The 57,671-nt window shown below is 72.2% G+C and carries 40 protein-coding genes, 1 pseudogene and 1 riboswitch (2 of these 42 running past the window's edge); of the genes and pseudogenes, 17 read left to right on the forward strand and 24 right to left on the reverse strand.

The genetic code is table 11. From position 1 onward, the window contains the following. On the reverse strand, positions 1 to 221 hold the 5' portion of the coding sequence (locus tag GJV82_RS03510; protein WP_318657235.1) for a ChaB family protein. 205 nt of this gene lie to the left of the window's left edge; the window shows 221 of its 426 coding nt (coding positions 1-221); its start codon is at positions 219 to 221; its stop codon lies off the left edge, out of view. Positions 222 to 415: 194 nt separating this feature from the next. On the opposite strand from GJV82_RS03510, the gene GJV82_RS03515 reads away from it, so the two are divergent. Then, positions 416 to 1,117 (forward strand): hypothetical protein, encoded by a 702-nt coding sequence (locus tag GJV82_RS03515; protein WP_155098261.1) that lies wholly within the window; start codon positions 416 to 418, stop codon positions 1,115 to 1,117. A gap of 96 nt (positions 1,118 to 1,213) precedes the next feature. Here GJV82_RS03515 and GJV82_RS03520 read toward each other — a convergent pair whose 3' ends face one another. The 6 genes from GJV82_RS03520 to GJV82_RS03545 all read right to left on the reverse strand — a co-directional run bounded on the left by GJV82_RS03520 (position 1,214) and on the right by GJV82_RS03545 (position 9,239). Then, on the reverse strand, positions 1,214 to 2,062 hold the full coding sequence (locus GJV82_RS03520; protein WP_318657236.1) for a glycerophosphodiester phosphodiesterase: 849 nt from the start codon (positions 2,060 to 2,062) through the stop codon (positions 1,214 to 1,216). After that, positions 2,059 to 3,447, reverse strand: coding sequence for an ABC transporter substrate-binding protein (locus GJV82_RS03525; protein WP_318657237.1), 1,389 nt, complete (start codon positions 3,445 to 3,447; stop codon positions 2,059 to 2,061). The genes GJV82_RS03520 and GJV82_RS03525 overlap by 4 nt, the downstream gene beginning before the upstream one ends. Positions 3,448 to 3,601: 154 nt before the next feature. Next, entirely contained in the window at positions 3,602 to 4,519 is a 918-nt protein-coding gene (locus tag GJV82_RS03530; RefSeq protein ID WP_155098262.1) for a carbohydrate ABC transporter permease, read from the reverse strand. Further along, positions 4,516 to 5,415 carry a carbohydrate ABC transporter permease gene (locus GJV82_RS03535; RefSeq protein WP_155098323.1) on the reverse strand — a complete coding sequence of 300 codons (900 nt, stop codon included), beginning with the start codon at positions 5,413 to 5,415 and terminating at the stop codon, positions 4,516 to 4,518. The genes GJV82_RS03530 and GJV82_RS03535 overlap by 4 nt, the downstream gene beginning before the upstream one ends. Before the next feature lie 506 nt (positions 5,416 to 5,921). Beyond that, on the reverse strand, positions 5,922 to 8,099 hold the full coding sequence (locus GJV82_RS03540; RefSeq protein WP_155098263.1) for a family 43 glycosylhydrolase: 2,178 nt from the start codon (positions 8,097 to 8,099) through the stop codon (positions 5,922 to 5,924). A 309-nt stretch (positions 8,100 to 8,408) separates the two neighbouring features. Further along, a complete protein-coding gene (locus GJV82_RS03545) occupies positions 8,409 to 9,239 on the reverse strand; it encodes a DUF4352 domain-containing protein (RefSeq protein WP_263971380.1) in 831 nt (276 codons plus the stop codon). A 198-nt stretch (positions 9,240 to 9,437) separates the two neighbouring features. On the opposite strand from GJV82_RS03545, the gene GJV82_RS03550 reads away from it, so the two are divergent. The 3 genes from GJV82_RS03550 to GJV82_RS03560 all read left to right on the forward strand — a co-directional run bounded on the left by GJV82_RS03550 (position 9,438) and on the right by GJV82_RS03560 (position 13,154). Next, positions 9,438 to 10,997, forward strand: a complete 1,560-nt coding sequence (locus tag GJV82_RS03550) for a sensor histidine kinase (protein ID WP_155098264.1) — start codon at positions 9,438 to 9,440, stop codon at positions 10,995 to 10,997. A gap of 41 nt (positions 10,998 to 11,038) precedes the next feature. Beyond that, a complete protein-coding gene (locus GJV82_RS03555) occupies positions 11,039 to 11,683 on the forward strand; it encodes a response regulator transcription factor (protein ID WP_318657238.1) in 645 nt (214 codons plus the stop codon). Positions 11,684 to 11,843: 160 nt separating this feature from the next. Continuing rightward, positions 11,844 to 13,154, forward strand: a complete 1,311-nt coding sequence (locus GJV82_RS03560; protein ID WP_155098265.1) for an FAD-dependent monooxygenase — start codon at positions 11,844 to 11,846, stop codon at positions 13,152 to 13,154. Positions 13,155 to 13,193: 39 nt separating this feature from the next. Here the strand turns inward: GJV82_RS03560 and GJV82_RS03565 are convergent, their stop codons facing one another. Continuing rightward, positions 13,194 to 13,499 (reverse strand): hypothetical protein, encoded by a 306-nt coding sequence (locus tag GJV82_RS03565; protein WP_155098266.1) that lies wholly within the window; start codon positions 13,497 to 13,499, stop codon positions 13,194 to 13,196. A 301-nt stretch (positions 13,500 to 13,800) separates the two neighbouring features. Here GJV82_RS03565 and GJV82_RS03570 point away from each other — a divergent pair, with 301 nt between their 5' ends. Further along, entirely contained in the window at positions 13,801 to 15,504 is a 1,704-nt protein-coding gene (locus GJV82_RS03570) for a DUF726 domain-containing protein (RefSeq protein WP_155098267.1), read from the forward strand. Positions 15,505 to 15,892: 388 nt separating this feature from the next. Further along, positions 15,893 to 16,786, forward strand: a complete 894-nt coding sequence (locus tag GJV82_RS03575; protein WP_155098268.1) for an HNH endonuclease — start codon at positions 15,893 to 15,895, stop codon at positions 16,784 to 16,786. Between the two features lie 191 nt (positions 16,787 to 16,977). Here GJV82_RS03575 and GJV82_RS03580 read toward each other — a convergent pair whose 3' ends face one another. From GJV82_RS03580 to GJV82_RS03595, 4 genes are read right to left on the reverse strand one after another with little or no spacing between them, the layout of a single operon-like run. Continuing rightward, positions 16,978 to 20,106 (reverse strand): restriction endonuclease, encoded by a 3,129-nt coding sequence (locus tag GJV82_RS03580; RefSeq protein WP_318657239.1) that lies wholly within the window; start codon positions 20,104 to 20,106, stop codon positions 16,978 to 16,980. After that, on the reverse strand, positions 20,107 to 22,113 hold the full coding sequence (locus GJV82_RS03585) for a site-specific DNA-methyltransferase (protein ID WP_196217176.1): 2,007 nt from the start codon (positions 22,111 to 22,113) through the stop codon (positions 20,107 to 20,109). It abuts the gene before it with no gap. Between the two features lie 19 nt (positions 22,114 to 22,132). Beyond that, complete coding sequence (locus GJV82_RS03590) at positions 22,133 to 22,873, reverse strand: DUF4391 domain-containing protein (protein ID WP_155098270.1); 741 nt, start codon at positions 22,871 to 22,873, stop codon at positions 22,133 to 22,135. Then, positions 22,870 to 26,058 (reverse strand): helicase-related protein, encoded by a 3,189-nt coding sequence (locus tag GJV82_RS03595; protein ID WP_318657240.1) that lies wholly within the window; start codon positions 26,056 to 26,058, stop codon positions 22,870 to 22,872. The genes GJV82_RS03590 and GJV82_RS03595 overlap by 4 nt, the downstream gene beginning before the upstream one ends. 295 nt (positions 26,059 to 26,353) lie before the next feature. Between GJV82_RS03595 and GJV82_RS03600 the strand changes: the two genes are divergently transcribed. The 4 genes from GJV82_RS03600 to GJV82_RS03615 all read left to right on the forward strand — a co-directional run bounded on the left by GJV82_RS03600 (position 26,354) and on the right by GJV82_RS03615 (position 33,560). Beyond that, positions 26,354 to 27,631 carry a DUF6361 family protein gene (locus GJV82_RS03600; RefSeq protein WP_155098271.1) on the forward strand — a complete coding sequence of 426 codons (1,278 nt, stop codon included), beginning with the start codon at positions 26,354 to 26,356 and terminating at the stop codon, positions 27,629 to 27,631. Continuing rightward, positions 27,631 to 29,514: a phospholipase D family protein gene (locus GJV82_RS03605; protein WP_155098272.1), complete on the forward strand. Its 1,884-nt coding sequence runs from the start codon at positions 27,631 to 27,633 to the stop codon at positions 29,512 to 29,514. Before GJV82_RS03600 ends, GJV82_RS03605 begins: the two co-directional genes overlap by 1 nt. Continuing rightward, positions 29,504 to 32,755 (forward strand): helicase-related protein, encoded by a 3,252-nt coding sequence (locus GJV82_RS20630; protein WP_155098273.1) that lies wholly within the window; start codon positions 29,504 to 29,506, stop codon positions 32,753 to 32,755. Before GJV82_RS03605 ends, GJV82_RS20630 begins: the two co-directional genes overlap by 11 nt. Before the next feature lie 70 nt (positions 32,756 to 32,825). Next, entirely contained in the window at positions 32,826 to 33,560 is a 735-nt protein-coding gene (locus GJV82_RS03615) for an 8-oxoguanine DNA glycosylase OGG fold protein (RefSeq protein WP_155098274.1), read from the forward strand. A 9-nt stretch (positions 33,561 to 33,569) separates the two neighbouring features. On the opposite strand, the gene GJV82_RS03620 is transcribed toward GJV82_RS03615, so the two are convergent. From GJV82_RS03620 to GJV82_RS03635, 4 genes are all read right to left on the reverse strand, one after another. Beyond that, positions 33,570 to 34,799, reverse strand: a complete 1,230-nt coding sequence (locus GJV82_RS03620; protein ID WP_115943397.1) for a type II toxin-antitoxin system HipA family toxin — start codon at positions 34,797 to 34,799, stop codon at positions 33,570 to 33,572. Then, positions 34,792 to 35,076, reverse strand: a complete 285-nt coding sequence (locus tag GJV82_RS03625) for a helix-turn-helix domain-containing protein (protein WP_187308711.1) — start codon at positions 35,074 to 35,076, stop codon at positions 34,792 to 34,794. Before GJV82_RS03625 ends, GJV82_RS03620 begins: the two co-directional genes overlap by 8 nt. A gap of 102 nt (positions 35,077 to 35,178) precedes the next feature. After that, entirely contained in the window at positions 35,179 to 36,252 is a 1,074-nt protein-coding gene (locus tag GJV82_RS19355) for a VWA domain-containing protein (protein ID WP_196217177.1), read from the reverse strand. 46 nt (positions 36,253 to 36,298) lie between these two features. Next, positions 36,299 to 36,685, reverse strand: a complete 387-nt coding sequence (locus GJV82_RS03635) for a hypothetical protein (protein WP_024841435.1) — start codon at positions 36,683 to 36,685, stop codon at positions 36,299 to 36,301. Positions 36,686 to 36,799: 114 nt separating this feature from the next. On the opposite strand from GJV82_RS03635, the gene GJV82_RS03640 reads away from it, so the two are divergent. Together GJV82_RS03640 and GJV82_RS03645 are read left to right on the forward strand one after the other, a co-directional pair. Next, entirely contained in the window at positions 36,800 to 37,468 is a 669-nt protein-coding gene (locus tag GJV82_RS03640; protein WP_318657241.1) for a DUF6308 family protein, read from the forward strand. Continuing rightward, positions 37,465 to 39,147 carry an SIR2 family protein gene (locus GJV82_RS03645; protein ID WP_155098275.1) on the forward strand — a complete coding sequence of 561 codons (1,683 nt, stop codon included), beginning with the start codon at positions 37,465 to 37,467 and terminating at the stop codon, positions 39,145 to 39,147. The genes GJV82_RS03640 and GJV82_RS03645 overlap by 4 nt, the downstream gene beginning before the upstream one ends. A gap of 62 nt (positions 39,148 to 39,209) precedes the next feature. On the opposite strand, the gene GJV82_RS03650 is transcribed toward GJV82_RS03645, so the two are convergent. Beyond that, positions 39,210 to 40,877, reverse strand: a complete 1,668-nt coding sequence (locus GJV82_RS03650; protein WP_155098276.1) for a nuclease-related domain-containing DEAD/DEAH box helicase — start codon at positions 40,875 to 40,877, stop codon at positions 39,210 to 39,212. A gap of 62 nt (positions 40,878 to 40,939) precedes the next feature. Beyond that, positions 40,940 to 41,542 (reverse strand): hypothetical protein, encoded by a 603-nt coding sequence (locus tag GJV82_RS03655; protein WP_155098277.1) that lies wholly within the window; start codon positions 41,540 to 41,542, stop codon positions 40,940 to 40,942. Between the two features lie 73 nt (positions 41,543 to 41,615). Continuing rightward, a riboswitch (SAM riboswitch) is annotated at positions 41,616 to 41,733 on the reverse strand. A gap of 57 nt (positions 41,734 to 41,790) precedes the next feature. Between GJV82_RS03655 and GJV82_RS03660 the strand changes: the two genes are divergently transcribed. Then, positions 41,791 to 42,426: a hypothetical protein gene (locus GJV82_RS03660; protein WP_155098278.1), complete on the forward strand. Its 636-nt coding sequence runs from the start codon at positions 41,791 to 41,793 to the stop codon at positions 42,424 to 42,426. 163 nt (positions 42,427 to 42,589) lie between these two features. On the opposite strand, the gene GJV82_RS03665 is transcribed toward GJV82_RS03660, so the two are convergent. From GJV82_RS03665 to GJV82_RS03675, 3 genes are all read right to left on the reverse strand, one after another. Further along, positions 42,590 to 45,058, reverse strand: coding sequence for an OmpL47-type beta-barrel domain-containing protein (locus GJV82_RS03665; RefSeq protein WP_155098279.1), 2,469 nt, complete (start codon positions 45,056 to 45,058; stop codon positions 42,590 to 42,592). A gap of 146 nt (positions 45,059 to 45,204) precedes the next feature. Then, positions 45,205 to 49,212, reverse strand: coding sequence for a ThuA domain-containing protein (locus tag GJV82_RS03670; RefSeq protein ID WP_318657242.1), 4,008 nt, complete (start codon positions 49,210 to 49,212; stop codon positions 45,205 to 45,207). A gap of 99 nt (positions 49,213 to 49,311) precedes the next feature. After that, positions 49,312 to 50,469 carry a multicopper oxidase domain-containing protein gene (locus GJV82_RS03675; RefSeq protein ID WP_115943402.1) on the reverse strand — a complete coding sequence of 386 codons (1,158 nt, stop codon included), beginning with the start codon at positions 50,467 to 50,469 and terminating at the stop codon, positions 49,312 to 49,314. Between the two features lie 404 nt (positions 50,470 to 50,873). On the opposite strand from GJV82_RS03675, the pseudogene GJV82_RS20855 reads away from it, so the two are divergent. Continuing rightward, positions 50,874 to 51,515, forward strand: a pseudogene (locus GJV82_RS20855) (hypothetical protein); the annotation flags it as partial. Between the two features lie 151 nt (positions 51,516 to 51,666). Then, positions 51,667 to 53,394 (forward strand): glycosyl hydrolase family 65 protein, encoded by a 1,728-nt coding sequence (locus GJV82_RS03685; protein ID WP_155098280.1) that lies wholly within the window; start codon positions 51,667 to 51,669, stop codon positions 53,392 to 53,394. An 11-nt stretch (positions 53,395 to 53,405) separates the two neighbouring features. On the opposite strand, the gene GJV82_RS03690 is transcribed toward GJV82_RS03685, so the two are convergent. From GJV82_RS03690 to GJV82_RS03700, 3 genes are all read right to left on the reverse strand, one after another. Next, positions 53,406 to 54,272, reverse strand: a complete 867-nt coding sequence (locus tag GJV82_RS03690) for an alpha/beta fold hydrolase (RefSeq protein WP_155098281.1) — start codon at positions 54,270 to 54,272, stop codon at positions 53,406 to 53,408. 145 nt (positions 54,273 to 54,417) lie between these two features. Further along, complete coding sequence (locus GJV82_RS03695; protein WP_155098282.1) at positions 54,418 to 55,530, reverse strand: hypothetical protein; 1,113 nt, start codon at positions 55,528 to 55,530, stop codon at positions 54,418 to 54,420. Beyond that, positions 55,527 to 56,123 (reverse strand): RNA polymerase sigma factor, encoded by a 597-nt coding sequence (locus GJV82_RS03700; protein ID WP_155098283.1) that lies wholly within the window; start codon positions 56,121 to 56,123, stop codon positions 55,527 to 55,529. The genes GJV82_RS03695 and GJV82_RS03700 overlap by 4 nt, the downstream gene beginning before the upstream one ends. Before the next feature lie 134 nt (positions 56,124 to 56,257). On the opposite strand from GJV82_RS03700, the gene GJV82_RS03705 reads away from it, so the two are divergent. Then, on the forward strand, positions 56,258 to 57,469 hold the full coding sequence (locus GJV82_RS03705) for a hypothetical protein (protein ID WP_155098284.1): 1,212 nt from the start codon (positions 56,258 to 56,260) through the stop codon (positions 57,467 to 57,469). A gap of 126 nt (positions 57,470 to 57,595) precedes the next feature. Continuing rightward, on the forward strand, positions 57,596 to 57,671 hold the 5' end (the start) of the coding sequence (locus tag GJV82_RS03710; RefSeq protein ID WP_155098285.1) for a histidine phosphatase family protein. 599 nt of this gene lie beyond the right edge of the window; 76 of the gene's 675 nt are visible here — the first part of the coding sequence; its start codon is at positions 57,596 to 57,598; its stop codon lies beyond the right edge, outside the window.

Consider the following 57,671-nt stretch of genomic DNA (forward strand, 5'->3'; position numbering starts at 1 on the left):
GGCCCGGGCTCGTCCTTCGGCTCCCAGTGGTCGCCGATCTTCTCGTGCGTGTGCTTGAGCGCCGCGAACGCCACGCGCCGCGCACGCGCCTGAGAGCCGTACTGCTCCATCGCCGCGTCGTACGCCTTGGCGAACGTGCGCTGCGCCTTCTCGTCCGAACGCTGCAGCGTGCTGGGGATCTCGGACTGCCTAGCGTCGCCGTCGCGCGTCGTCTTCGGCACGGGTCACCTCCTGCTGCCCGACGGCGGTCGCCGCCTCCTCCGAGCGTCGCGCCCCGCACGGGGGCTCGCGCGCCGAGCGGGGTGACCGTTCGGCCGCTCGCCCGTTCAGCCGGCTCGCCCGTTCGGCCCGCTCGCCCGTTCGGCCGCTCGCCCGAGCGGGCGCGAGCCCGAGGTGCCGGGCCTACGCTGCCCGGATGGCCAGCGTCCTGCGGTTCCGCGGCCGCATCGCGGGGTGGGGCACGGCGTCGGGGACGCGCGTCGTCGTCGGGCGCTGGGACGCGTCGCCGTTCGGGGCGTTCGCCGACGTCATGGTCGAGCGGCCCGACGGCGAGCGCGTCCTGCTCGCGCCGTCGCGCGACGTCGCCGATCTCGTCGCCGCGACCTACCGCTTCGACCGGGTCGAGCACGTGCCCGTCGCCGTCGCGGACGAGCCGACTGCCGCGACCGTCGCTACGCCCGACGCGACCGACGTCGAGCCCGACGCCGACCCTGGGACGGTGGCGGGAGCAGCGGCGGGCCGAGGCCGCCTCCCGGGCTGGCGCGTGGCGGCCGGACCGCTCGGCGCGAGGGTCGCGTTCGGGCGGCGGACGCCGATCGGGTGCGTGCTGCGGGCCGCGCCCTCCGGTCTCGCGACGTCCCGGCACCTCACCGCGCTCACCGACCCCGTCGCGCGCGTGATGCTGCGCGGCGTCCGCACGCGCGGGTCCGCCGGGCCGGGCCGCGCCGAGCACTACGGCGCGACCGACGTCCACGCGCTCGTCGCCGCCGAGACGACGTGGGACGGCGCGCCGCTGGGCGACCTGCGCGACGTCGACCCGCCCGTCCGGTTCGGGTTCGGGTCGACGCCGCGGCGGCCGAGCGTGACGGACGTCGTGACGACGATCGTGGTGCGCTGACCTCCCGGGGACACGCGCGACGGCACGCGAGATCCGGGGCCGCGCGCCGGACGACGAGCGTCCGGGCACGCGACCCCGGAGGCGACCGGCGAGGCGTCAGACGCCGCGGGCCGCGAGCCACCCCGCGAGCCGGTCGGGCCGGTCGGTGATGATCGCGTCCACCCCGAGGGCGACCGCGGAGGCCCAGTGCGCGGGCTCGTCGAGCGTCCACACCGCGACCTCGCGGCCGTCGTCGTGCAGGCGCCGCACGAGGTCGGGGTCCTCGAGGAGCAGCGTCCCGAGCGGGTTGCACCACGCGACGTCGAGCGCGGCGCACCGGGAGAGCACGTCGTCGTCGAGGGTCGCGACGAGCAACCCGCGGCACAGCCCGGGGTCGGCGTCGCGCAGCGCCGCGACGGTCTCGGGCCAGAAGCTCTGCGCGACGACGCGGTCCGCGAGCCCGGCGGACCGCAGCGGGTCCGTCACCCGCGCCGCCTGCTCCGCCGTCCACGACCCCTTGAGCTCCAGGAGCAGGTCGATCCCCGGGCGGCGCTCCAGGAACTCGACCGTCTCCGCGAACGTCGGCACGCGCTGGCCCGCGAACGCGGGCGAGAACCACGACCCGGCGTCCAGCGCGCGGATCGCGGACCGGTCGAGCTCCGCGACCGCGCCGCTGCCCGACGTCGTCGCGTCCACCGTGTCGTCATGGATGACGACGACGTCGCCGTCCGCGGTGAGCCGCACGTCGATCTCGATCGACTCCGCGCCCGCGCGCCACGCCGCCTCGAACGCGGCGAGCGTGTTCTGCGGCGCGACAGAGCTGTTGCCGCGGTGCGCGATCACGCGCGGGCGGCGCCGTGCGTCGCCCGTCGCCGGGGCCTGGACCTGCGCCGACGCCAGGGAGAGCGCAGGCCCGGGTGCGGGGAGGTGTTCGACGCCGCGTGCGGCGTCCGGGAGCGCGGTCACAGGTACGGCTCGACGTTCTCGGCGTACGCGGTCTCGATGCGCGGAGCGATCGACGCGAACGCCTCCGCCGGGTCGGTGCCCTCGATGACGATCCGCTCGATCGCCTCGTTGAGCAGCGCGTCGGCGCCGGGGATGAAGACGCGCGCGTCGTCCTGCGGGCGTGCCTTGTCGGCGAGCTGGTCGACGGCCGTGCGGAACTGCGGCGTCGCCTCGTAGACGGCCGTCATGGTGTCGGACTCGACGGCCGACGTGCGCACCGGCATGTAGCCCGTGTTCTGCGAGAAGTACGCGGTGTTCTCGGTGTTGGTGAGGAACGCGAGGAACATCGCCGCGGCGAGCTGCTGCTCGGGCGACTTCGACGACGGGATCGCGAGGCCGGTGCCACCGGTCGGGGTGCCGCCGCCGGCCGGGCCGTCGGGAAGGTAGGCCGTGCCGACCTCGAACGACGCCGCGTCGAGCGCACCCTTGAGCGAGCCCGTCGAGCCGATCGTCGAGGCGATGAGGCCGGACGAGAAGTCGGCCATCGCGTCGTCCGCGGAGAGCGTCGCGACGCCCTTCTCGTGGAACAGGTCGTGCAGGAACTGGCCGCCCGCGACGGCCTCCTCGGTGTCGAGCGTGAGGTCGAACCCGTCGGAGTACGTGCCGCCCTGGCCCCAGATCATGTTCTCGAACCACCACGCGCCCCACGACGGGCCGGTGGACAGGCCGAACGTCGAGCCGCCCGCCGGGACGAGCGGCTTGAGGGACGCGTCCCACTCCTCGAGCTCCGCCCACGTCTCGGGGCCGCGGTCGGGCAGACCGGCCGCCGTCCACAGGTCCTTGTTGTAGTAGAACAGCGGCGTCGAGCGCGCGTAGGGCACGGCCCAGTGCTGGTCGTCGTACTCGTAGTCCGCGTAGAGCGCGGGCTGGAAGTCGGCGGCGTCGGCCTCGACGAAGTCGAGCACGTCGTCGAGCGGCAGGATCTGGTCGTTGAGGTGGTAGCGGAACCACCAGACGTCGGACGCGATGACGACGTCGGGGAGCTCGTCCGTCTGCGACGCGGCCTGGAAGCGCTGGGCGACCTCGTCGTAGTTGGCCCCTGCCGTGACGAGGTTGACCGTGATGCCGGACTCCTCCTCGAACCGGTCGATGAGCTCCTGCTCGATCTCCTGCGACGTGCCGGGGTGGTTGCTCCACCACGTGATCTCGGACGCGGGCTCGACGGCGGACCAGTCGACGGCCTCGGCCGTCGCCTCGTCGCCCGCGGTGCCGGCGCCGTCGGCCCCGGCCACGCTCGGGCCGGCGCACGCGGTGAGCGCGAGGGCGGTGGTCGCCGCGAGCGCGGTGACGGCGGCGCGGGCCCGACGACGGCGCGTGGGCCGGCCGGGTGCGGTGCGGTGGGACACAGGTGCTCCTTCAGGTCGTGCACCGGGTCTCGGTGCGCTTCGGGGAACCCGGACCGCTGCGGGCGGGCCGGGGAGTCGGGTGGTGGGGCGGACACGCGGGGTGCGCAGCGCGTCCGGGTGGGCGCCGTCGTCGGGCACGACGGCGTGGGGTGGGTCAGCCGGTGACCGCGCCGGCGGTGAGGCCCGCGACGAGGCGGCGCTGGAGGACGAGGAAGACGACGAGGATCGGCAGCGTCACGACCACCGTCGCGGCGAGCAGCACGCCCCAGTTCGTCATGCCGTCGGTGTTCTGCAGCAGCGTGAGGCCCACAGGGAGGGTCATCTTGTCCGGGCGGTCGACGACGAGGAACGGCCACAGGTAGTCGTTCCACTCGGTCACGACGGACACGAGCGCGACCGCCGCGAGCGTCGGCGTGCTCATCGGCACGACGAACCGCCAGAGCTTTCGCCAGTGCCCCGCGCCGTCGAGCTCGGCGGCCTCGAGGATCGAGCGCGGCAGCGTGAGGAAGTGCTGCCGGAACAGGAACGTCCCGAATGCGCTCGCCAGGCCCGGCACGAGGATGCCCTGATAGGTGTTGAGCCACCCGAGGCTCGCGACGAGCGTGTAGTTGGGGATGATCGTGATCTGCGGCGGGATCATGAGCGTCGCGATGACGAGCCCGAACACGACCTTCTTGAACGGGAAGTCGAGGAACACGAGCGCGTACGCGCACGTGAGGCCCAGCGCGACCTTGAGGCCCGCGCCCACGACCGTGATCCCGACGCTGTTGAGCAGCAGGCGCCCGAGCGGGATCGAGTCCGCGGCCTGCGCGTAGTTGTCGAGGTTCACGGTGCCCGGGAGCCACTGCAGCGGGACGGTGTAGAGCTCGGCGGGCGTCTTCAGGCTCGCGAGCACCATCCACACCAGCGGGGCGCCGAGCACGACGGTCGCGAGGACCAGGGCGAGGTACCCGCCCGGCTGGAGGCCGCGCCGTCGGGCATCCGCGGTGCGGGGTGCGCGCGGGGCGAGCGCGGCGGGAGTCGAGGGCGCGGTCTCCGGGCGCCTCGTCGTGGTGGGCGCGACGGCGCTCATGCGTAGTGGACCTTCCGCTGGACGAACCGCATCTGCACCCCGGTCACCGCGAGCAGCACGAGGAACAGGACCGTGGCGACCGCCGACGCGTACCCCGCGCGCCCGTTGACGAAGCTCTCCTCGTAGATCGAGTACATGAGCGTCGTCGTCGAGCCGAGCGGGCCGCCCTGCGTCATCGCCTTGATGATGTCGAACGACTGGAGCGACGCCAGGAGCATCGTCACGAGGAGGAAGAACGTCGTCGGGGTGAGGAGCGGCAGGACGATCGAGCGCAGCGTCCGGGCCGACGACGCACCGTCGAGCGCGGCCGCGTCCTTCAGGTCCTGCGGGACGGACTGCAAACCCGCCAGGTAGATGAGGGCGACGTACCCGAGGTTCTTCCACAGGTAGACCACGACGATCATCACCAGCGGCCACGGGCGCTGCGTGTACCACTGCGGGGACGCGACGCCGATCCAGCCGAGCAGCTCCTGGACCAGCCCGTAGCGCGGGTCGAACATGAACAGCCACAGGATCCCGACCGCGAAGCCCGACAGCACGTACGGCGCGAACGCGACGGTCCGGGCGACGCCGCGGCCGCGCAGCCTGCGGTTGAGCAGCAGTGCCAGCCCCAGGCCGAGCACCATCGCGCCGCCGACCGTCGCGAGCGTGAACACGAGCGTCGTCGTGACGATGCGGCCCGTCGTCGGGGCGGTGAACCACTCGACGTAGTTGCCCAGCCCCACCGGCCGCGCGACCGGCGACCCGAGGTTCCACTGGAGCGTCGAGAGGTAGAAGCTCTGCAGCAGCGGCCGGTAGACGAACACCAGCAGCAGCAGGACGTTCGGGCCCGCGAGCAGCAGCGCCCACAGCAGGTTCCGCCGACGGCGTCGCGCGCCCAGACGGCTGCGGCGCAGCGCCTGGACCTCGCGGTCGGCGGGGCCCGACGGCGGACCGCCGGTCGTGGCGTCGGCGCCGGCCTGTCGTGCGGCGGGCTCGGCCGCCGACGTGACGGTCGCGGAGTGGTCGGCCGCGGGCGAGCCGGCCGAGGTGTCGTCGGCCGCGGCGGGCGACGAGGACGCGCGGGGCGGCGCGCCGGAGGAACCCGGGGAGCCCGGGGTGAAGACGGTGGTCACAGCACAGATCCGCTCGGACGAGGGAGGTGGTCACGGCCGGCGCGGCACCCGTCCTGCGGGTGGGCGGCCACGGCGAGCATAGGAAGCCGCCCTGCCGGTTTGATCCCTCAATGTCCGAGTACGGGACGAGGCTTCGGGCAACGTTCACCACCTCGTGCCCGACGTGCCACCTGAGCCTGTGGAGCCGCAACGTGGCGGACACCTGCGCCCGAGAAGCCTCACCGCACGACGACGCCCGCGGTGCCGCTCATCGGCCGAGCGGTACCGCGGGCGTCGCCGGGGGTGCGCTACGCGCAGGTGAGCGCGTCGTACGCGGCGGTCACCTCCGTCGTCGTGCCCGAGACGTCGGTGACGACCACGAGCGCCTCGCCCGCGTCAAGATCGCCGCGGGCCTTGAACGACTGGTAGGCGTTCTTGCCCGGGTCGACCTGGGCGAAGGACCGCTCGCCGTGCTCCGTCCGGAGCGCGATCGCGACGGTCTCGTCGCCGCCGTTCGTCGCGCGGACGGCGAGGTACGGGGTGCCGCCGAGGCAGCGGGGCTGCGCGGTGACGGTGACCTGCGGGTCGACGGGCGGCACCTCGGCCGGGAAGACGTCGAGCGCGTCGAGCTCGGTGTACCAGGTGAGCTTGGTCAGGGCGACGGTGTTCCAGCCCTGCTGGAGCTCGACCTGGTGCGTGACCGACTGCCAGTTGCCCCACGTCGTGTGCGGGAACGTGACGACGCCGGCGTCCGCGCCGTTCACCGTGACGGTGCTCGTCGAGGCCAGCGTGTAGCCGCCCCGCTCGGAGCCGTTCGCGAACCGGACCCCGAGCGTGTACGGACCCGCCTCGTCGGCGTGGACCTGGAGCGCGACCGAGCTGTCGAGGAAGTCGAGCCCGCCGACCTTCTGGCCGCCGGACGCGCCCGCCGCGCTCCCGACCGAGCCGCGCGTGATGACGCCGTCCTCGAACTCGTACCGCGTCGCGTCGGACGGGATGACGGGCGGGGCCGACGGACGCGGGTCGCGCGTCGCGGGGTAGACGTCGAACGCGTCGAGCTCGGTGTAGAACGTCCCGCGCGTGAGGGTGATCGTGTTGGTCCCCGCGACGAGGTCCACGAGGTGCTCGGAGGTCTGCCAGTTGCCCCACGTGGTGTGCGGGAAGACGACGGTCTCCGTGACCTCGCCGTTGACGGCCAGCGCGCTCGTCGACGGCACGCGCGTCGAGCCGTCGAACGACCCGTTGGCGAACCGGATGCCCAGGAGCGCCGGGCCCGCCTCGTCGGCGTGCACCTCGACCGTCACGGACGAGTCCGCGAAGTCCAGGCCGCCGACCTTCGCCCCGCCCGACGCCCCGCCGTCGGCCACGACGCGCGCGTTCGCGACGACGCCGTCCTCCGCCTGGTAGCGGTCGGACGCCTGCGGGACGAACGGGACGCCGTCGGCGGTCCACTCGAGGTCCGCGACGTACATCGCGCGGTAGGTGAACGCCTCGTTCCAGCCGTGGAAGACGATCGCGTCCGAGCCGTCGGGCGCGGTGACGATGTCCTGCCCGCCCGGGCCGCGCACGTCGCCCTGGAAGCGGTCGCTCGTGAGCAGCTCGGTCGTGGCCTTGGTCCACGGGCCCGCGAGGCTCGACGCCGTCGCGTACGACGTGCGGTAGCCGCCCCCGCCGAAGTCGTTCGCCGAGTAGAACAGGTAGTACGTGCCGTCGCGCTCCAGGAGCGTCGGGCCCTCGACGACGCGGCCCTCGTAGGGCTTGTCCACGCGGATGAGCTCGACGGGCGGGCCGGTGAGCGTCGCGCCGTCGGGCGAGAGCGGCTGCGCGAAGATGATCGCCGTCTTGCCCGTGCAGCAGTTCCCGTCGGCCTTCCACAGCAGGTAGAGTTGGTCGCCGTCGACGAACGTCGCGGCGTCGATCGCGCCGCCGAGGTCCTCCGTGCCGGCCTCGCCGTTGGGGCAGACGATCGGGTCGTCGCCGACGGGGACGAACGGGCCGTCCGGGGTGTCGGACAGCGCGACGCCGAGGCACTGGCGCGGCGACGTCGCGTCGCGCGCCGTGTAGTACAGGGCGTAGCCGCCCTCGACCGCCGAGACCTCCGGCGCCCACACGCAGCGGTCGGTCGCGCCGCCCGGCGCGAACGTGCACGACTCGCTGACCCAGGCCCCGAGGTCGGGCGCGACGTCGGACGGCGCACTCCACGTGACCAGGTCCGTCGACGTGCGGTGCTGCACGTTCTGACCCTGATGGTTCGTCGCGTAGGCGTGGTAGACGCCGTCGACGAGGAGGATGTCGGGGTCGGGGAAGTTGGCGTCGACGACCGGGGAGATCGTCGGCTCGGCCACGGCGGTCGCCGCGGCCGGCACGCTCGCCGGGGCCGGTGCCGCCGTGGCGGCGGCCGCGCCCGACACCGCCAGCCCGAGCGCGACCAGCGCACTCGTGACAGCGGTGGCACGCGAGCGCGCGCGGGACAAGGGGAACTTCATGGGGTGTCCTCTCGACGATGAGGGGGCAAGAACCCGGGACGGCATCGACCTCGGGGCTACGAGTCTCCCGGGCCGATCCACACAAGTCAACAACTTCTCGCACAATCCAACACTCCGTGTCCGCCACACCCCGTCGCCCCTGCTCCGGACCGCCGCACCAGGTCGCACGCACGGCCCGCCATCCGAGTGCGGGGCACGAACGCGCGCAGCCGCGGCCACGCCTTTGAGGGCGTGGCCGCGGTGGGAACCGTTGCCGGCGTCGAACGGTCTGCACGCGTCCGAGGCCTGCACCGGTGGACGTGGGACGCGTCAGCCCAGCGAGACCTCGACGCCACCCGAGAACATCGAGTCGTGCAGGGACAGCGTCGCGGGGACGGCGTCGGCCGGGATGTCGAACACGACGACTCCGTCGACCGCGTTGCCCGGGTTGATGTCCGTAAGGAAGCTGTTCGTGTCGCCGAGGTAGATCGCGGCCGTGCTGTCGCTCTCGTGCGTACGACCTTCGGTGTCGGTGAGCTGCTGGTTGCCGCCCGTGAACATCTGCGCCTCGTCGCCGATGTTCTTCACCGTCACGTGGACGAGCACGTACTGGCCCTGCGCCTCCTGGCTCAGGTACTGGTCGCCGACGCTCGGGACGCCGGTCTCCACCGACGTCACGGTGAACTCGAACTTGCCGTCGCGCACGGCCGTCCCGACGCCGGGCGCCGCGGGCGGCTCGGGTGCGGGCTCCTCGGCAGGCTCCTCCTCCGCGGGCGCGGTGTCCGCCTCGGCGTCGGCGCCCTCGGGGCTGGTGGCCTCCGCGCCCGCGTCCGCGACGGCGGCAGGCTCGGCCGGCTCGTCGCCGCCCCCGAGGCTCGCGCCCACGATCGCGAGCAGCACGACGACGCCCAGCCCGGTGAGGATCTTGTGCCGTGCGAACCAGGACTTCCGGGGTGCAGGCGGGACCCCAGGCTGCCCGCCCGGCGCCGGGTAGCCGTGGACCGGGTAACCCTGCGGCGGCTGCGCGCCGTAGGGCGGCATCGCGGGGCGCGCGGCCGGTCCCGACTGCGGGTGGCCGCCGGGACCAGGAGCGAACGAGGACTGCGGGCCGGTCGGCGGCACCGGAGGGTGCTGCTGCGGGTGCGGGGTGGGTGCGGACATCGTCGCCTCCTGCGTCGTGGTCGACGGCGCCCGGTCGGCGACGTCGTGCTGGTCTCGACGACGAGAGTGCGCGTCGGGGTCGCTCCGGGGGATCCACCGACCGGATCGACTCGGCCCTCCGACCGGTGGACCCCGTGCCGCCGACCCCGGCCGAACGGTGGAGTCCCGCCGTCGGCGGGTGCCCGTAGGCTCGCGCCCATGCACCCGCCACCGCAGCAGCCCGGACCGCCTCCGGCCGGTCCGTACGGCGCCGGTGGCACCCTCGGTGCCGGCAGCCCGTCGCCACGACACCCCGCGCCGCACGCGGGCCAACCGACCCGGCCCGCGACCTGGACGGGCCCGCCCCCGGGCGGCACGCGGCCGCCGTCAGGCCCGCCGCTCGCCGCGCGCCCGTACCCGCCGCCGTACCACCGCGCCGCCGGTCCCTATCCGGTCCCGTCCGCCACCGGGCCCTCGCCACTCGCCCGGGCGTGGTCCGTCCTGGGCACCGTCGCGGCGGCGACCGCGACGTTCGGCGTCGGGATCGTCAGCGCGACGTACGACAACATCGGGCTCGGACCGGACCCCGCCGGGTGGCGGGTCGGGCTCACGCTGCTCTGGTGGGTACTCGCGGCCGGGCTCGCGGCGGCCGTCGTGTGGCGCGACCGGCACGCCGTCGTCGTGTGCCTGGCCGCCGCCGCCGCGGGGGTCCTGACCCCCGTCGGCGCGATGGCCCCGCTCGTCGCGCTGCCCTTCGTGATCGCGCGGGAGCGGCGGTGGAAGGTCGTCGCGCTGTGCACCGCCGCGACGACGCTCGCCGTCGGGGTCTCGTTCTGGCGCGACGCGGCGCGCGACGGCGCTGCGGTGATCTTCTCCACGACGCCACCGGGGACCACGGCGACGTCCTTTCTCGACCCGGTGGGCTACGTCGTGCTGACCCTGCTGTGCCTCGGCCTGTCCGTGGGGGCCGGGTTCCTGCGCCGGGCGCTCGGGCGTGCCGACGCCGCGCAGCAGGTCGCCGTCGCCGAGAACCAGCGCGCGGAGGCGCTCAGCACGCAGGCGGACGAGCTGCGCACCGAGCTGTCGCGCCAGGACGAGCGCGAGCTCATCGCGCGCGAGATGCACGACACGGTCGCGCACAACCTCTCCGTCGTCTCCCTCCAGGCGTCCGCGCTCGAGGTGACCACGAACGACCCCGGGGTGGTCGACGCCGCCCGCACCATGCGGTCCTCGGCGCACCGCGCCCTCGATGAGATGCGCGCCCTCATCACCTCCCTGCGCGCCGGCTCCGAGCAGTACACCGGGTCTGCGCCCGCCCTGGGAGACCTCGCGACACTGCTCGACGACGCCCGGGCCGCGGGCGTCGACCTCGCGGCGACCGTGTTCGTCACCGACGCCGACGCCGCGCCGCCCGCGCTCACACGGGCCGTGTACCGGGTGGTGCAGGAGTCCCTGACCAACGTCATGAAGCACGCGCCCGGGGCCAGGGCCGATGTGGACGTCCGGGCGCGGCCCGGCGACGGCGTCATCATCACCGTGCGCAACGCGCTGACGCACGACCTCGACCCGTACACCACCCCGCTGCTCGGTGAGCCCGGTGCCACCGTCGGCGGCACCGGCGTGCCGGGCGGCGGCGCCGGAGTCGTGGGGATGCGCGAGCGGTGCGAGGCCGTGGGCGGCACGTTCGACGCCGGTGTGGACGGCGGCCACTTCGTCGTGCGGGCCCGCCTGCCCTGGGACCTGCCGACGGAGCGGCCCGGCACCGGCCGGGGCCGCTGACCGTCGCTGCTCGCGTGGGTGCTCACCGCTAGTCTCGCGTCGTGATCCGGGTGATGGTCGTCGACGACGACGCGATGGTCCGCCGACTGCTGCGCACCATCCTGCAGGCCAGCGGGCTCGACGTCGTCGCCGAGGCCGCCGACGGGGACCAGGTCGTCACCGCGGTCCAGGCCCACCACCCGGACGTCGTCCTCATGGACCTCCGGATGCCGCGCGTCGACGGAGTCGTCGCGACCCGCGCGGTCCGGGCGCTCCCCGACCCGCCCGGCGTGATCGCCATGACCTCGTTCGACACCGAGCAGATCATCCTCGACGCGGTCCGTGCCGGAGCCGACGGGTTCCTCGCCAAGGACGCCGAACCCGCGGAGATCGTCGCCGCGGTCCACGCCGTCGCCGGGGGTGGCGGTGCGCTGTCGCCCCGCGCGGCGAAGACGATGATCACCCAGGTCGGCGCCGACCCCGGTGCGGCCACCCGGCGCGTGGCCGGGGAACGCCTGGCCGCGCTCACCGAGCGCGAGCTGGACGTCGCGCGCCTCCTCGTCGAAGGCCTGTCCAACGGCGAGATCGCCGGTCGCCTCTACCTCGGCGAGGCGACCGTCAAGACGCACCTCTCCAGCGCGTGCGCCAAGGTCGGGGTCGCGAACCGCACCCAGCTCGCGATCGTCGTCGCCCAGGCGACGGGGTAGCGCGCGCAGCCCGTCGGCGTGCCGACGACTGTGCGGACAGTCAGCGTCGCGACCGCAGCGCGGCCGGTCACCCGGCGACGCTCCCCCGCGCGGGGGACGCGGCACCACCTGCTGCGCCGGTAGCGTCACGACCGTGAGCCTCTGCGGGTGAGATCGAGTGATGAGCGCGCGGGCCGTCGTCGTCGGCGGCGGGATCGGCGGGCTCGCGTCCGGCGTCGCGCTCTCCCGCGGCGGGTGGGACGTCACCGTCCTGGAACGCGCGGGCTCGCTCGAACCCGTCGGGGCCGGGATCGCCGTCGCCCCCAACGCCGTCCGCGCGCTCGGTGCGCTCGGCCTCGGCGACCGGCTGCGCGACCTCGCCGCGCTCCAGGGAGAGGTGGGGCTGCGCCGGCCCGACGGGCGCTGGCTCGTCCGCGCGAACGCGTCCGCCGCGAGCGCCCGGTTCGGCGACCAGACGCTCGTGCTGCACCGCGCCCAGCTCGTCGGCATGCTCGCCGACGCCCTGCCCGACGGCGCGCTGCGGCTCGGCGTCGACGCCGCCGTCGTGGACCCCGGCGACGCGGGGCGGCCCTCGCGCGTGCGGGTGCGCGACGCCGTCGGGCAGGGCCGTGACGTCGAACGGGACGGTGTCATCGGGCGGGGCGGCGACGCGCCGCGACAGGGTGACGGGCCTCCGGACGGGGAGCCGTCGCAGGATCGGCTGGGCGTCGACGACCGGTCACCCGACGGTGCCGAGGAGATCCAGGCCGCGCTCGTCGTCGCGGCCGACGGCATCGACTCGCCGACCCGGCGGCGCTGGTGGCCGGACGCGCCGGGGCCCGTCTCGGGCGGGTCGACGGCGTGGCGGCTCGTCGCCGAGGCGCCGCCTGGCGAGCCGGGCGGTGCGGTCGGGAGCGAGACGTGGGGTCGCGGCATCGTCGTCGGGATCGTGCCGCTCGCCGACGGGCGCTTGTACTCGTACGTGTCCGTCGCCGACGCCACCGGAGTCCCGACGACGTTCGTGGAGCTCCGCCAACGGCTCGCCGACTGGCACGCGCCGATCCCCTCGCTGCTGGCCTCCGTCGATCCAGCCGCGGTGCTGTGCCACGAGCTGCGCCACCTCCCCGCTCCCCCCGCCTCGCTGGTCACCGGCCGCGTCGCGCTCGTCGGCGACGCCGCGCACGCGATGCTGCCGAACGTCGGGCAGGGTGGATGCCAGGCGCTCGAGGACGCCGTCGTGCTCGGGGTGCGTGCGGGCGGCGGCACGAGCGTCGCCGACGTCCCCGCGTCGCTATGGCGATGGTCGGACGAGCGCCGCCCGCGCGTCGAGAAGATCATGACGCTGTCCGCGCGGACTGCGGCGATGTCACGCGCCATCTCCCCGGCGGTGACCACCGTCCGCGACCTGGGCGCACGACTCACCGGCCCGTGGAGCGAGGCACTGGGAGCGTGGGCGCTCCGCGGGGTGCTGGGTTGGCGGCCACCGACCTGACTGGGGGAAAGGCTCGCGTTGGCCGCAGCGAGGAGCGGACTACTTACCGGACCAGAACTCGAAGCAGCGCTGCGCCTCGGTGAACCACTCGTCCTTGCCCTTCGTGAATCCGCGCCCCGGTGCCCCGCCGGACTTCCCGACCACCAGCACCGCGAGCGACGGCTCGCCCGCGTCGATGCAGACCGTCGACACCCTGTCGAGAATGCGTGACACATGGCCAGGAAGCGGAATCTTCCGGTCGATCCCCACGGCGCGGCCGAGCTCGCCGTACGTCAGGAGGGATCGCCGCATCGCCGCCACGATCAGCGCCGCTCGCGCCTGCGAAGCCATCAGGTCGTAGTCCACTGCTCTCCCTCGTCAGCCGCGAGCCGCCGGGCGCGGCCACGGGCGGGACCAGCATGAAGGACGCGCACGGCGCTGTCAGCCACGCCCGCACGAGTTCACCCGGAAGCCTAGTCCGGGCGACCGGACACGGTCGTGCCACACCTCGAACCTTTATTTGGGCCTCGACCGGTCGCGGGAGCTCGGAGCGGTTCATCCGCGCCAGGTGAGTTCTGGACGCTGGTCCATGACCGCAGAACTCTGCCGGGCTTTTTTCACCCGCCCAGCCCCCGATGGCGCATGACAACTGTGCCATTATCCGGCCATGCCAGGTTCGATTCATGCCCACGTCGTCGACGGAACACGACTCAAGATCGAGGTCGTGTCCGACCAAGGAGCGCGGCTCGCGCTCACCGGCGACATCGTCGACGTCGAGCCCACGGTCGAGGACGGCGACGTGCTCGCCCAGAACCCCGCTCTGCTGAGCAACCTGTGGGCCTACGCGAAGTCCTGGTACGAGGCGCGGACCACGTCGTACTCCGATGCCCTCGGGGCAGCCGACGCCGCGAGCCAGAAGGCAGCGCTCAAGCTCGCCGAGGAGAACAAGAAGTCCGCGCAGAAGCGCGCCGACGCCTACGCGAAGGTCGCGCAGTGGATCGCCGACGTCGCAGACGACGTCTCCCCGTACCAGCCGAAGGACGGCTGGTGCTCGTCGTGCTTCGCCAAGACGGAGCACCGCAAGTCGAACCGGCCGGCGGGACAGCTTCCGGTGTACGTCTGCCAGTCCTGCGGGTCACCGACCCTCCCGTGCGTCGCGCCGGGCTGCGAGAACATGGCCGTGCGCGAGCGTGGCGCGCTGCGCGTTCCCCAGTACTGCGCCGAGCACCGGCACGACATCCCCGGGTTCGAGAAGGCCGCGCAGCGCAGCTTTGGCGAGTTGCACGACTACGAGGACTTCCTCACGTACGAGAAGCCTGACCTGAGCAAGGCCGCCAAGATCGCCGCCTTCGGCGCCGTCGGCCTCGCCGCGGTCACACCGATGGCCGCCCTTATCGCAGCACCGGCCATCGGTGGCGCGATCGGATCACTCAGCATGTTCGGTGGGCTCACGGGAGCTGCCGCGACGTCGCACGGCCTCGCCCTGCTCGGCGGCGGCAGCCTCGCCGCCGGTGGGCTCGGCATGGCCGGGGGCACCGCCGTCGTGACGGCGGTCGGCGCGGCCGTCGGCGGGACGCTCGGCGCGTCCGTGTCGAACGCGTACGTCCGGGAGGACAAGTCGTTCCGGATCGAGCTGCTGCGTCCCGGCAAGGGTGGCGTGCCCGTCGTCGTGGCGAACGGGTTCCTCACCGAGGGCGAACAGGAGAAGTGGGGCGGCTGGAAGAACATCGTCGACGCGCGCTACCCCGACTCACCCGTGTACCGGGTGCGGTGGGGCGCCAAGGAGCTCAAGGACTTCGGCGCGATGGGCATCGGGCTCGCCGGGAAAGCAGGCGGCGCCGCGGCGGTCAAGGGTGCCGCAGCGGTCGCGAACAAGGCGGGAGCGAAGCTCTTCGGCAGCACGTTCGCGCCCGCGTTCATCGCCTCCGACCTCGCAAAGAACCCGTGGCACGTCGCCAAGAGCCGCGCCGACAAGACCGGCGTCATCGTCGGCGACCTCCTCGCCCGCACGGACGCCGAGTCCTACGTCCTCGTCGGGCACAGCCTCGGCGCCCGCGTGATGGCCGTCGCCGCAGAGGCCCTCGGCACCCGGACCGGCCCACCGCGCATCCAGGCCGCGCACCTGCTCGGCGCCGCTATCGGGGCCAAGAGCAACTGGGGCGCCCTGACCGCCGGGGTCGAGGAGGCCGTGTACGGCTACCACTCGACCCACGACGCCGTCCTCAAGTACGTCTACAAGGTCGCGCAGGCAGGGCAGAACGCGGCCGGCCTCACGGGGTTCGCTCCGGCGGACCACAAGCTCGTGAACGTCGACGTCTCCGACCATGTGAGCACGCACTTCGAGTACCAGGGGAACGTCCAGCTCGTGTGACGACGAGGACGTGCCCTCCGCCTCGCGACACGACTGCTCGCCGGTGCGTCCTCACGGCCCACGCACCATTGCCGGGACGACGGCGATCCCGTCCGGGCGGCGGTACGCACGGGGCTGGCCGTGACGAAGACCGCGAGCCGCTTCACGTGCCGGAGGTCCGCCTCGGAGGAGGTGGGCGTCAGCTTCACTTCGATCGCGACGACGCTCTCCCTGGGACCTTCCACGACGACGTCCCCCTCGTGATCACCGTTGAGCGTCCGCAAATGGGAGACGGCCGCGCCGCTGGCGAAGGCGCAGACCTGCACGCACACCAGGTCGGAGCCGCCATCCGACCAATTCACCCCAAAGGAACTTGCTCTCCGCGACGGTGCCTGGTGAGCTTCCGGGCATGGACTCCGCCGTTGAAGCTGCGCTTCGCGCACGCATCATCCAGTGGGTGCACGAGCGCGCCGAAGCGAACGGCGGGTTCCTCCGCCGGGACGAGCTGCTCGACTTCCACATCGACGGCCGCAAGCTCCCTGTCATCGACTACTCGCGCGGGATCCGCAACCCGCAGAGCTTCTCCTCGACGCTGTCGATCGTCAGCTCGGCGAGCGGACCGTACGACGACACCGAGTCCGACGACGGCCTCCTCCACTACGCGTACCGCGCCGGTGACCCGTGGAGCGGCGACAACCGCAAGCTGCGCGAGGCGATGACGAGCGGGATGCCGCTCATCCTGTTCCGCAAGGAAGTCCCGAACATCTACACCCCGGTCGCCCCGGTGTACGTCGTGGACGACGAGCCGGAGAACAGCCAGTTCCTCATCGCCCTGGACGAGGCCTTCCGGTTCATCCCCGACCCGGCCCACCTCACGACGCCGCAGCGCGAGTATGCGCTCCGGCTCGCCAAGCAGCGACTGCACCAGCCGGCGTTCCGCACCCGCGTCCTCGTCGCCTACGAGACCCGGTGCGCGATCTGCGAGCTCAAGCACGGCGCACTGCTCGACGCCGCGCACATCGTCCCGGACAGCGAGGAACATGGACTGCCGACCGTGAACAACGGACTCGCCCTCTGCAAGATCCATCACGCCGCCTATGACCAGAACATGCTGGGCGTGACGCCTGACGGCGAGGTGCGGATCGCGCTCGACCTCCTCCGAGAGAGCGACGGGCCCATGCTCAAGCACGGGCTCCAGGAGATGCACGGATGCCGCCTCGCGCTCCCCCGCCGCCGTGCGGACCAACCTGAACGCGATCTGCTCGCGTGGCGCTTCGAGCATTTTCGTTCCACATTTACCTAGAGGCGCCAGCAGCGGGGGGATGCCCGACCATTTACCCAATCGTCAGAGAAACCCGCCACAGCGGCGCTAGGGAGTCGCACGCGAGATTATCGGCGGGCACTGGCACAGGAGCCCGAGGCCTTTACTGGCAAGCAGCGACGACGCAACCGGATCGACTCTTAGGACCTCTAAATAATCAAAACTCGCAGCCGTCAGGCGATCCCGTCAATGTAGGCGCCCAAGTCCGCAACTGAGACCACAGGGTGGGTCGGGTAAACGAGGTCAGCATAGGAATTGGCAACCCTGACGGCCTCAAAGTGCCTGACAGCCGAGTCGATCTTTTGTCGCTCGGAGGCCCGCAGCTTGCTCTTGTCGGTGGTTCCCTTGGTCTCGACGACGAAGTAGAGGCTTTCTTCGCCCTCTCGCTCGATGACGGCCGCCCAGTCTGGGTTGTAGTAGCCGAGCGGGGTGGGGATCTGAAACCGCGACGGCAGCTTGACGAAGAGCTTGACCTCGGTCTGGTCCTCGAGTTGCTTGGCGAAGGCGCGCTCGACGTCTGAGTCCGTCACGAGCGACTCGAACACCGACTTGGCGAACCTCCTCGGCTCTCCGTACTCGTCAACGATGATGTTTCCGCCGTCGCCAACGTATCCGGCGAGGTCGTCGTCGGTGAAGATCTCCTGGGAGTACCAGCGCTCGTCGTCGGGGCGGTCGGCTGGGATCGGCTCATACTTCAGACCGTCGACCAGGAGCTTTTCCTTGGTTGTGGTGAGCGCGGCGGACACCTCGTCGATGAACCTCTGCGGGTTGTGCCGGAACTGGTCGAGCTTCCCAGACTCCGTCAGGACGTGCGCCAGCGTGGCACGCGTGAGCTGCGTCCGGTCCGCGAGCACCGAGAGGATGTCCGGCAGGTCGTCCGCATCGGCGTACTCGACCTTGGCGCGGGACCGTTGAGCGGAGCCCTCGCCGACACCCATCTGGTCGAGTTTGACCTTGGTGCTCACCCAAGAAGCCTTGCGGCGCGGCACCGGAGGCATATCCACGACTGCCTGCACCAGCGCGGCGCGCAGATCGTCCTCGTCGACCTCGACCGAGTAGACGGTGCGGTGCTTGATACGGTCCCACAAGGCGCGGAACTCAGGGCTTTCGAGCCGTTCCTTGACGAGCGGGACGTCGCGGCGTTCGCGGGCCTTCTTGATGTCGATCGGCCTGGCCACGCGGCGGATGGCGTCGAAGACCATCTTCACCGCGGGTTCGGGAACGGTCGCCGCAATGGTCTCGATGAGCTTTTCGGGCTCGCTGCGCACCATCTCGCGCAGCGAGTCCTGGACGTTGCCTTTGGCGTCGACATGGCCGGCGTCGCGCAGCGCTTTCACGAGAGCCTTCGCGGTCTCCGCGCCGAGGGGTACCACCGCAGCGCCTTCAGCGTCGCTCTCCTTGAACCTGAGCGCGGCAAGGGCATCGACTGCGATGAGCCCGAAGACCATGCCGAGGTCCTCGGCGAGCTCCTTCTGCAGGCCGTCGGCGAACGTCGCGTAGTCCTCGTTCGCGATGACCGTGAGCCGGTTGATCGTCTGGCCGTGGACGCGTTCGAGGTGCCCGTCAGGGTGCAGTTCCATCGCCAGGCGCAGGCCACGCCCGATCGACTGACGACGCCACCGCTCGGTGCCCATGTTCCGCAGCACACAGATTTGGAAGACGTTCGGGTTGTCCCAGCCCTCCTGGAGCGCAGAGTGGCTGAAGATGAAGCGGATCGGAGTGCCCGGAGTGGTGAGCCACTCCTTGTTCTTCATGATCTGCTCGTAGGCCAGGGAGGCTTGCTGGCGGCCCCTGTCGGTCGTCTCCGCGGTGTCGACGAAGACGTCCCCGCCCTTCTTGCTCCTGTCGATGGAGAAGTAGCCCTGGTGCGCCTCGGCAGCAACCTCCTGGGAAGACTTCACGGTGCGGAGGATTTGGTACCTCGACTCGGCCGCGATCTTCGCGTACTCCTCCTCAAAGATCCGCGCATACTCACCAAGCTGAGCCTGGCCCTCCTCGTAGACGCGGTACTTGGAGACGGAGTCGACGAAGAACAGGCTGAGCACCTTGATCTTGGGAGCGCCAGCCTTGGCGCGCTCGGCGAACTCGACCTCCTTGGCCAGGTGCTGCCGGATGGTCCGGGCGATCATCTGCCGGGCCCGCTCCTCAGCCGTCAGGTCGTCGCCGAGCGTCTCGCCGGCCCGTAGGGGCTTGGCAAGCGTGGACAGCTCGATCCACTGGTCGTCGCCCGCCCCGATGTTCTCGACGTCGAGGTGCCGGTAGCGCTCCAGGCCTGTCTCGTCAGCGAGGTTGTCGCCGACCTCGACGGTGATCGTCCTGCGCTTGGTACCCGAGGGGGGATCGACCTCGATCTTGGCGCGGAAGTTGCCGCCCGCCCGGGAGGTCGAGATCAGCTTGACGTAGGCCGAGGTGCCAGATGCCTCTGTCTCTAGGGAGTCGACCTCGATCTGCTTGACGAGCTGCTGGTCGTACGCGGCGATGGCGTCGAGCCGGTACACGAGGTTCGCCTTGTCACCCTTGGGGTGCGTGGCCGAGTACCGGACCGTGGCCAGGGCGTTGAACTCCTCCAGCGCCTTGCGGCCGGCACCCTTGCGCTTCCCGAAGCCCGCGTCACCGTAGACCGACTGCGGCTCGTCGACGATGATGATCGGCCGTGTCGCCCTGATGAGGTCGATGGCGGCCTCACCGCCGAGCGCTTCTGCGTTCTTGTAGATGTTGTTCGTCGTCTTGTTGATCGCCGCGACCGTCACGATCATGATCTGGATCGAGTCCGCGACGGCGAAGGACCGCACCCGCGACAGGTTCGCCGAGTCGTACTGAAAGTGCTCCATCGCCGGGTTGCCGTACAGCGAGCCGAGGTGCTCGCGCAGCTGAGAGATCGAGGTCTCGACGCCCTCCTTGATCGCCACCGAAGGAACCACGATGACGAACTTCGTGAACCCGTACTTCTCGTTGAGCTCGTAGACCGTCCGCAGGTAGACGTACGTCTTGCCGGTCCCGGTCTCCATCTCGACGGTGAAGTTCATCGACTCCAGGGAGTCTTCGGGCACAAGGCCGGTAGCGTCCTGGACCTTGTGCAGGTTGCTCAGGATGGACTCGTCGTCGAGACGGAGCCGGTTGCCGACACCGAGGTCGGAGAGCTCATCAAAGCCGGCCTGAACACCGGCATTCGCCAGGACAGTAAAGTTCGAGACCATCGCCTCCTGGCCTTTGAACAGCCCCGTGACGGCGTCGATGGCCTGGCGCTGGTACTCCAGGTCGGACTCGAACTTCCACGAGCTCGACGATGCTGTGGTTGCCACTCAGATGCTCCGGAGATTGGTGATGCCAGCCTGGTTCAGCGCGGCGGCGAGGTTGAGCTTGGCTGCGGAGTCGGCGAAGCCGGTGTCGCGGACGACGACGGCCGCCTCGGTGACCGGGCCCTCCTCGTCGCGCCAGGTGCGGATCGCCTGAGCGATCTGCTTCGACTCGTCGACGGTGATGTCGGTCCCGAAGTAGGCGAACATCGTGCCGCCACCCAGGTTGTACAGCGGAGACCCTCCCACCTCCCGCTGCTCGACGGGCGTAGTCAACTCCAGGCCAAGACGCAGCATCATCTCGACCAGAAGGTCGTCTGTGGTGCGCCCTGGCAGCAGGTTGTCGACGGCGGTCGCCACGGCATCCTCAAGCGACTGCTCGCCGATGGTGCCGTCCCACTTGCGAGTGTTCGATTCGGCGAGGTGATACGAGCGGAAGCCCAGGTCGAGGCTTCCCGCATTCAGGCCCTGAACGTCGGCGATGGCCTTTCCCGCGCGACGCAAGCGCTCCCGGGCGATGTCTGCGATCGTCTTGTACTTGGCGTGCTCGACTGGCTCGTCAATCTGCACGAGAATGTACTGCCGTCGGCCGCCGGCTTCTGGGTCCTCAAGAGCGTCCGTCGCGTTTAGCTCCATCACGGCGTGGCCAGTCGAGCCCGACCCCGCAAAGAAGTCGAGGACGACTGCGTCCCTGTTGGACCCTGATACCGCGTTGATCCAGGTCCCAAGCACGCCTGTGTCCTTCGGATAGTCGAACACCTTCTCGCCGAGAAGGCGCGCCAGGCCGTCGCTGGCGGGCGCCCGTTCCTGGGTCACGATGGGACGGATCGCCTGTTCATCCATGTCCGAGAGGAGGCGCTTGAACCGAGGAGTGGTTGTGTGGTCAGGGCCGAAGATGATCTGCCCCTGCTTGATGCGCTCGTCCATCGCCTCACGCGAGAGTCGCCAACCGTTGGGGTGCATTGGGACCGGTTTGCCAGTCTTAGGATGCAGAACATCGAACCGCAGGTTCTCGCGTGGGTTAGGGCTCGCGAGGTTGTCACGAGTGAAGATCCGGCCTTGCTCATCGATCTCGCTGTATGCCTTGAGCCCAGGCTCGGTATCCGGACGCGTGCGCCACCATTCGCGGAAGAGCTCGGTCGCGACGGCGGCGTTGTGCTTCGACTTCTCCCACGCCTTGGCCCCAGCCTCGATGACCAGGTCGTACCCCTTCTTCGGGGTCTTGAAGCGGACGTCGTTGGCGACCAGGACGTTCTTGTTGGCCGCGTAGATGAGCATGTAGTCGAGGCCGCCGGACGTGAAGCGTGCGTCGTTCTTGCCGGAGCCCTGCCACACGACGTTCGCGAGGAAGTTCTCGGAGCCGAAGACTTGGTCGAGGAGCATCCGGAGGTTCGCGTGCTCGTTGTCGTCGATCGCGGCGATGACGACGCCTGTCTGCTTGAGCAGGTCCCGCGCCGCCCACAGGCGGGGGTGCATCATGTCGAGCCACGCAGAGTGGCGCCGCCCAGAGGCGTCAGTGTTCTTGACGAGGCGGCCTTCGTCATCGCGCTCGCCAACCTGAGCCTCGAACTCGTCCTTCGGCGTCACCCGGGAGTCGTGATAAACGAGGTCGCTACCGGTGTTGTACGGCGGGTCGATGTAGATGACATCGACCTTGCCGGCGTAAGCCCGGCGGAGCAGGCGCAGCACTTCGAGGTTGTCGCCCTCGATGACGATGTTCTTGGTCGAGTCCCACTGCACCGACTCATCGGGGCGTGGCAGCAGCGTTCCGGTCGGGGGGAGCAGGGCGAGCCGCCTTGATGCGGCCTTCCCCGGCCACGAGAGGCCGAACTTCTCCGCAGTCGACGGGAGGGCTTCCTCGCCAACGAGCTGCTTCAGGGCCTCGAAGTCGATGCCGTCCTCGGTGACGGCTTCGGGGAACACCTCTCCCAGAAGACGTGCCAGAGTCTGTGCGTTGGTCTTGGCTTCGCCGGGTCCGGCGAGGGTGTCGATGGGTTCGAACGGCTCTGTCACGATCCTGCTCTCGGTTCTGCTAGCGGTGTTGTTGCTGGTGGTGAGCGTAGAGGAGGCCCCTGACATCCTCGATCTCGGCGCGCAGTGTCTTGGCCCGTGTGTTCAAGTCGATGCGCTTCGGAAGGGACTTTTCCTTCTGCGCCTGGCGCGTGATGGTAGCGAGATCGGCTTCGAGGCTGTCGAGGCGGCGGCGCTCGGCGATGGCGTGCTCGGCGTCCAGGTCAGGCGACCCGATGCCGTCGGTCGCGATCGCCTTAGCAAGGTCCTGGTAGTACGCCCAGAGATCGGTGCGGACAAGCTGGCCGATGTTGAGTGAGCCTTCGGGTAGCGAGGCGAGGTCTCCGGCGATGGATGCCTCGACGACGGAGCGTGAGTCGTCGGTCTGGCTGAGCCGGGTCAGTGCGGCGGAGATCGCCACCCCGTCATCAGGTGCCTTGAGCAGGACGATGACGGGGCGTGGCATCGAGCGGTGCACGAGGTCGAGGGCGCGCGCCTGGTCTTTCGCACTGACCTGGCCTGCGAGCACGAGTGAGATCACCGCGACGTCCTGAACACGCCGCCCGGGTTCGCGATGTTCGGCGATGCCCGTGGTGGCGGGGGTGAGCACCGCTTCGACGGTCGCGCTGGCGATGGCGTTGGTGATGAGTTTCCGGTCGCTGGCGGTCTCGGCGGCCATGTCGAGCAGGAGCTTCTTGGTGAGCCGCTCGCCGACGAGTGCGCGCTCGGGGAGCCCAAGGGTTTGGACAGGGTCGAATGTCACGGGACGAGCGCCATCCACGCGATGAGGTCGACCGACGCCCGCCCGGCAGAGGCGTCGCCATGACCGAGAAGGGAGGGGCCTGCGGTGAAGAGCGATGCCACGCGGTTCTCGGTGCCCTTGCCGGTCGCCGCGGTGATCGCGGCCTCGAGCAGCCCGCGGTAGTGGTCCATCCGCGCGCCGCCTCGTGTCCGCTTGACGAAGCTCGCGACCGCCTCGGCATCGACTGAGGGCGCGTCCATGCCGTGTCGCCGCAGGACGTCCAGGGCGAGCTTGGGCTCGTCGACCGCGTGGGCGACAGTGCCGTCGTCGGTGACGTAGAGCAGCAAGAAGGGGGCGAGCGGATAGGCCGGCGGAAGCGGGATCTCCTCGTCGCGGACGCGGAGCAAGAAGACGGCCCCTGGGCCGAGGCCCTCGGCGTCAAGGGTAGCGTCGAACCGCGCGACTCCATGGAGGGCCTGGGGCCACTGTGCCAGTTCGGCGAGAGCGTTGGCGTCGCGGGCGGCAGCGTCCATGCGGAAGTCGGAGAGGGTGAGATCGGTGATGCTCAACCCGCCGGCGAGATCCTCCATCGTCGGGGCGGCGGTCTGCATCTGCTCGAGCTGTTTGCGTCGGTACTCGAGGTCGTTCATCGCCTTCTGCTCGGCCTCGGTGAGGAGGTTCTCCTCGCCAGTAGCGGACACGTCGAGCAGCGCCATGCGGCCCGAGACACGCTTCTCGAGGTTGATGTACGACTCCAGGTCGAGGTCCGGCCAGAAGTTCACCAGCTGCACGCTGGTGTTCTGGGTGCCGAGCCGGTCCACGCGGCCAAAGCGCTGGACGATTCGAACCGGGTTCCAGTGGATGTCGTAGTTGACGACGGTGTCGCAGTCCTGGAGGTTCTGGCCCTCGGAGATCGCATCCGTGGCGATGACGAGATCGATCTGGTCGGCGGCCGGGTCCCCGGACTTCGACAGTGGCGAGAACGCTGTCAGGACGCCGAGCATGTCCGTTCGCGGCATCTTGAGCGTAGCCTTGGCCGTCGAACCCGTCACGAGCGCGACGTGGATGCCGAACTCCTTCTGCGCCCACGGTGCGATGTGCTCGTACAGGTACTCCGCGGTGTCGGAGAAGGCCGTGAAGACGAGGGCCTTGCGGTTGCCGGTGTTGTAGGGGTTCTCGATCTTCTCGCGCAGATAGTCCTTGAGCTTGGCGAGCTTGAGGTCGCGGGCGGGGGTGACGACCGACATCTCGTCGAGAAGCTCGCGGAGTGCGTCGCGGTCCTCTTCGAGCTCCTGGCGCCAGCGGGGGCGGTCGATGTCCGGCAGGAGGACCTTCACATTCGAGCCGACGACGGCGTCTTCGAACATCGGGTCGTCGAAGTTCAGGTCGTCCCAGTCGCGGCCCTCGATCTCTGCGAGCGAGATGGCGCGGGAGTGGTCGGCCTCGTAGGCGTCGAGCTTGTCGATCGTTGTCTGGACCGTGTGGAGCATCTTGCCGACGGTCATCGCCATGGAGTTCACCGAGGACTCGAGCCGCTTGAGCAGGTTGACCCGCAGGAGGTGGACGACGTTGTTGTCCCGGTGCTCCTGGCGGAAGATCCGGTCCCCGGAGCCGGCGATCTTGTGGTCGTAGAGCTGGGCGTACCTGTCGCGATGGCTCGGGAGCACGTACGACATCGGCTTATAGGAGGCGAGGTTGAGCGCCAGGATTCTGCGGTTGATGTCCGCCAGCGGCATGAGTTGGTCGCGGGCGTCGATCGCCGACTTGATGTTCACCGGCTGACGGCGATCGGGGAACTTCCCGACGTCCGAGGTGCCGTAGTACTTCTCGATGTGCTTGCGCGACCGGGCGATCGTGACCAGGTCGAGAAGACGGATGTAGTCCAGGCCGAGGTAGCTCACCAGTGTCTGCGCGGAACGCTGAGACTCGGGAGTGTCCTGCCAGGCACGGAACCGCGTCTGGGCCTGGCGCAGCGTGGACTCGATGCTCTTGATCCCGTCACCGGCCAAGGCGTCATCGTTGCCCTCGGTGGCGAACAGCACCTGATTCTTCAGGTCCGCCAGGCGTGTGTTCACCGGGGTGGCCGAAAGCATGAGGACCTTGGTCTTCACGCCCGCCTTGAAGACGTCCTCCATCAGCTTCTGGTAGCGCGTCTTCGTGTCGCGTTGAAGCTGGGGGTTGTTGCGGAAGTTGTGCGACTCGTCGATGACGACGAGGTCGTAGTTGCCCCAGTTGATGTGGGCGAGGTCGATGTCTCCGGAGAACCCGTAGTCGCGGCTCAGATCGGTGTGGTTCAGGACGTCGTAGTTGAACCGGTCGTCGACCAGAGGGTTGCGCACGTCGTTGCTCCGGTAGATCGTCCAGTTCTCCCGCAGCCGCTTCGGGGCGAGAACGAGGACGCGGTCGTTGCGCAGCTCGTAGTACTTGATGACCGCCAGGGCCTCAAACGTCTTACCGAGGCCGACGCTGTCGGCGATGATGCAGCCGTTGTGGCGCTCGAGCTTCTGGATCGCGCCCAGGACACCGTCGCGCTGGAACTTGTAGAGCTTCTTCCACACCTGCGTGTCGTAGAAGCCAGTCAGGCCGCGCCGGCGGGTGTCGTCCGCTGAATCGTTGAGGAAGTCCTCGAACAGGGTCGTGACGATCCGCAGGTACACCGACTCGGGGTCGTTGTCCCGGACCAACTCGCGCAGGCGGTTGAGGAAGAGGTCAGTGGCGGGCACCCCGACTGCGTGGTCTCGCCAGAGTTGGGCCATCTGCTTGGCGATCGGTGCGACGGCCTCGTCGCCCGTGTGCTCCTGGAGCAGGTGCACACCCTCAGCGGCGACGACTCCCACGCTCTCGGCGTCGAACCCGGCGCCTGTGAGCGCGAACGGTGTCGGGCCGTCGACCTGCACCCAGGTCTCACGCGTCTTCCGCTTGAGCTCGCGCACTTCCACGTGCTGCTGAGCCCAGGTGAGACAGCGCTGTGCGACATGGTGCTGGTCGAGGCGTGAGCGCAGCACGTGCTCGGACTCGAGGCCATTGAGAGGCTCGTCGAGCGCCCCGCGCCACAGGAGAAGGTTCATGTCGGCGTCGGCGAGCAAGTCTTCGAAGGCCTCGAAAGCAAAGATCGAGAACGACTCTGAGAGCGATGAGACGGTGTTGGCGTCCACAAGATGCTTGCGCAGGCGATCGATCGCGTCGCCATCGTTCCTCACAAGCACCTCCGCGGATGGTTGGTTCCATCGTGCTCCGCATCGTCGCCAAGCCACGGGCATAGTACCGACGCGCCGGACCATCGGAGTGTCGCCGACGGCACCGTGAGGGGGCTTCGCCGCCACGACCCGATTGCGGCTGTCGCCGGGGTGGTCATGTCTTGCCTTCCCACCATTGGTTGCGACGGATAGCTGTGAGGTTGCCGGACCTGCATGCCATGGTCCGTTTTCACCCAGTCTCAACTTCCGTCGGTAGCCAGGTCTTCCTAGGCTTCGCGTGTCTTCGGAGATCAAGGAGCAGCGCATGTCGTCATCGTTCGGCTGGCTCGACACCGACCATGCGCAGCGCCGCAGCATGCTCGAGGTCATCGACCTGTTCAAGGAGCAGGGCACGGTCGACGAGCTGGGGATCGGGTCGATCCGGGACACGTTCTCCGACGCGCTGTTCCCGGGGACGTCGACGCTGCTCACCCGGCTGCGGTACGTGCTGTTCGTCCCGTGGCTGGTGCAGCGTGCGGTCCGTGACACCTCGACCGTCGACGACGCCGTGCGCCGTCTGCGCGCCGACGAGGTGCGGCTCATCGAGTCGCTGCTCGAGGGCTACCGGGACGAGGAGCGCGGCCGGAACCAAGGCATCCTCGGCCAGACCGCCCGTGCGAAGCTGAAGCGCATGCCGAGCGAGGTCTACTGGGGACCGCTCGGCCGCTGGCAGCTGCGCACCTGGGACACGAGCGTCGTCGGGCATCTGCGCCGCGGCTCCGCTCTCCGTGGGGCGGGCCGTGGCCGGACCGAGACGGACGACCCGGGTGCTCGTGACAGGGTCCTGGACACCGGCTTCGACCTCGCCGCCCTCGAACCTCCCGAGGACCTGCTGCGGTCGACGACCTTCGACCTGCGCCCCGAGGAGGCCGAGGTCCTCCTCGAACGGCTGCGCACCACGACCCGCGGCTCGCTGCTCGGATGGCTTCTCGAGCACCGCGACGCCGTCGACCTCGGCGCCGCCTCGGCCGCGGAGCTCTCGCTGGTCGGCGCGCCGAGCGACCTTCGAACGGTCGTCGAGCACGCGACGCGGTTCAGCCTCGCGATGCACGGTGCCGCGCTCCTGTACAACCTTCTCGTCGCCGAGGCAGCTGCCGTCCCGGACGTCGTCGACCACTACCGCGAGCGCCTCGACGACTGGCACGAGGAGATCGTCGAGACGCGCACCCTCGACGGCTGGGACCGCGGCGAGCTGTGGAGCGTCCTCACCTCGCGCAACGACAAGATCCCTCTGCCGACCCGCCTGTTCACCGACGGGTGGCTCGACCTCCTGCTCGACGGCGACCGCGTCGAGGACTCGTCACGAGCACGCGACCTTGTCACCCAGCGGGAGCGTCGTCTCAAGGGCGGACGCGCACGCCTCACGAACAGATCGGCCCGCGAGGCGTGGAAGGGCGAGTCGGGGACCGGCCGGCTCGACTACCGGTGGGGCGTGACCCGGCGGCTCCTCGACGACCTCCTGTCCGCTCTGCCCGACCGCCCGAGCACCATTCGACGTGGGCAGCCGGCCGACGCGCTCCTCACCGCAAGGACCACCGCCTGATGCTCACCCCGGACACCCGCGTCCTGCTCACCGACGCGCTCCGCCCGCCCGCCGGCCTGCGCGTCGACGCCGCGATCGCCACAACGTTCTCGCTCGACCTCACCGCACTGCTGCTGGGTCCCGTGACCTTCGCGACGCTCGACGCGAGCGCCCAGGTCGACGGCGACGACCTCGCCGCGACCGATCCCATCGGCCTGCTCGAGGCCGTCCAGCGCTACAGCGAGCTCACCACGGTCTTCTGCCAGGCCGGCGGGATCAGCGTGCCGGCGTCGTACCGCTCGGTGCTCACCTTCGTCGAGGGGGCCGTGCACCAGGTCATGGCCCCGGCACGGGGTCGGTTGTTCCATCCCAAGTCGTGGACCCTGCGGTTCGTCGACGACGACGGCGCGTACCGCCACCGGTTCGTCGTGCTCAGCCGCAACCTGACGTTCGACCTGTCCTGGGACACCGTGCTCGTTCTGGACGAGGACGAGTCGGCCGCCGAGCCGGTCGCCCCCGCCCCGATCAGCGCTTTCCTGCGCGCTCTCCCCCGGCTGGCGACGTCCCCGCTCCCCGAGGACCGCGCCGCGCAGGTGGAGTCCGTCGCCGCGTCGGTCGCGAACGCGCGGCTCGCCCCGCCCGCACCGTTCCGGAACGCCGAGGTCCTGCCCCTCGGGCTCGACGGTGTCGCGACGCCCTGGCCGTTCCCCGACGCCGCGGACCGCGTCCTCGCGGTGAGCCCCTTCCTCGACGCCGGGCTGCTCCGCAGGCTCCCCGACGCGGACGACCGCACGCTCGTCTCCCGCGCAGAGACGTTCGACCGGCTGGGCACCATCCCGCTCGACCGCTGGGCGACCCGGACCCTGTCGTCAGCGGCCGAGCGCGACCCGTCCTCGGACGACGGCGCCGCCTCACCGGGCGGCAGCCCCCGCTCGACCGCCGAGCCGGTCCGCGAGACGGATCGCGTCCGCGACGGTCTGCATGCCAAGACGGTCGTCGTGGACTCCGGTCGGGACAGCACGACGGTCACCGGGAGCGCGAACCTCACCACGGCGGCGTGGGGCGGGAACGTCGAGCTGGCGGTCGCCCTGCACGGCCGCACCGCCGACGTCGGCGTGCGCGCGACGCTCGACGGTGCGAAGGACGTCCCCGGCCTGGAGAAGGTGCTCGACGCGTTCGCGCCGCGCTCGTCCGAGCCGGTCGTCGACCCTGCCGAGTCCACGGCCCTCGACATCGACGACTTCCACCGGCGTCTCGCCGCGTCCGGACTGCGCGCGACCCTCACCACGGACGACGCGGACGGCAGCGACGGCGATCCCACGGCGCGCCTCGTCGTCGGGACGCACGGCCTGCCCGAGCCGGTCCCCGGCGCCGCCACGGTCACGTGGCCGGTGACCCTGCCGGCCGACCTGCACGCACGGGTGTTCCACGAGGGCGCGGACGTCGCGTGGGAGGGCCTGAGCCTTCGTGCCGTCACCCCGTTCCTCGCCGTGGAGACGACAGCCGGGACGGGTGACGAGCGTGCGACCCGGCGGTGCGTCGTCGTGCTCGGCCTGGACGGTGACGTCGCCGAGCGGCGGCACGCCGCGGTCCGCGACGCCCTGCGTAGCCGGGACGACGTCGCGCGCTATCTCGCCCTGCTCCTCGCCGACCCTGCGGCGGCGTCCCCGTTCACCACCGGTCCGGTCGGCGACCCGGCCGGGGCCTCGTGGGTCGCGCCGGGCAGCGCGACGCCGGACCTGTTCGAGCCGCTCGCGCGCGCGGTCGCGCACGGCGACGAAGCGCTCGACCGCGTCGCGCAGCTCGTCGACCGGCTGGCCGAGATGCCCGACGGCGAAGACCTCGTCCCCGAGGGGTTCGCCGAGCTGTGGACCGTCGTCGAGGAGGCGCGCCGTGCCCGCTGACCCCCACCCGCAGGAGCGGCCGGACGTCGACGACGTCCTGCGCCACCTCAAGGACTTTCAGCGTCGCACCGTCGACCACGTGCACGCGCGACTGTGGGACGACGTCGACCCGAGCCACCGCTTCCTCGTCGCCGACGAGGTGGGGCTCGGCAAGACGCTGGTCGCGAAGGGCGTCATCGCCAAGGCCGTCGACCTGCTGTGGGACACGGTCGACCGGATCGACGTCGTGTACATCTGCTCCAACCAGCAGATCGCCCGACAGAACCTCGCCCGCCTCACCCTCCGCGGGCACGAGCCGCTCCACGCGGAGCGCCTCACGCTCATGCCGCTCGTCACGGGCGAGCTCGCGGGCAAGAAGCTCAACTTCGTCTCGTTCACCCCCGGGACGTCGCTCCAGGTGACGAGCGGCGGCGGGCGAGCCCTCGAGCGCGTCGTCATGTACTGGATGCTCGCTCGCGGGTCGCAGGACCTCGACGTGCGGCCACGACGCTGGCTCCAGTTCTTCCGCGACTCCTCCAGCCTCAAGAACTTCACCGCGGACGTCGAGCGCTTCCGACGCCACCGGATGCACGAGCTCGACCTGGACTTCGCTGCCGAGTTCGCCGAGCAGCTCTCGCGCGACCGAGGACCGCGCGGCGGGAAGCTCCTCGACGAGCTGGCCGAGTGCGTCCAGGAGTTCAACTACCTGCGCGGGAACCCTGCGAAGGACCTCTCGCGCCGACGGTCGAGGATCATCGGCGCTATGCGCGCCACCGTCGCACGGCTCGCGATCGAGCGGCTCGAGCCCGACCTCGTCGTCATGGACGAGTTCCAGCGCTTCAGCGAGCTCATGCGGGCCGATGCCGAGAGCGAGGCCGCAGAGCTGCTGCACTCCCTCGTCGGGTACGCGGGCACGGACGGTACCGCCGTGCGCACCCTCCTGCTCTCCGCGACGCCCTACAAGATGTACACGCTGCCCGACGAGCCCGACGGCGAAGACCACTACCGCGACTTCGTCAGCACGGTCGAGTTCCTCGCCGGTGCCGACCGCGCTGCGACGGTGCGGGCAGGGCTCGCGACGATGCGCGAGGGGATGCTCGCGCCGACCGACGAGTCCGCCGTCGCACGGGCGATCACTGCGCGCGACGCCGTCGAGCACGAGCTGCGGCGCGTGATCTGCAGGACGGAACGCCTGGCCGCGACGCGCGAGAAGGACGGCATGCTTCGCGAGGTCCCGCTCCCCGGGGTCGAGGTCACCGCGGGCGACCTCCTCGACCACGCGTCGCTCGACGACGTCGCCGGAGCCGTGCACGCGGCATCGGGCGCGCAGCGCCAGGACATGCTCGAGTTCTGGCGCTCCACCCCGTACACGCTCAACCTCATGGACCGACGCACGTACAAGGTGAAGACCCTGTTCGACGACGCCGTCGCCGCGCACGCGCCGGCCGTCACCTCCGCGCTCGCGAGCGCACGGGGGTTGCTGCCCTACGACGTCGTCGACGCGTACGAGCGCCTCGACCCGGGCAACGCCAAGATGCGCGGCCTGGTCACCGACGTGCTCGACCGCGGGGCATGGCGGCTCGCGTGGCTCCCGCCGTCGCTCCCGTACTACGAGCCCGCCGGCCCGTTCGCCGACCCGGCGCTCGCGCGGTTCACCAAGCGGCTCGCGTTCTCGGCCTGGAACGTCGCACCCAAGGCGATCTCCGTCGTCGTGAGCTACGAGGCGGAGCGTCGGGCGGCCACCGCGGCGAGCGGCGGCCGGCGCCGGTACGGCGACCCGGCGCCCACGCCGCGCCTGCAGTACCGGATCTCCGAGGGCCGGCTCGACGGCATGCCGACGTTCCTCCTCTCCTACCCGTCCGTCGCGCTCGCCGACGCGGGAGACCCGCTGCGGCACGCGCGAGCCGCAGGACGTCGCCTGACCCGCGGCGAGGTCGAGGCGGCCGTGCGCGCCGGGGTGGAGTCGATGCTCGCATCGCTGCCACCCGGCGACTCCTCGCTGCGTCCGGGTGCCGATCAGCGCTGGTACTGGGCGGCGCCGCTCCTGCTCGACGCCGCACGCGTGGCGGGCCAGGACGGCTTCTTCGACGTCCTCGGCCACGACGAGGACGCTGATGAGCCGGACGGCGCCGGGCACGCACGGGCGTTCGAGCGGCACGTCGCGGCCGCCCGCGAGATCCGGGCGGACGAGCTCGGGGCGCGACCCCACGACCTCGTCGACGTGCTCACCGCCGCTGCGCTCGCCGCCCCTGGGACCTGCGCGCTGCGCGCGCTCGGGCGGGCGGTCGGTTCCGCCTCGGACGCCGCCCCCGACGGCTGGTGGGCGTCGGACCCCGAGGTCCGGGAGATCGCCTTCGGGATCGGCGGCGGGTTCCGCTCCCTTTTCAACCGCCCCGAGACGCAGACGCTCGTGGACGCGGAACGGGCTGACGCCACCCGCGACGACACCGCGTACTGGCGCTCCGTGCTGGACTACTGCGCGGACGGTGGACTCCAGGCCGTGCTCGACGAGTACGCCCACACCCTCGTGGAGTCCGAGGGGCTCGTGGACAAGACGGTGCACGAGCGCGCTGCGCGGATCGGGGAGGTGCTGCGCGGCGCACTGCAGCTGCGGACGCCGACGTCGGCCGTCGACGACATCCGGGTCGCCGACGGGCAGGTGCGCGTCGAGGACCGGCGGGTGCGCACGCACTTCGCCGCGCGCTTCGGGCGCGGCACCACGGACGAGGGTGCCGAGATCCGCGAGGAGCACGTCCGCACGGCCTTCAACTCACCGTTCTGGCCGTTCGTGCTGGCGTCCACGTCCGTCGGGCAGGAAGGGCTGGACTTCCACACGTACTCGCACGCCGTCGTGCACTGGAACCTGCCCGGCAACCCCGTCGACCTCGAGCAGCGTGAGGGACGGGTCCACCGGTACAAGGGCCACGCGGTGCGCAAGAACGTCGCGCAGCGGTACGGCGACGCCGCCTTCATCTCGACCGACGCCGACCCCTGGGCCGCCGCGTTCGACGCCGCCACCCAGGACCGCCCCGACGGAGCGACGGAGATCTTCCCCTCGTGGGTGTGCGCCGCGCCGGACGGAGCCGCGATCGAGCGCTACGTCCCCGCGCTGCCCCTGTCGAAGGAGGCGTCGCGCTACCGACGACTGCGCCGCACGGTCGGGGCGTACCGCAGCGTCATCGGCCAGGCGCGCCAGGAGGACCTGCTCCGCCTCGCCGGCGACGCCGACCTGTCGTGGGCGCACATCGACCTGGCGCCGTAGAGCATCCAGCCCCCGACGCGTCTCCTCCCACGCGGCCTGTGATGTCACCGACCACCTCTACGGTGAGCCCATGGTGATCGACAAGCCCGCCGAGACGACGCCCTACGCGTCACTCCTTCGCCCTCTCGACGACGTCCCGACCGCGCCGGAGCGCCTGGCGCAGGCCCTGGGCGACGGCTCCTCGCCCCCACCGCCGCAGGAAGGGATGAGCTGGAAGCGCGAACCCTGGGCTCGTCGGCTGTCCGCCGTCCCGGGCATCGAGGACTTCCTCGCCTCGCTCCCCGACACCGTCGACCGGGTCGCCGTTCTCGCGAGCGTGCGTGACTCCGAGGCTCTGGGCCGTACCGACCTGGCGTTCGTCGCGGCGATGATCTGGGGCTACGGGTCGTCGGGCTACGGCCCCTACCGCACGGCACGCGTCCTCACGGGTGGTTCCGACGAGGTCGACCAGTCGGTCCTGGAGCGCTTTCGTTCAGGCGCGCGCACGGCTCGCGAGCAGGGCGCCGTCGCAGGCTTCTACGCGATGAACAACCCGCCAGGTCGAGTGGCATATCTCGGGCCGGCGTTCTTCACGAAGTGGTTGTACTTCACGACTGCTACGACGGGACCGGACAGCGCCGACGCCGCGCCCGTGCTCGACAAGCGTGTGCGGGACTGGATCGCGACGAATGCCGAGGTCCACCTTCGGCTCGACAAGACGTGGGCGTACCACCGGTACCTCCAGCTGCTCGACGCCTGGGCCGTGCGTCCGGCAGGCACGCTTTCGCGCGCCACGGTCGAGCGCGTGATCTTCTCGCTGTCCTGATCGTGGCGCCTATCCCGCGGCGCGCCCGGACAAGAGGTTCCGCGTGAAGCCCGCGATCTCTTCACGCAGGCCCGGCTGCGCCCGTGGGTCGGGCACCTCGTCCGAGACGACGGCGGCGATGTCGCCGAGTGTCGCAGCGACGAGATCCGGCGCTGTCACCACGCCCCACGCTTCCCCCTCGGCGACGACATCCCCGGCCGTGACGGTGCTGTGGACGTAGACGCCGTTCACCGCGAGGGCGAGCCGGCCGTCGCTCGGTTGATGCCTGAGCGGCACGACGTCGTACATCGGCGCGATCCGTGCTGTGCCGTCCGGGAGGTGGAGCATCGAGACGTTCTTGGCGTGCATGTCGAGGTTGCCGACGGCGACGGTCAGGGTGACGTATCGCAGGAGCTGTTCGACCGCCGTCGGCCCTGCTGCGCGCCGCAGGACCTGTGCGATCCGGACCAGGCTGACCTTGCCGCCGATCTCCTGGTACTTCTCGTCGCCTCGCGCCCCGAGCGCTTGGTTCATGTCCTCCTGGTGAAGGCGTCCGTGGGAGGCGTCGGGCGACCGGTCGTAACGCTCGACGACGAGCGCCGTCCGTCCGCCGAACTCGTGCACCCGTGGCGTCCCGTGCGCGAGGCCGAGGCGCGCGGCGATCCGGGACGTGTACTCCTCGTCGTAGATGATCGTCGGGTTCGCCGCGGAGTGGGGCTTGAGGATGTGGGTCGACGGGTAGCCGTCGTGGACCTGGTGCCACACGTCGTCGACGAGGGCGAGCACGATCTTGTCCTGCACTCCGGCGAGGGACGACTTCCCGGAGTACGGAGAGTTGCCGAGGGGCATTCCCCGGGTGTCACGGAGGAGCGCGCCGACCTGTTCGTCGGTGAGCGGGGTGGCGCGCGGTGTCCGTGGCTCGCCCGGCGCGTCGGGGTCGTAGAGCTCGACGGCACCCGCGACGTCGCGCCCGTAACGCGCCAGGAGTCCGACGACGTCGCTCTCCGCGAGCCGTGCCCGGGCGGCCAGGTCGCTCAGGACGCGGCCCTCCGGAAGAAGCTCAGCGAAGTAGTTGCGCCGCCGGGCCGCGCGTGCGCGGTTCTCCACGAGGCTCAGCGGCACCGACTCCGACAGCACGGTGCTGCCGGGCGGCCAGTGCTCGAGCACGGACCGGTCCGTCCTGAAGTCGAACGTCCGCGAGCTCGACCCCACCAGATGGCCGACCAGCCGCCCGTACAGCTCGACGCGCAGGTCACCCATCGCAGCCCTCCATGCCGTCCTCGTGCGCGGTCGACACGTCGTCATCGAGCACCGATTCGTCGATCTCGGCCCACAACCGGACGCCCGTAGCCTCGAGCATGGCGAAGAGGCGCTCCATGAGAAGACCGGGCTTGCCGTTCTCCATCTCCCAGACCCACTTCTGCCCGATGCCGAGCTGGTCGGCCAGCTGCCGCTGGCTCGTCCCCCGCACGAGGCGGCCCTGCTGCAGGGCGAAGCCCAACAGCTCAGGACTCGTGATCTCGATCCGGACAGCCATACCGCCCCCAATGACGTCGATAGTGAAGTCATCGTAGGTGAGTTCGATATCGAAGTCACCCCATCGTGACGTCGATTCGACGTCATCGCCGCCGTCGGGCGCTCAGCGTGCGGCGGGAACCCCGCCCAGCGGGCCGGCCACTGGCTGCACCTCGCTCGTGTAGCAGTAGAAGCCGGGCACGCGCTCGCCGTCGGCGCGGAACGTCACCTTGTTGAGAACGCCTTTGCTGTTGGGGATCACGGTCCAACGGACAGCGCCCCTGCGCGCGGCGTCGGCGAGCTGCAGCACGGCGGCACGCGACGTGTCGGCGTTGATCTGCACGGGGACACCGCCGAGCACGGCGAACAGCGCGGCGCGACCGCCGTACGTTCCGATCTGCGCCACCGACTGCTCGCTGCTGCGGAGCCAGTCACGCAGGTGGGCGAGGAGCTCACCCTCCGAGAACGGCGCCGCCTTGGTGCCGTCTCCGGCAGGACCGCGTCGACCCGGCGCGACGATCGGCGCCGACGAGGCCCCGGCACCGGCGCTCGCCGCGGCACGGTCCGCCTCCGAGTACGCCGCGTGCTGGTCACGCGCGGCAGCGGGTGCGGCACCTGCGTAGACGGCACCACGCATCGCGGCCATGCTGCGCGACGTCGCGGCGTACGCCTGGTCGACGTTCGCCGTGTCGTACGTGAGCGACCGCTCGCGCCGCACGCCGAGGGACGCACCGACCTCGATCGCGTCCTGGTTGGCGCCCATGTAGAGGAACGTCCAGCCGAACGTCTCCTCGCGCTCGGTGACGAGCGCCTTGATCGCGGCGTGCGTGTACTCCTTCGACGCGTTCTCGAGGCCGTCGGTCATGATCCCCACGATCACCGCGCCGGGGCGCTGCTCCTCGGGGAGCTGCGCGATGCGCAGCGCGGTCGTCTGGACGAGGCGCCCGATGGAGTCGAGCAGCGCCGTCCTGCCGCGCGGTCGCAGGTCGAGCGGCGGGACCTCGCGCACGTCGAGGTCGGTGTAGACCTCCTCGTACTCGTCGTCGAACTGCGCGAGCGTGACGGTGCAGCGGCCGGGCGCCTCGCGCTGCTCGGCGAGGAACAGGTCGAAGCCCTGCTCGGTGGCCTGCTTGATCGACTGCATCGAGCCGGAGCGGTCGAGCAGCATGGCGAGGTGGGTGAGGGTCTGGTCGGGCATGGCGGTTCCCTTCGTCGTGCTGCTGGACGGGCGGTGCTGCGGACGGTCAGGTGCGGCGGCGGAACCGCAGGGGTTCGACGGCGGTCGTCGGCTCGGGCGGCGGGGTCCCCCGCTCACGGTCGTAGCGGGCGCGCGTGACACCCTCGGCCGAGACGCGGCCGTCGGGCCCGGAGTAGCCGGCGAGCGCCGGGGTACGGGCGATCCGTGGCGGCACGGTATTCGGCGCGACGCCCGCCGCCTCGGCGACCGACCGCATCGACGACCCGGCGAGCAGCGCCTCGGCCATCGCCTCGTCGAGCGCGACGTCGAGAAGCGCGCGCGCCCGCGCGAGCGGCTCCACCGCCGCACCGGGTTCCGCGGCGTTCGCCTCGTCGAGCGCCGCGCGTGCGGCGTCGAGGCGAGGCCGGAGGGGTCGCGGCGGGTTCGTGGTCATGACATCCACGCTACGTGCAGTAACTGAACACGCGCAAGATCTGCGCGCGGGTTTCACCCGCACGAGATCCGCCTGCGGCGGTGTTCGCGCTCACCACGGACCTACGCTGACGCGGTGACATCGACGCTGATCGTTCCCCCGATCCTGACTCCCGCCCTCCGCGACGAGGCCGTCGAGCACCTCCGCCGCTACTTCGCTCCCGTCAGCGGGACGACGGGCTGGGCCGGTTCGCGCTTCGAGCGACTGGCCGGCGGAGGCGACCGCCCCGACACGGCAGACCGGTTCACTGCGGACGACCTCGTCGCCGTCTCGCTCCTGTCCGTGAGCGTCCCGCCGCACGGGGCGATCCAGCTCCTCGAGTCCCGTGCGGACGAGTTCGCACGGCTGCTCGCCGAGATCCCTCATGACCTCGAGCTCGTGGACGTTGAATCGATCCCCGACGACTGGGCTCCGAACCGCCTGTGGACGGCGCTGCGCGACATCCACGGCATCGGCTGGGTCACCGCCGGCAAGCTCCTGGCGCGCAAGCGACCGCGGCTCATCCCCGTCTACGACACCGTCGTCCAGGCGGCCGTCGAGCCCACCGCCTCGTTCTGGGAAGCTCTCCGCGCTGCCCTGCGTGCCGACGATCGCGCGCTCCACCGGCACCTTCTCTCCCTGCGCGACGAGGTCGGCATCGGCGACGACATCTCGGCGCTCCGCGTCTTCGACGTCGTCGTGTGGATGCACCACCGGTACCTCGACCCCGCCTCAGACGCAGACGCAGACGCAGACGCAGCATGACCGCCGACGGACATCTCTTCGTCGTCAACGGCCGGCTCGAGGCGCTGAGCGCCGACGCCGTCGTCATCCCCACGGATGCCGACTTCCGCGTCGAGCAGTGGTGGCGCGCCGCAGCTGGGCTCGAGCCCGGGACCCCGTGGAGCCAGGTCGAGCCGGCGGGTTGGGGGCACGGTGCCGCCCTGCCCGCGCGGACGTCCCGGCGCGCCACGAAGAACCGTCCCGAGGTCTGGTTCCTCGACACCATCGCCACCACGCCCGAGGGCGTGGGCGACGCCGCCCGCCGCGCTGTCGCGGCGATCGTCGAGCACTCGGGGGACCGCATCCGCGCCGCCGCCGAGACCGCGGGCCGAGACCTGCCGCTCGTCGCGCTCCCGATCATCGGGACGGGCTACGGTGGCCACCGGCTGCGGCGCGGCCAGGTCATCTCGGCACTCCTGGCCACGCTGCACGACTCCGCACGCGAGCTCGGCGTGGACGTCGCCCTGGTCGCGTCGAACCGGGCGGACTACTCGGCGCTCCAGCACCGCCGCCGCATGCTCGCCCGACCCACCGGGCTCGCGGCCGACGTCATCGCCCGGGCCCAGGCGCTCGGCACGCACGCCGCCCGCGGTGACCTCGCTCTCTTCTTCGGTGCCGGTGTGAGCATCGCCGCGGGACTGCCGTCGTGGGGTCGGCTGCTGACCGAGCTCGTCGCGAAGCTCGAGCTGGACGACGACGTGCGCGAGCGCATGGAGGATCTTGGCCCGCTCGAGCAGGCGGAGCTCATCCAGGTCGCGCTCGCCGATCGGTCCGCACGGGCGAAGTCGGATACCCAGAAGGCGCTCGGCGACCGCGTCTCGAGGATCATCAGGGCGGCGTCCGCCCGTCCCAGCCTCTCCCACGCCCTCCTCGCGGGCATGCGCGTGCGTCAAGCCGCGACGACCAACTACGACCGGCTCTACGAGCAGGCCGTCACGGCCGCGGGCGGCCCGACCGACGGTCGACCGGCCGTCATCGACCGGCTCCCGTGGGACCGCGCGAGCACGGAACGACCGTGGCTCCTCAAGATGCACGGCGACGTGGAGCACCCGGACTCGATCGTGCTGTCGCGGAGCTCGTTCGTGCACTACGACAACCGGTGGAAGCCCGTCGGGTCGCTCGTCCAGTCGCTCATGATGACGAAGCACCTGCTCGTCGTCGGCGCGTCCATGACGGACGACAACCTGCTCCGCTTCGCCTACGAGGTGGCCGGCCTCCGGGCGAGCGTCACGACGCACGACCCGGACGCGCCGGAGATCGGCACGGTCCTCCACCTCGCCGACGACGCGGCGTTCAGCCGCCTGTGGAAGGGCCGGTTCGACGTCGTCGTCCCGACCCTCGACGCCGGCCAACGGGACGCGGCCCCGACGCCCGATCCCACCGAGTCGGACGACGCGCGGCGACTCCGCGAGGCCGCCGAGCGTCGTCGGGCCGCGCGAGCCCTCACCGTCATGCTCGACGTCGTCGCCATGCACGCGGAGCGCGAGGCGCCCCACCTCCTCGACGCACGGTACGTCGACGAGCGCAGCAAGGAGGCGGCGCCGCTCGTCGCCGAGCTCCGACGTCTTGCGAAGTCCGCCCGTGCGATCGGGGCGGACGACGCCTGGACCCAGCTCGCCGACTCCCTCGACCAGTTCGGCGCAGGATCCACCGACCGCTGACCACGCCCGACGCGAGACGTCGGCGCCCCCAGCCGCACCACCCCGTCGCAGTAGACGACCGTCTAGACCGGCGACCAGACCTGCGCGCGAGCGAGACGACGGCGCACCGCCTCTCCCCCGACCTCCTCGATCCAGGAGCGGTCGCCCACGACGACGAGGAGCGACCGTGCGCGGGAGAGCCCGGTGTAGAGCATCTCGCGCGCTCGCGCGGCGTCCCGGACGCCGTTGACCGCCAGCACGACCGCCGGTCGCTCGAGGCCCTTGAAGCCGAGCACGTGCCCGTAGAACACGTCGTCCTCTGCGAAGAACGCGTCCCAGTAGGCGGCGTGCCCACCCGCCTCGACCTCGTTGACCTGCTGCGGGTGCCGGCGCCCCGTCACGAGGAGCGCGACCTGTCCCGTCTCCCAGCCCTCGCCGAGGAGCGCCTCGACGGCGTCGTCGGCCGCGCCGACCGCCTCCGCGGCGGGGACGTCGACCACGCGGACGGGCGGACCGTCCATCCCGCGCGGAGTGATCCGCTCGGGCGACAGCGCGCCGAACACCTGGGCGATCTGCTTCGTCGACCGGAGGTTCTCCCGGAGGGTCACCGGGACGAGCTCGAGCGGGACGTTCCCCTCGCGTGGGAACACGCGCTGCGCGTCGTCCATGAAGACGTACAGGCCGCCGCTGTCACGGTCGCGGAGGCACCGGAGCAGCGACGGCCACCACAGGTCGCCGAAGTCCTGCGCCTCGTCCACGACGACCGTGTCGAAGAGCTCGTCCGCGCCGCGCCGACCGGCGAGGTCGCCGAGGGCGAGAGGCAGGCGGCGCTCCCAGTAGTCGGGGTCGTCGTCGGCCCCGGGCTCGGCGCCCCAGGCCAGGGGGAGGTCGTGGAAGAGGCCGACGTAGGCCGGGCGGTCGCGTGCCGGCCACTGGTCGACCGTCCGCTCGAGATAGCGGCCCAGGCCGCGCGAGTAGCACAGCAGGGCCACGCGCTCGCCGTCGCGCGCGCGACGTCGAGCCTGCTCGAGCGCGAGCCAGGTCTTGCCCGCGCCGGCGCTGCCGACGACGCGCATCCGACGCACACCCGACAGCGCGTCGAGCGTCCTCGCCTGGTCCCGGGTCATCTGCTCGAGCCGGGTCTCGTGCTGGGCCGCCATCACGAGGTGCTCCGCCTGGCTCGGGAACCCGCCCACGAGCGAGTCCACGAGGTCCGGGAGGGAGTCGGCCGCGAGGGGCGCGTGCCCCTGACCGTGCCGTTCGATCGCGTGCTTGACCCTGTCCGCGACCCCACCGCTGCGCTCCAGGTCGCCGCGGTCGACGAGCATGTCGCGCGGGAGGTCGAGCGCCGACCACTCCGCGGGGACGTACCGGTGCGGCAGCGCGACGACGTGCGCGGCCCGCGCCTCCGCCGCCCACAGGCCGCGACGACGCAGGAGCGCCTGCAGCGCGTGGCGCGCGCCCTGGACCTGACGCAGAGGGTCGATCCGGTGCCGCCGTTCACCGCTCCCCTGGTACCAGGCGCCGTCGACCCGGTCGACGTGACCGCCCTTGACCTCGATCGCCGCCAGGCCGACGCCGGGCCACGCGACGAGCAGGTCGATCTCGTACTCGTGCTCGTCCTCCTGGAGGTGGACGCCGTGGACGACGACGGCGTCGTCGGGCAGCTGCCCGAGCAGCACCTCCCACACGGCACGCTCGGCCCCACCGTCGTCAGGGAACGTCGGCTCGGGCGGGTACGCGTGCGGCATGCCCCGTTCGTACCGCACCGGCCCCACGCCGTCACGAGGCTCGGCGGGACGGGTCGCGGCAGTCACCGCATTTCACCCGCCGTCGCCGCGGCGACCGCGCTCGCGGGGTGCACGGCACGAGCCCACGCGAGGTAGGCGGCGCGGCGGGCGTCGTCGCCGAAGCTGCCGTGCGCGACCCAGTCGTCGTGCCAGGCGAAGAGGCGCTCGGGCCGCGAGCGTATCGCGTCCTCGATGATGCCGTCCTGGACGGTCCTCCGACCCCAGTACGGCGCGCTCGGGTCGAGCCGGAGGACGGGAAGCCCGTCCGCGCGGGCGAGGCGCCATCGCTCGGGGAACACGAGCGTCACGTAGGCGCGCAGGCGCGTGCTCACGGGGTCGTCCTGGTTGCGCGGCGCGAGCGACGGCACAGCCAGCGCCGAGGTGATGCGCGAGTCGACGGCGAGGCAGTCGGCGCACATCGAGCGCTGCACCCGGAAGAGACCCTGGGCGTAGGAGAGCCCGCGCAGGCACACGCGGCACAGGATCACGCCGCGCTCGAGGTCGCACGTGCGCGACGGCCTCGGTCGGGGTACGCCGGTGTGGACGGGGCACAGGAGCCCGCCATCGGCGGCGAGGAGGACGCGGCACGCGTCGTCGGTGCGAACCCAGTGGGTGGGGACGGACATCGGGGCAGCCCTTCGGTCAGGGCCGGCGTCCGGTCCGGTGCGCACCACCGCGGTGCGGCCGAGGCGGACGTCGACCTCGCACTTCCCTCGGCCGGTCGGCCGGGGGCCGGTCTTCCTCCTGGGGCACCGTGCGCGAGGGGCGCGGTTGCCGGACCAGCACGCGGAGGGCGTGTCGCTGGTCGCTCGTGACCTGGGCAGATGTCTACCGGACGCCACCCACGCGGCGCAAGCCCGGCAGACTGTCCCCCGTGAGCAGCGACAGTCGCCCCCGCGCCCCGCACCGGCCGAGCATGACGTGGACCACGGTGCCGGGCGGCGTGCGGGGTCGCGAGCGCCTGTCGCCCCTGCTCGACTTCGTCGCGGCGCTGGCGATCCTGCTCGTGCTGCTCGGCGGGTCGGTGTGGTTCTTCGTGTGGATGGCGCGGATCGAGGGCGGGGTGACGATGGTCCTGGCTGCGCTGCCCGTCCTGGGGTTCGGGAGCGGGCTGGTCATGTACGTGCGCGCACCGTCGCGGCAGTCGGTAGTGCTGCGGCCGCTCGAGGTGGAGCTGCCGGTCGGGACGGAGCCGGTGGTCCGGGTGGTGGTGCGCTGGGACGACGTGGCGGGCGTGCGGGTCGTGGAGGGTGAGCGTGGGCCTGTGGTCCGGGTGGACCTGCGCGACGGCGCGCGGGCCCGGCACGCGCTGGGCGAGGACCTGATGCAGGGGCGCCCGGAGAACGGGCCGGACCCGGACACGGTCGCCGTGGCGGACGCCGAGGCGCTGGCGCGGGTGCTGCGGCACCTGCTCGACCACCCGGAGGACCGCGCGCGTCTCGCGGAGCCCGGCGGCGTGGGCATCGTCCTCGCGTTCGCGCGCCCGGTGTACGGCGAGCCGCCCGCCTGACCCGCCCTCCGCCGTCGGGCCCGTACTCGCCCGTGCGGACCGGACCCGCCGCGCCGAGAACGACCCTGCTCGCCGACGAGAACGGGGTTGCTGTCGTCATCGAGTGGATAACGACAGCAACCCCGTTCTCGGCACCGTCACCGGGCCTCAGGCCCGGCGGCGGTCAGCGTCGGCCGATGTCGGACAGCTCGGCCGCGGCGATGATGAGCTCGCGCTCGGCGTCGTCGAGGACGCCGTCGAGGACGAGGTCCTCGGTCACGAGGCTCACGTGCTCCACGAACTCGCGGTGCGTGGAGTACTCGTCGGTCTCGGCGACGTGGTCGTTGACCGTGCAGCCGGTGCCGTCGTCGTAGTTCTGCACCGTGCTGTCGTGGCCGTCGATGATCACGGTCGGGCGCACGTCCGACCCGACGCAGCGGTCACGGACGAGCTGGAGGACCGTGAAGGTCACCTCGCCGGTCGTGACGTTGCCGACGCCGTCGACGGCGCGGTACTGCACCACGTGCTGGCCGTCGGCCGCGAACGCGACGGGTGCCGCGTACCGCTGCCAGGCGCCGCCGTCGGCCTGGAACTCGATCCGGTCGACGCCGGACTCCTCGTCCACGGCGGTGAGCGTGACGCGCGCGCTCGCGACGAAGTCGCCGTCGCGGGTGCGGCTGCCGCTGACGGCCGCGGTGACGACGGGGCCGTCGGTGTCGCCGGGCTCCTCGCCGCCCGCGATGACGAACGTGACGGTCCCGACGGCGGAGACGTTGCCCGCGACGTCGGTCGCGCGGTAGGTCAGGGTGTGCGCGCCGGGGGTGCGCACGGAGACCTGCTTGGCGTACGGGGTCCACTCGCCGCCGTCGAGCTGGTACTCGACGGACGCGACGCCGGAGTCGTCGTCGGTCGCGTGGAGGCGCACGAATACGGAGCCGAGGTACTCCCCGGCCTCGTTCTTCTCGCCGCCCATGACGCGGTGGGCAACCTCGGGCGCGACGGTGTCGCTCCCGTCGCCCTCGACGACGGCGAACGTGACGCTCGCGGCCTCGGAGACGTTGCCGGCCTCGTCGGTCGCGCGGTACGCGAGCGTGTGCTGGCCGGGCTCGTCGACGACGACGGCCCCGGTGTACTCGGCCCAGCCCGCGCCGTCGAGGTCGTACTCGACGGACGCGACGCCCGAGCCGTCGTCGGTCGCGGTGAGGACGACGGACGCGGAGCCCACGTACGCACCGTTGCCGTCCTGCGCGCCGCTCACCTCGTGCGCGACGGTCGGCGCGGTGGTGTCCTCGCCGGCGTCGGCGACGACGGTGAACGTCGTCACGGACTCCTCGGACACGTTGCCCGCGGCGTCGGTGGCCCGGTAGACGAGCGTGTGCTCGCCGGGCTCGGTGACGACGAGCGGCTCGGTGTACGCGGCCCAGCCCGCGCCGTCGAGGTCGTACTCGACGCTCTCCACGCCGGACGCGTCGTCCGTCGCGGTGAGGGTCGCGGTCGCGGACCCGACGAACGCGCCGTTGTCGTCCTGCTCGCCCGCGACCTCGGCGGTCACGGTCGGCGCGGTCGTGTCCTCCTCGTCGCCCGCGACGACGGTGAACGTCACGGTCCCGACCTCGGACACGTTGCCCGCGACGTCGGTCGCGCGGTAGGAGACGGTGTGCTCGCCGAGCTCGGTGAACGGCACGGTCGTGGTGTACGGGAGCCACGCGCCGCCGTCGACCTGGTACTCGACGGACGCGACGCCCGAGCCCTCGTCCGTGGCGTGGAGCATGAACGCGGCGGTGCCGACGTAGGCGCCGTCCTCGTCCTGCTCGCCCATGAGCATGGGCTCGACGACCGGGGCGGTGGTGTCCTCCTCGACGTCGCCCTCGACGACGGTGAACGTCGCGGTCTGCGCCTCTGACGTGTTGCCCGCGGCGTCGGTCGCGCGGAACTGGAGCGTGTGCGCGCCGACGGCGTCGACGACGAACGGCTCGGTGTACGCCTGCCAGCCCGCGCCGTCGAGGTCGTACTCGACCCCGGCCACGCCGGAGTCGTCGTCGGTCGCGGTGAGGGTGACGGTCGCGCCGCCCACGTACGCGCCGTCCCCGTCCTGCTCACCGGTCACCTGCGCGGTGACGGACGGGGCCGTGGTGTCCTCGCCCCCGCCGCCGTCCGTGACGACGAGCTCGCCCCACATCTCGCCGTGGCCGGGGATGGCGCAGAAGTAGCGGTACGTCCCGGCCGTCAGGGTCACCTGGGCCTCGTGCCGGCCGCCGTTCGCGTCGAACGGGCTCGCGAGGATGTTGAGGTCCACGTCGTGGTTGTAGCCGATGGTGCCGGTGTCGAACGTGAGCGTGTGGCTCATGCCGAACGTGCTGCCGGTCGCCGTGCTGTTCTCGAACACGATCGTGGCGGGGCCCGCCTCGGCCGTGGCGGGGAAGGTCTTGTAGTCGGTCACGCTGTTGTCCGCGGTCCACGTGAGGACCTGCTCGGCGGCGACGGTGGCGTCGGCGACGGACGTGACGGCGGACGGTGCGGCCGTCCCTGCGGGGGCCGCGGACGCCGGGGCGACGGTGAGGACCGTCGTCGCGGTGAGCCCGGCGACCGTGGCGGCGAGGAACCGCCGCGCGCCGCGGCGACGCGTGCCGCCGGGACTGGTACGTCGTTCCATGGGGGTGCACTCCTCCGGGAGTCGTGAGGTTCTGTCGGGCTGGTCGGGGCGGGGCAGGGGCCCGGCCCCGGGCCGCCGTCGTGCGGCACGACGGCGGCCCCGGGCTGGGCGGGGACGGCCGGCTCGGCCGTCCCCGCCCGGCGGTGCTACAGGTCCGCCACCCGGACGTCGCGGAACTCGATGAGGTCCGCGCTCCCGTGGTTCTGCAGGCCGATGAAGCCGCGCTCGAACTGGCGCAGGTCGGTCGGCGGGTCGCCCGCACGGGAGGACTGCTGCCCCGGCGCGTTCTCCCACTCGTTGATGACCACGCCGTTGCGGATGATCGTGTACTGCTGCCCGACCACCCGGATCTCGTACTCGTTCCACTCGCCCTTGGGCTTCTCGCCGCCGGTGTTCAGGCCGACCGGGTCGAAGTTGTAGACCGAGCCGGTCTTCTGGGGCTCGCCCGTCGGACCGTCGTAGATCTGGATCTCGTGACCGCAGTAGATCGCGACCCACGCGGGCGACGTCTGCCCCTCGGCGCACTCGGCGTCGCCGGGCTCCTCCGGGTTCGGGAACCGGGTGAACACGCCGGTGTTGGCGTGGTGGTCACCCTCCGAGACGTCGCGGTACAGGAGCTTCACGGAGAAGTCCCCGAGCTCCTCGCCCGCGTACCAGAGCATGCCCAGACCGCCGCTCGACCTCAGCGAACCGCCCGGCTCGAGCGTGAACTTGCCGTCCGGCGCCTGGAACCAGTCGTACAGCGACTCCTGCGTGCCGTCGAAGATCGTGCGGTACCCGCCCGGGTCCACGCCGATCTGCGAGCGCGCGGCCGCGTCGACGAGGCGAGCGCGCTCGCGCTCGTCGATCCGGCTGTCGTCGTACAGGCTCTTGGCGACCGACTCGACGTGCGCGAGGAAGCGGGCGTGGGTGCGCCACTCCTTCTCGTCCTGGAACAGGTCGTTCATCGTGCACGCGCCGAGGTCGAGGTTCTCGACCGTAGAGTCGACGTCGCCGAAGAACACGGTCTCGCGCTCGTCGGGCAGGGTGCACGTCGGCGAGCCGTCGGTCGTGACGGTGGCCGTCGAGCCGTCCGCGTACGTCACGGTGAGCTTCGCCTCGTAGGTCCCGACGCGCGGGTACTTGTGCTTCGGGTTGGCCTGGCGCGAGGTCGAGCCGTCGCCGAACTCCCAGTAGTAGGAGACGCCGCCGGACCGCGCACCGGTGAACTGCACCGTCAGCGGGTCGCCCTGGATGCTCGTCGCGGACGCGGCCGGCGCCGGGGTCGGGGCCCCGCCGTGGTACGTGATCCGCATGAGCTTCTGGTTCGGGTCGAGGCTGAAGAAGCCGCCCGCGTAGTCGAGCAGGTACAGCGCGCCGTCCGGACCGAACTTCGCGTCCATCCAGCTCTGCAGCAGCCCGTCACCGCGGCCGCCCGGGATGATCTGGCGGAGGTCCTCCATGAACGCCGGGGCGCCCGCCTCCTCGACCGTGTCCGGGTCGACCGTCACCGCGACGCGGTTGTTCGGGTTGGACTGGTCGCCGAGGAACCACTTGCCCTCCCAGTACGACGGCCACGCGACGTCGGACTCGGGGTCGACCTGCGACTGGCGGTACGTCGGACCGGACATGACGGCCTGGCCGCCGCCCCGCAGCCACGGGATGGTGTAGGTCGCCTCGTCGTCCTCGTACGACGGGATGCCGTTCCCACGGTCCGGGAACACCGGGCCGCCGCCCGAGGGCGAGTACCAGATCATGTTGTCGCGCACGGGCGGCAGGTCCACGAGGCCCGTGTTGCGCGGCGACGTGTTCTTCGGGGCGTCGCAGTCGTACCAGCCGGTGAGGACGCTCGCGTCCTCGTTGCTCCGGTCGCGGTACGGCTGCTTGTTGCCCATGCAGTACGGCCAGCCCTGGTTGCCCGCGGACGTGATGATCGTCGCGGTCTCGTACTTCGCCGGGCCGAGCTCCGGGTTGGGCAGCGTGGCGTCGGGGCCGACCCACGCGGCCGTCAGCCAGTCGGTGTCCGCGTCGATCTGCAGGCGCGAGATGTTGCGCACGCCCATGACGTAGATCTCCGGCCGGGTCTTGTCGCCCGGGTCGTCCGCCTCGGGGAAGAGGTTGCCCTCGGGGATCGAGTACGTGCCGTCGTCCTCGGGGTGGATCCGCAGGATCTTGCCGTTGAGGTCGTTCGTGTTGCCCGACGTGCGGCGCGCGTCCTGGAAGCTGATCCCCGCGAACTCCTGGGTCCAGTTGTTGCCGGAGTACCCGTTCGAGCCGCCCGAGGAGTTGTTGTCGCCCGAGCCGACGTAGAGGTTGCCCGCGTCGTCGAACGCCATGCCGCCGCCCGCGTGGCAGCAGCTGTGGATCTGCGTCTCCCACTCGAGCAGGTCGACGCGCGTGCTCTGGTCGATCGTCGGGCCCGCCGGGTCGTACGTGAAGCGCGAGATCGTGCGGTGACCCACGCGGCGCTCACGGTCGATCGACTCGTGCGGCATCCAGTAGACGTAGAGCCAGTGGTTCTCGGCGAAGTCCGGGTCGGGGACGATGCCGAGCAGGCCCTCCTCGTTCTTCACGAGCTCGTCGCCGCTGCCGCGGTTGCCCATGACGTCGAGCGTGGTGAGCAGCGTGACGTCGCCCGTCTCCGGGTCCCACTGGTGGATCGTGCCGCAGCCGAGGCCTACGTTCGGGTCGGTCCACGGCACGATCGGGCCCGTGGCGCACGCGCCGCGGCCGATGTAGAACACGGTGCCGTCGGGCGCGATCGTCAGGCCGTGCGGCTCGCCGTTCTGGTCGAGCTCGCCCGGGGCGTTCTCCGCGGACAGGCGCTCGGCCTTGTAGTTCGACGCGATCGTGGCCTGGCAGTCGCCGCGCACGACGCCCGTCGTCCACTGCAGCGCGCCGAGCAGGTGGTCGCGGAACGTCTCGTCCGCCCAGCTCTCGGGCGTGCCGCCCATGCCGGTGAAGAACGAGCGGCCGCCGTCGTAGTCGCGGCACCACGAGACGGGCTGGAACGGCGAGGTCGTCGGGCCGGCGTCCGGGCCGGGCTCGACCGTCGCGACGGTGTGCACGTCACCGGTCGGGTCCTCGGTCCACTCGAGCCACCGGTCCTCGCGGTCCCACGTGAGCGGGAGGTCCGCCGACGCCGGGTGCTGGCGGTCGACGAGGTCGACCGTGCGCTCGGTGACGGGGATCTCCTCGTCGGGCTGCTCGACGGAGTCGGGCCCGAACAGCGACAGCTCGGCGAGCTGGACCTCGGAGTCGCCGGAGTTCGCGGTGACGACGAGGCGGTACCAGCCGTACTCGGTCTCGCTGCCGACGGAGAAGGTGCGGCGCTGGAAGCGCTGCGAGAACGTCTCGCCCGCCCGGGAGTCGACGTCGACCCACGTCTGGCCGTCCGTCGAGCCCTGGATCGTCCAGTCCCGCGGGTCGCGCCCCGGGGAGTCGTTCGCCGACGTCAGGCTGTACTCCACCAGCGCGACCGGCTCCTCCATGCGGAGCGTGAGCGTCCCCGTGCGGGCGAACGTCAGCCACTTGGTGCCGGGGTCGCCGTCGACGGCCTTGGGCGGGGTCTCGGCGGCCGGGCTGGTCCCGGTGCCCGTCGCCTCGGCGACCTTCTCCGCGACCGGCGTCGCGCCCGCGATCCGGGCGCCGACGAGGCCCTCGAACCACTTCGACGACTCCTGGGCGCGCGCGGCGTCGCGCACGCCGAGGAACCCGCCGCCCGCGTTGACGTACGCCTGGAGGGCGGCCTCCTGCGCGCCGTCGAGCTCGACGCCCTCCGAGGAGAGCATGACGACGCCGCGGTACTCGCCGAGCGTCGCGGCGCTGAGCATCGCCGGGTCGGACGTCGCCTCGACGTCGAACCCGTTGGCGGCGCCGATCTCGGTGAGCGCGGCGGTCGCCTCGACGACGGGGTCGTCCTGCTCGCCGGGCGCGCCGTGGAACACGAGCACGCGCACGGACGTGGTGCCCGCCGCGGTGGCGACGGGCGCCGCCGTCAGGGCGCCCGCGCTGACGGCCGCGGTCGTGGGCGCGGTGGCACCGGTCTGGGCCGCCGCCGGGACCACGGCCGCGCTGGCGACGAGCGCGACGCCCGTCAGGCCGACGGTCAGGGCCCGTAGAGCTCCCGGCCGGGAGCGTCCCCTCGCGGGGGAGGTCGATCGTCTGGTCAGCACTCTGGCAACTCCTTCGTCATCGGTGCGACGCTCCCGGTCCGGCCGGGAGCCGATCGTGGCGGCGCCGCGCGGTGCTCGGTGCGGTGCCGCGGTCGTGCGTCAGTGCCCGGCGTGGCCCGAGAGGTCGACGACGGCCGGCCCGGTGCCGCCGGCGACGGCGCCGGTGGTGGTGGTCGCGCCGCCGGTCGTCGTCCCGGACGGTGCCGTGGTGTGCCCGGCGTGGCCCTGGAACCGGTCGATCGACTCCTGCGCCCCGGGCGGCATCGAGCCGTCCGCGTTGCGCACGAGGAAGATGCCCGCCATGCCGCCGTCGGAGTGGAACTGGACGTGGCAGTGGTACATCCACGCGCCCGGCCCGACGCCGAGGCCCGCGACGACCTGGAACCCGAACGCGTCGCCCGGGTTGAGGTCCCGGTTGTCCACGACCTGGCTCGGGTCGTACTGGTCCGCGAGGAGCCCGGTGCGGTTGTTCGCCCAGCGGTGGGCGTGCAGGTGGAACGTGTGGAGCTGGTTGCCGTGGCCGATGCAGATGAACTCGACGCGCTCGCCGAGCTTCGCCTCGAACATCGGGGTGTCCGGCGCGACCTTGTTGTTGATGGTCATGTCGTTGAAGACCATCGTGAACTGCTTCTGCGGCAGCACGTCCCCGACCCGGCGCACGACGAGCGCGCCGTACAGCCCGGCCGCGATGCCCTGCGTGCCGTGGTCGCCCCACGCGTGGTCGTGGTAGTGCCAGTAGCCCGCGCTGCCCGGCATCCAGATGCCGCGGTCGCGCGCCATCTTCACGGTCGACCACGTGTACGTGCGCGTCTCGCCCGGCTCGTTGAAGGAGTCGTTGAAGGCGCTGCCGTCGCTGTTCACGTCGTAGTTCACGCCGTGCGGGTGGATCGACAGGCGCTTGTCGGTGGTGTTGACGAGCGTGATCTCGAGGGTCTCGCCCTCCCACATCTCGAGGATCGGGCCGGGCACGGTGGCCTTGCCCGGCTCGAGGCCGTACCCGACGAGCGTGTCGGAGATCCGCTCGGCGTACATCGTGATCTTGCGGACGTCGCCCGCGGCGGTGGCGACCGCCCCGGCGGCGGTCGTCCCGCCGAGCGTCGTCGCGGCCGCGGCCGGCGGTGCGGCCGCGACGCTCCCTCCGGCCCCGAGCAGCAGGGCGGCCGCGGGGCTCGCGGCGACGACGCCGGCCCCGGCGAGCAGGGCGCGTCTCGAGAGCGGCCTCGCGGGGGTCTCGGTCTCGGTCGTCGGGTCGGACATGTGGACTCCTTCTGGGCGTGCGGGGTCGCCCGGGCAGCCTCCGGGCGCGCCGGACCGGCGTGGCGGCGCGCGACGCCACGCTGACCGGCGCCTCGAGGGCGCGCGGACGTCCCCCGGTGGTGCGGGGGGTCGTGCAGAGAGGTGCTGGGTCGGGCGGGAGGTCTCCCGCGTCGTCGCAGGGTCGAGACGGTGCTCGGTCGTGCGGGGCTCGTCCCGGTCCGGTGGGAGACCGGCCCGTGGCGAGGTCCGGGGCCGCCGTGGCCCCCGCCGGGGGCGCGCGTCGGTGCGCGCCGACCGGCTGTCGGCCCGGGCGCCGAGCTCCCCTGCGCCGGCGTCCGGTCCCCTGGTCGTTCCAGGGGCAACGAGGTTCATGACACCGCAGTCAGTCACCGATGTCAACAGGTATGCGAAAGTTGTGTCGACAACAAGCAAAAGTCGCGAAACGCGCGTCGGCTTTTACTCCTGCGGCGTCGCCAAAGAGCGTCGCGGCGGGTCCGGCCGCCGCCCGTCGGGTACCGCTCCCGGCGCGCTCCGCCGCCGGACGGGTGAGCGACCCGGACCCGTGGTGGAGTGTCCGCGTGACAGCCCAGCCTGACGCGTGGACCCTGCGGGAGTCCACCCTCGACGTCGACGACCCGCGGGTCGTCGCGTCCCTCCTCGCCGTGGCCAACGGGTACGTCGGCGTGCGCGGCGTGCTCGACGAGACCGAACCGGACGACGACCCCGCCACGCTCGTCGCGAGCGTCTACGAGGAGTTCGACCAGACGTACGCCGAGCGCGCCTACGGCTACCCCGAGGTCGAGGAGCGCCTCGTCCCCGTCGTCGACGCGTGGCGGCTCGGGTGGTCCGTGGACGGCGAGCCGGTCGACGTGCGCGCCGCGGCCGAGGACGACGCCGTGCGCGTCGCGGGGACGGTCGAGGCGCACGAGCGGTCCCTCGACCTGCGCCACGGGGCCCTGCACCGGACCCTGCGCTGGGCGTCGCCGTCGGGCGGGCGCGTCACGCTGCGCGCCGAGCGGCTCGTGCCCCTCTCGCGGCGCGAGGTCGTCGCGACGCGCTGGCACGTCGAGGCGCACGACGACGTCACCGTGGCCGTGCGCCCCGTGACCGGCTGCACGCACGGCGAGGCGGAGCAGGGCCGCACCGCCCCCCGGGCTCGTCACCGTCTCGTGCCGGCACGAGGCCGAGGGGTCGTCGGTGCGGCAGCGCACCGTGCGCTCCGAGCGAGGCGTCGCAGTCGAGACGGCGCACCGCGTCGAGGCGGCGGACGACGTCGCCGCCGCGTGGCACCGCCGCGGCGGCGGGGCGGTCCTCGTGGCCGAGCTGCGGGCCGGCCAGCGGCTCACGCTCGAGGTGCTCGCGGGCTACGCGGGCGGCCCGGACGCCGACGCGCTGCCCGCGCACGCGCGCGCCGTGCTCGCCGACGCCGTGGACGCCGGGTGGGACGCGCTCGCGCGCGAGCAGACCGACGCGATGGAGCACGTGTGGGAGCGCGGCGACGTCGAGCTCGACGGCGACGACGAGATGCAGCTCGCGGTGCGCCACGCGCTGCTCGCGGTGGTGCAGGCGGCGGCACGCGTCGAGGCCGTCGGCGTGCGCGCCAAGGGCCTGACCGGCACCGGGTACGGCGGGCACGCGTTCTGGGACTCCGAGAGCTTCGTGCTCCCCGTGCTGGACCAGGTGCTCCCGGGCGCCGCGGCCGCGCACCTGCGCTGGCGGCACGCGACCCTGCCCCACGCACGCGAGCGCGCGGCGGAGCTCGGGCTCCCCGGCGCGGCGTTCCCGTGGCGCACGATCAGCGGGCGCGAGTCCTCGGGGTACTGGCCCGCGAGCACGGCCGCCGTGCACGTCGCGGCGGCGGTGGCGCTCGGCGCGGTCCGGCACGTGGCCGCCACGCACGACGACGACCTCGCGCGCGACGTCGCGGTCGACCTCGCGGTCGAGACCGCGCGCCTGTGGGCGGCGCGCGGCCACCACACGGCCGCGGGCTTCCGCATCGACGGCGTGACGGGCCCGGACGAGTACACGGCCGTCGTCGACAACAACACGTACACGAACCTCATGGCCCGCAAGAACCTGCGGGCCGCGGACGAGCTCTGCGCACGGTTCCCCGACGCGGCGGCCCGGCTGGGCGTCGACGAGGACGAGCGCGCGGGGTGGCTCCGCGCGGCCGACCGGATGGTCGTGCCGTACGACGCCGAGCTCGGCGTCACCGAGCAGTCGCAGGACTTCACGCGCCACGCGCACTGGGACTTCGCGCCGCGCGGGACGGCCCGCTTCCCGCTCGACGACCACGTGCACTACGTCGAGCTGTACCGCAGGCAGGTCGTCAAGCAGGCCGACCTCGTGCTCGCGCTGCACACCGCACCCGAGGAGTTCACGCCCGAGCAGCGCCGCCGCGACTTCGACTACTACGAGCCGCTCACGGTCCGCGACTCGTCGCTGTCCGCGCCGGCGCAGGCCGTGGTCGCCGCGGAGATCGGCTACGTCGACCTCGCGTACGACTACGCGCGCGAGTGCGCGCTCCTCGACCTGCGCGACCTGCGCGGGTCCGCCGACGGCGGCCTGCACGTCGCGTCGCTCGCGGGGGCGTGGACCGCGCTCGTCACGGGCGTCGCGGGCCTGCGGCACGACGACGGCGCGCTCCGCCTCGCGCCCCGGCTCCCCGCCCGCCTGACGCGGCTCGCGTTCGCGGTCCACCACGGCGACGCGCGGGCCCGCGTCGAGGTCCGTCGCGACGGCGTGACGTACCGCCTCGAGTCGGGCGACGCGCTGCGCGTCGTCCACGGCGACGAGACCGTCGACCTCACGCCCGCGGACCCGGAGCAGGTGCGGCCCCTCCTGCGGGGTGTCGCGGACCCGCCGCCCGCGCAGCCGCCCGGTCGCGCGCCGATGTTCGAGGCGTCGCCCGGCGGCGGGTCCTGAGGACCCGGGCCCTACCCGGCGAGCACCTGCCGCAGCGTCTCCGCGAACGCGGCCGGGTCGTTGTGCGGCGACCACTCGCTCACCATGAAGCCCCCGTGGTCGCCGGGGAACGTCACCGGTTCGACGCCGAGGAGCGCGGCCACCGCGGCGCCGCCCCGCCACGCGAGCGTCCCCTCGCCCTGCGCGCTCACCGCGGGCACGACGCGCGTCCCCGAGGCGCGCAGCGCGTCCACGTCGGGCGACCACGACGGCATGGTCGCGAGGTTCCGGCCCAGCAGGAGGTCGTCGCGCGAGCCGTCGTCCTGCGTCGGGAAGCCGAACGTCGCCGGGTCGGGCGCCGGCCGGTCGAGGTAGTCGGCGGGAAGCAGACCGACGTGGCTGACGAGCGCGACGAACTTCGCCATCGCCGGCCCGAAGCCCTCGCGGCGGTACGTCTCGACGATGTCCGCCTGCACCGCCGTCGCGACCTCCGCGTCCTCGAGGATCGGCGTCACCGGCGGCTCGTGCGCGACGAGCGTCCGCACGTCGCCCGGGTGGCGCTCGACCCACGACAGCCCGGCCACCGCGCCCCCGCTCGACCCGAGCACGTCCACCGGCCCGAGTCCGAGCGCCGCGACGACCGCGTGCAGGTCGTCCGCGTGCCGCTCGACCGACACCTCGCCGTCGGGGTCGAGCGTGCTGCGCTCCGCGCCGCGCGGGTCGTACGTCACCACGACCCGGTCGTCGATCAGCCCCGCGAGCTGCTCGAACCCCGACGCGGCCATCGGCGAGCCCACGACGACCAGGGGCGGCACGTCCGCCGCCGCGTCCGGCGTCCGGACGTCGTACGCGAGGACGGCTCCGGGCACGTCCAGGGTGTGGGTCCTGCGCTCGCTCATGGGTGTCCTCCGCTCGGTGCGCCGCGCCGGGTGGCCGCGGTCCTGGACGTTCCGACGCCGCGGGGCGCGTGAACTCATCGCACCCCGCGGCACCGGTCGTCGCGGCCCGGCCGCCGAGCCGTCGGCCCGTCAGCTCGTCAGCTCGTCAGCTCGTCAGGCGCGTGTACTCGTCCTGCGACACCTCGCGCAGCCCGTCGGTCGACGGCTCGAGGAGGGCGAGCGACGCCTCGTCGCGCGGGTGCCACGTGTAGCGCGCCGTCGTGACCACGAGGCTCGGCTCCGAGGCGTCGTCGAGCACGTACCGCTCGCTGCGCTCGTCCGAGAGCGGCAGGTGCGTCTCGTCGTCGAAGCACGCCTCGCGCGTCCAGTCCACGGTCTCCGGCATCCCCGCCTCCGGGCCCCCTGCCGTCCCCGTGGAGCCCTCACCCGCGAGCTCGAAGCACGTCGCCGCACGCCCCCCGACCGTCCGCGCCTCGGGCCCGCTCGTCACGACGTCCTCCCGGTCGGCGAGCCCCCGGACGGTCTCCATCTGGGCCGCGAGGTCCGCGATCCGCTCGGTGAGCTGCTGCCGGATGGTGCCCTCCTCGACGTCGTCCCAGTTCTCGGCCGGCACCGTGAACCGCGTGTAGACGCCGTCGCCCGGGCTCACCCACCAGTACGTCGTCTGCCCCTCGGGGCCGGCGGGGTCGGCGTGCTTGACCTCCTCGACGCCCGCCAGCCCGGCCCCCGCCGAGGACGCGGAGTCCTTCTCCTGGACCCACCGCGTCGCGCTGCCGTCACCGGCGGTGATGTCGCGCGAGACGGAGGTGTCGAGCGCGGCGTCGCCCGGGTGCTGGACGCCGAACGAGGACTCGACCTCGAGCACGAGGGTCGCCAGGTCGACCTCCTCGACGGCGGTGCGTGCCCGCTCGACGTACGCGACCGCCTGGACCGTCCCGAGCTCGTCCGGGTCCACGCCGACGACGCCGTCGCGCACCTCCACGCTCGGCGACGGCGCCGCGACGGGCCCGGTGCCGCCCTCGGGCGCGCCGTCGGCACCGAGGCCCGGGAGCACGAGCGCACCCGCGGCGAGGACGCCCACGCCGACGGCCCCCACGGCACCCACCCCCACGACGCGGCGACGGCGCGAGACGTGCCCGGGACGCTCCCCCGCGGTCCGGGCGTGGACCGCGGCGAGGACCGCGTCGGACGGGGCGCCGGCGTCGGGCCCGGCCTCGGAGCGCAGGCGGTGGATCGGGTCGGTGGTCGGGTCGGTCATGGCGTCGTCCTTCCGGGAGTGGCGGTGGTCGTGGCGGCGGCGAGCGGCGCCCGTGTCGGCGCGGCCCGCCGCTCCGGCGGCGCTGCCGCCTGGTCCTGCTCGGCGTAGAGGCGCGCGAGGCGCTGCTTGGCCCGGTGCACCCGGGCCGACGCGGTGTTCGGCCGGCACCCGAGGGCCTCGGCGAGCTCGGGCACCGACAGGTCGTCGAGCACGAGGAGCCGCAGCACCTCCTGGTCCCGCGCGGGCAGGCGGGCCAGCAGGCGCTCCGCCGCGTCCCTGCCCACGACGTCCGGCGCGTGGTCGGGCACGCTCGGCGGGTGGACGCCCGTCACGCGGCGCACGAGCGCCGCGCGGCGCGAGCCCGCACGCAGGTGGTTCGCCATGACGTTGCGCGTGACCCGCAGGAGCCAGCCGAGCTCGTGCTCCGGGATCTCGGTGATGCGCCGCCACGCGACGACGAACACCTCGCACACCACGTCCTCGGCGTCCTGCGGCCGCAGCCGTGTCGCCGCGCACCGGTACACCGACCGCGCGTGGTCGCGGTACAGGCGGTCGAGGCGCTCGCGCGCCGCCGCCTCGTGGGGTGGGGACATCCGCTCTCCTGTCTCGTCCCTCGGCGCCGCCCCTCGCGGCGCTCGGTAAGGGGATGTCCGGCAGTGCCCCGGGGATGACAGCCCGCCCCGACCGGGCGGTGCGGGGCGCGACGTCGGGCCACTACCCTCGCAGGATGCCGTCATCGAGGACAGTCCCTTCCGTCGCCGTCGCCGGAGCGCTCACCGCGGTCCTGTGGGTGGTCACGGGCCGGGTCGGGGACTGGCTGTCCGGGGCGTCGGACGTCCTGCCCGGCGCCCTCGTGCGCGCCGTCCTCCCCCACCCGACCGGCGTCGCGAGCGGCGGGCCGGTCTCCGGGAGCACGCTGCTCGCGGCGGCGCTCGCGGGCGCGCTCGTCGCGGCCGGGACGCACCTCGCGCTGCGGCGCCTGCCCGCCGGAACGGGCCGGTGGGCGACGTTCCTCGCCGTCTGGTTCGCCGTCGTCGCCGCGTCCGCGCTCGCCGCGACCGCCTCGTGGTTCGCGGGCGTGACGCTGCCGTGGCGCGCGGAAACCATCACCGAGCTCGTCGCGACCGCGCTCGGCGGCTGGTGGGGATTCGTCGAGGGACCACTCGTCGCCCTCGCGGTCGCCGTGACGCGCGCCCTGACCGACCGCCGCGACGACCCCGCGGGCACCCGGCACACGCGCGCGCCCGCGACCGTGCGGGCCTGGCCCGCGGCGCTCGCGGCGGGCACGACGACGGGCGTGCTCTGGGCGGCCGCCGGCGTCGGGCGCACGCTGCTCCCGGGCGCGGCCGACGCGCAGTCGCCGTGGGGCGTCGCCCGCGACGTCGTGCTGCTGCCGTCGGCGCGGCTCGCCGTCGACGTCGACGCGCTCCTCGCGGACCCGGTGCACCTCGCGCTGCCGCTCGGCGTGGGGCTCGTCGTCTCCGTCCTCACGGCGCAGGCCGCGCGCCGGCTCCCGCCCGTCGAGGGCACGGGCGCGCTCGTGCTCGCCGTCTGGCTCGCGTGCTCGGCGGGGGCGGCGCTCGCCGCCGCGGTCCCCGTCGTCGTCTCGACCGTGCAGGCCGGGGGCGTCCTGCCCGACGCCGGGCGCACCCTGCCCGTGCTGGAGTCGGGCCTCGCCTGGGGCCTGGTGTGCGGCGTCGTCGTCGCGCCGCTCGCGGCGCTCGTGCACCGCGCCACGGGCGCCCGGCCGGACGTGGCGCCGGAGCCCGCGGAGGACCCGTGGCCCGCGCCCGCGCGGCGGCCCGAGGAGCACGACGCCCGCGACACGGCGCCCGCGAGCGCCGACGCCCATGAAGCGAAGGCGGCCGCAGAACCGACCGAGGTCGATGCTGCGCCGCAGGACGTCCGGGCACGCGACGAGGTCGGTGCCTCGGCCTGACGCCGGCGCCGGACGTTCCCGGGACCGCCACGCGCACGCCACCCGCGCGTCGGCGGCCGGACACCCCGGAGCCGTAGCGTCGGCCCCGACCAGCGGACCGGGACGACCGGAGAGGGCACGACGACGATGACCCTGACGATCACGCTCGTGCGGCACGGGCAGACGTACCTCAACGCACGGCGGCACCTGCAGGGGTCATGCG

The organism is Cellulosimicrobium composti, from assembly GCF_009711085.1.
Classification (GTDB): domain Bacteria; phylum Actinomycetota; class Actinomycetes; order Actinomycetales; family Cellulomonadaceae; genus Cellulosimicrobium; species Cellulosimicrobium composti.

Excerpts from the sequence above, each read along its gene's own strand:
- GJV82_RS03690 (WP_155098281.1), bottom strand. The coding sequence starts at position 54,272 with ATGAGCGAGCGCAGGACCCACACCCTGGACGTGCCCGGAGCCGTCCTC.
- GJV82_RS03570 (WP_155098267.1), top strand. The coding sequence starts at position 13,801 with ATGCCAGGTTCGATTCATGCCCACGTCGTCGACGGAACACGACTCAAG.
- GJV82_RS03650 (WP_155098276.1), bottom strand. The coding sequence starts at position 40,877 with ATGCCGCACGCGTACCCGCCCGAGCCGACGTTCCCTGACGACGGTGGG.
- GJV82_RS03545 (WP_263971380.1), bottom strand. The coding sequence starts at position 9,239 with ATGTCCGCACCCACCCCGCACCCGCAGCAGCACCCTCCGGTGCCGCCG.
- GJV82_RS03700 (WP_155098283.1), bottom strand. The coding sequence starts at position 56,123 with ATGTCCCCACCCCACGAGGCGGCGGCGCGCGAGCGCCTCGACCGCCTG.
- GJV82_RS19355 (WP_196217177.1), bottom strand. The coding sequence starts at position 36,252 with ATGCCCGACCAGACCCTCACCCACCTCGCCATGCTGCTCGACCGCTCC.
- GJV82_RS03655 (WP_155098277.1), bottom strand. The coding sequence starts at position 41,542 with ATGTCCGTCCCCACCCACTGGGTTCGCACCGACGACGCGTGCCGCGTC.
- GJV82_RS03695 (WP_155098282.1), bottom strand. The coding sequence starts at position 55,530 with ATGACCGACCCGACCACCGACCCGATCCACCGCCTGCGCTCCGAGGCC.
- GJV82_RS03625 (WP_187308711.1), bottom strand. The coding sequence starts at position 35,076 with ATGGCTGTCCGGATCGAGATCACGAGTCCTGAGCTGTTGGGCTTCGCC.
- GJV82_RS03515 (WP_155098261.1), top strand. The coding sequence starts at position 416 with ATGGCCAGCGTCCTGCGGTTCCGCGGCCGCATCGCGGGGTGGGGCACG.
- GJV82_RS03705 (WP_155098284.1), top strand. The coding sequence starts at position 56,258 with ATGCCGTCATCGAGGACAGTCCCTTCCGTCGCCGTCGCCGGAGCGCTC.
- GJV82_RS03600 (WP_155098271.1), top strand. The coding sequence starts at position 26,354 with ATGTCGTCATCGTTCGGCTGGCTCGACACCGACCATGCGCAGCGCCGC.
- GJV82_RS03645 (WP_155098275.1), top strand. The coding sequence starts at position 37,465 with ATGACCGCCGACGGACATCTCTTCGTCGTCAACGGCCGGCTCGAGGCG.
- GJV82_RS03575 (WP_155098268.1), top strand. The coding sequence starts at position 15,893 with ATGGACTCCGCCGTTGAAGCTGCGCTTCGCGCACGCATCATCCAGTGG.
- GJV82_RS03540 (WP_155098263.1), bottom strand. The coding sequence starts at position 8,099 with ATGAAGTTCCCCTTGTCCCGCGCGCGCTCGCGTGCCACCGCTGTCACG.
- GJV82_RS03665 (WP_155098279.1), bottom strand. The coding sequence starts at position 45,058 with ATGGAACGACGTACCAGTCCCGGCGGCACGCGTCGCCGCGGCGCGCGG.
- GJV82_RS03530 (WP_155098262.1), bottom strand. The coding sequence starts at position 4,519 with ATGAGCGCCGTCGCGCCCACCACGACGAGGCGCCCGGAGACCGCGCCC.
- GJV82_RS03675 (WP_115943402.1), bottom strand. The coding sequence starts at position 50,469 with ATGTCCGACCCGACGACCGAGACCGAGACCCCCGCGAGGCCGCTCTCG.
- GJV82_RS03635 (WP_024841435.1), bottom strand. The coding sequence starts at position 36,685 with ATGACCACGAACCCGCCGCGACCCCTCCGGCCTCGCCTCGACGCCGCA.
- GJV82_RS03605 (WP_155098272.1), top strand. The coding sequence starts at position 27,631 with ATGCTCACCCCGGACACCCGCGTCCTGCTCACCGACGCGCTCCGCCCG.
- GJV82_RS03615 (WP_155098274.1), top strand. The coding sequence starts at position 32,826 with ATGGTGATCGACAAGCCCGCCGAGACGACGCCCTACGCGTCACTCCTT.
- GJV82_RS03550 (WP_155098264.1), top strand. The coding sequence starts at position 9,438 with ATGCACCCGCCACCGCAGCAGCCCGGACCGCCTCCGGCCGGTCCGTAC.
- GJV82_RS03620 (WP_115943397.1), bottom strand. The coding sequence starts at position 34,799 with ATGGGTGACCTGCGCGTCGAGCTGTACGGGCGGCTGGTCGGCCATCTG.
- GJV82_RS03560 (WP_155098265.1), top strand. The coding sequence starts at position 11,844 with ATGAGCGCGCGGGCCGTCGTCGTCGGCGGCGGGATCGGCGGGCTCGCG.